The 57,671-nt window shown below is 59.9% G+C and carries 49 protein-coding genes and 1 other RNA gene (3 of these 50 running past the window's edge); 18 read left to right on the forward strand and 32 right to left on the reverse strand.

The window, feature by feature from the left end; all coding sequences use genetic code 11:
- Positions 1–7 carry the 5' portion of a shikimate dehydrogenase gene (locus tag K0V07_RS00255; RefSeq protein WP_220622529.1) on the reverse strand. 944 nt of this gene lie to the left of the window's left edge, so the window shows 7 of its 951 coding nt (coding positions 1–7); the start codon lies at positions 5–7; the stop codon falls past the left edge of the window.
- Positions 1–830: the 5' portion of a transglutaminase-like domain-containing protein gene (locus K0V07_RS00260; protein WP_220622530.1), read on the reverse strand. The gene continues 28 nt to the left of window position 1, outside the view; only the first 830 of its 858 coding nucleotides appear in the window; its start codon is at positions 828–830; its stop codon lies off the left edge, out of view. The genes K0V07_RS00255 and K0V07_RS00260 overlap by 35 nt, the downstream gene beginning before the upstream one ends.
- An 86-nt stretch (positions 831–916) precedes the next feature.
- A complete protein-coding gene (locus K0V07_RS00265; protein ID WP_220622531.1) occupies positions 917–1,615 on the reverse strand; it encodes a YggS family pyridoxal phosphate-dependent enzyme in 699 nt (232 codons plus the stop codon).
- A gap of 72 nt (positions 1,616–1,687) precedes the next feature.
- Here K0V07_RS00265 and K0V07_RS00270 point away from each other — a divergent pair, with 72 nt between their 5' ends.
- On the forward strand, positions 1,688–2,590 hold the full coding sequence (locus K0V07_RS00270) for a LysR family transcriptional regulator (protein WP_220622532.1): 903 nt from the start codon (positions 1,688–1,690) through the stop codon (positions 2,588–2,590).
- A gap of 121 nt (positions 2,591–2,711) precedes the next feature.
- Positions 2,712–3,752, forward strand: coding sequence for a DUF481 domain-containing protein (locus K0V07_RS00275; protein ID WP_220622533.1), 1,041 nt, complete (start codon positions 2,712–2,714; stop codon positions 3,750–3,752).
- Positions 3,753–4,154: 402 nt separating this feature from the next.
- On the opposite strand, the gene tpiA is transcribed toward K0V07_RS00275, so the two are convergent.
- The 5 genes from tpiA to K0V07_RS00300 all read right to left on the reverse strand — a co-directional run bounded on the left by tpiA (position 4,155) and on the right by K0V07_RS00300 (position 10,903).
- Entirely contained in the window at positions 4,155–4,943 is a 789-nt protein-coding gene (gene tpiA, locus K0V07_RS00280) for a triose-phosphate isomerase (RefSeq protein ID WP_220622534.1), read from the reverse strand.
- 38 nt (positions 4,944–4,981) lie between these two features.
- A complete protein-coding gene (locus K0V07_RS00285; RefSeq protein ID WP_220622535.1) occupies positions 4,982–6,184 on the reverse strand; it encodes a phosphoglycerate kinase in 1,203 nt (400 codons plus the stop codon).
- A 191-nt stretch (positions 6,185–6,375) separates the two neighbouring features.
- Positions 6,376–7,401: a type I glyceraldehyde-3-phosphate dehydrogenase gene (gap, locus tag K0V07_RS00290; RefSeq protein WP_220622536.1), complete on the reverse strand. Its 1,026-nt coding sequence runs from the start codon at positions 7,399–7,401 to the stop codon at positions 6,376–6,378.
- A gap of 316 nt (positions 7,402–7,717) precedes the next feature.
- Positions 7,718–8,428, reverse strand: a complete 711-nt coding sequence (locus K0V07_RS00295; RefSeq protein WP_220622537.1) for a hypothetical protein — start codon at positions 8,426–8,428, stop codon at positions 7,718–7,720.
- A 45-nt stretch (positions 8,429–8,473) separates the two neighbouring features.
- Positions 8,474–10,903, reverse strand: coding sequence for an alpha-amylase family glycosyl hydrolase (locus K0V07_RS00300; RefSeq protein WP_220622538.1), 2,430 nt, complete (start codon positions 10,901–10,903; stop codon positions 8,474–8,476).
- A 143-nt stretch (positions 10,904–11,046) separates the two neighbouring features.
- Here K0V07_RS00300 and mnmA point away from each other — a divergent pair, with 143 nt between their 5' ends.
- Together mnmA and K0V07_RS00310 are read left to right on the forward strand one after the other, a co-directional pair.
- Positions 11,047–12,126, forward strand: coding sequence for a tRNA 2-thiouridine(34) synthase MnmA (mnmA, locus tag K0V07_RS00305; RefSeq protein WP_220622539.1), 1,080 nt, complete (start codon positions 11,047–11,049; stop codon positions 12,124–12,126).
- 141 nt (positions 12,127–12,267) lie between these two features.
- Entirely contained in the window at positions 12,268–13,056 is a 789-nt protein-coding gene (locus tag K0V07_RS00310) for a hypothetical protein (protein ID WP_220622540.1), read from the forward strand.
- 151 nt (positions 13,057–13,207) lie between these two features.
- Here the strand turns inward: K0V07_RS00310 and K0V07_RS00315 are convergent, their stop codons facing one another.
- From K0V07_RS00315 to trpD, 10 genes are all read right to left on the reverse strand, one after another.
- Complete coding sequence (locus tag K0V07_RS00315) at positions 13,208–15,040, reverse strand: GspE/PulE family protein (RefSeq protein ID WP_220622541.1); 1,833 nt, start codon at positions 15,038–15,040, stop codon at positions 13,208–13,210.
- 11 nt (positions 15,041–15,051) lie between these two features.
- Entirely contained in the window at positions 15,052–16,404 is a 1,353-nt protein-coding gene (locus K0V07_RS00320; protein WP_220622542.1) for a response regulator, read from the reverse strand.
- Between the two features lie 72 nt (positions 16,405–16,476).
- Positions 16,477–17,151 carry a hypothetical protein gene (locus tag K0V07_RS00325; RefSeq protein WP_220622543.1) on the reverse strand — a complete coding sequence of 225 codons (675 nt, stop codon included), beginning with the start codon at positions 17,149–17,151 and terminating at the stop codon, positions 16,477–16,479.
- On the reverse strand, positions 17,148–18,494 hold the full coding sequence (locus tag K0V07_RS00330) for a response regulator (RefSeq protein ID WP_220622544.1): 1,347 nt from the start codon (positions 18,492–18,494) through the stop codon (positions 17,148–17,150). Before K0V07_RS00330 ends, K0V07_RS00325 begins: the two co-directional genes overlap by 4 nt.
- Positions 18,495–18,601: 107 nt before the next feature.
- A complete protein-coding gene (locus K0V07_RS00335; protein WP_220622545.1) occupies positions 18,602–19,108 on the reverse strand; it encodes a hypothetical protein in 507 nt (168 codons plus the stop codon).
- Between the two features lie 45 nt (positions 19,109–19,153).
- A non-coding RNA gene (gene ssrS, locus K0V07_RS00340) (6S RNA) lies at positions 19,154–19,334 on the reverse strand.
- Positions 19,335–19,450: 116 nt separating this feature from the next.
- Complete coding sequence (locus K0V07_RS00345) at positions 19,451–19,924, reverse strand: hypothetical protein (RefSeq protein WP_220622546.1); 474 nt, start codon at positions 19,922–19,924, stop codon at positions 19,451–19,453.
- An 11-nt stretch (positions 19,925–19,935) separates the two neighbouring features.
- Positions 19,936–21,369, reverse strand: coding sequence for a tetratricopeptide repeat protein (locus K0V07_RS00350; RefSeq protein WP_220622547.1), 1,434 nt, complete (start codon positions 21,367–21,369; stop codon positions 19,936–19,938).
- Positions 21,370–21,651: 282 nt separating this feature from the next.
- Positions 21,652–23,007 carry a phosphoglucosamine mutase gene (gene glmM / locus K0V07_RS00355; RefSeq protein WP_220622548.1) on the reverse strand — a complete coding sequence of 452 codons (1,356 nt, stop codon included), beginning with the start codon at positions 23,005–23,007 and terminating at the stop codon, positions 21,652–21,654.
- Positions 23,004–24,053, reverse strand: coding sequence for an anthranilate phosphoribosyltransferase (gene trpD, locus K0V07_RS00360; RefSeq protein ID WP_220622549.1), 1,050 nt, complete (start codon positions 24,051–24,053; stop codon positions 23,004–23,006). The genes glmM and trpD overlap by 4 nt, the downstream gene beginning before the upstream one ends.
- Positions 24,054–24,179: 126 nt before the next feature.
- Here trpD and K0V07_RS00365 point away from each other — a divergent pair, with 126 nt between their 5' ends.
- The gene (locus K0V07_RS00365; RefSeq protein WP_220622550.1) at positions 24,180–25,196 is read left to right on the forward strand and encodes an undecaprenyl-diphosphate phosphatase; all 1,017 of its coding nucleotides are present in this window, start codon (positions 24,180–24,182) and stop codon (positions 25,194–25,196) included.
- Positions 25,197–25,247: 51 nt separating this feature from the next.
- Here the strand turns inward: K0V07_RS00365 and K0V07_RS00370 are convergent, their stop codons facing one another.
- A complete protein-coding gene (locus K0V07_RS00370; RefSeq protein ID WP_220622551.1) occupies positions 25,248–26,702 on the reverse strand; it encodes a hypothetical protein in 1,455 nt (484 codons plus the stop codon).
- Between the two features lie 298 nt (positions 26,703–27,000).
- Between K0V07_RS00370 and K0V07_RS00375 the strand changes: the two genes are divergently transcribed.
- Complete coding sequence (locus tag K0V07_RS00375; RefSeq protein WP_220622552.1) at positions 27,001–27,303, forward strand: hypothetical protein; 303 nt, start codon at positions 27,001–27,003, stop codon at positions 27,301–27,303.
- Between the two features lie 12 nt (positions 27,304–27,315).
- Entirely contained in the window at positions 27,316–28,992 is a 1,677-nt protein-coding gene (locus K0V07_RS00380; protein WP_220622553.1) for an AarF/UbiB family protein, read from the forward strand.
- 192 nt (positions 28,993–29,184) lie between these two features.
- Here K0V07_RS00380 and K0V07_RS00385 read toward each other — a convergent pair whose 3' ends face one another.
- Positions 29,185–29,556, reverse strand: a complete 372-nt coding sequence (locus K0V07_RS00385; RefSeq protein ID WP_220622554.1) for a dUTPase — start codon at positions 29,554–29,556, stop codon at positions 29,185–29,187.
- Positions 29,557–29,795: 239 nt separating this feature from the next.
- On the opposite strand from K0V07_RS00385, the gene K0V07_RS00390 reads away from it, so the two are divergent.
- From K0V07_RS00390 to K0V07_RS00425, 8 genes are all read left to right on the forward strand, one after another.
- Positions 29,796–31,088 (forward strand): hypothetical protein, encoded by a 1,293-nt coding sequence (locus tag K0V07_RS00390; protein WP_220622555.1) that lies wholly within the window; start codon positions 29,796–29,798, stop codon positions 31,086–31,088.
- Positions 31,089–31,102: 14 nt separating this feature from the next.
- The gene (gene murA / locus K0V07_RS00395; RefSeq protein ID WP_220622556.1) at positions 31,103–32,404 is read left to right on the forward strand and encodes a UDP-N-acetylglucosamine 1-carboxyvinyltransferase; all 1,302 of its coding nucleotides are present in this window, start codon (positions 31,103–31,105) and stop codon (positions 32,402–32,404) included.
- Positions 32,405–32,582: 178 nt separating this feature from the next.
- The gene (gene ruvB / locus K0V07_RS00400) at positions 32,583–33,620 is read left to right on the forward strand and encodes a Holliday junction branch migration DNA helicase RuvB (RefSeq protein ID WP_220622557.1); all 1,038 of its coding nucleotides are present in this window, start codon (positions 32,583–32,585) and stop codon (positions 33,618–33,620) included.
- Between the two features lie 147 nt (positions 33,621–33,767).
- A complete protein-coding gene (locus tag K0V07_RS00405; RefSeq protein WP_220622558.1) occupies positions 33,768–35,225 on the forward strand; it encodes an SGNH/GDSL hydrolase family protein in 1,458 nt (485 codons plus the stop codon).
- A gap of 41 nt (positions 35,226–35,266) precedes the next feature.
- Positions 35,267–36,670: an alpha-L-fucosidase gene (locus K0V07_RS00410; RefSeq protein ID WP_220622559.1), complete on the forward strand. Its 1,404-nt coding sequence runs from the start codon at positions 35,267–35,269 to the stop codon at positions 36,668–36,670.
- A gap of 135 nt (positions 36,671–36,805) precedes the next feature.
- Entirely contained in the window at positions 36,806–37,516 is a 711-nt protein-coding gene (locus tag K0V07_RS00415) for an SGNH/GDSL hydrolase family protein (RefSeq protein WP_220622560.1), read from the forward strand.
- Between the two features lie 45 nt (positions 37,517–37,561).
- The gene (locus K0V07_RS00420; protein WP_220622561.1) at positions 37,562–38,224 is read left to right on the forward strand and encodes a GntR family transcriptional regulator; all 663 of its coding nucleotides are present in this window, start codon (positions 37,562–37,564) and stop codon (positions 38,222–38,224) included.
- Positions 38,221–39,195 carry a bile acid:sodium symporter gene (locus K0V07_RS00425; RefSeq protein WP_220622562.1) on the forward strand — a complete coding sequence of 325 codons (975 nt, stop codon included), beginning with the start codon at positions 38,221–38,223 and terminating at the stop codon, positions 39,193–39,195. The genes K0V07_RS00420 and K0V07_RS00425 overlap by 4 nt, the downstream gene beginning before the upstream one ends.
- Before the next feature lie 33 nt (positions 39,196–39,228).
- Here K0V07_RS00425 and K0V07_RS00430 read toward each other — a convergent pair whose 3' ends face one another.
- The 8 genes from K0V07_RS00430 to K0V07_RS00465 form a co-directional block, all read right to left on the reverse strand.
- Positions 39,229–39,945 (reverse strand): pirin family protein, encoded by a 717-nt coding sequence (locus tag K0V07_RS00430; RefSeq protein WP_220622563.1) that lies wholly within the window; start codon positions 39,943–39,945, stop codon positions 39,229–39,231.
- Positions 39,946–40,039: 94 nt separating this feature from the next.
- Entirely contained in the window at positions 40,040–41,410 is a 1,371-nt protein-coding gene (locus K0V07_RS00435) for a GH1 family beta-glucosidase (protein WP_220622564.1), read from the reverse strand.
- Between the two features lie 42 nt (positions 41,411–41,452).
- Positions 41,453–42,871: an FAD-dependent oxidoreductase gene (locus K0V07_RS00440; protein WP_220622565.1), complete on the reverse strand. Its 1,419-nt coding sequence runs from the start codon at positions 42,869–42,871 to the stop codon at positions 41,453–41,455.
- 107 nt (positions 42,872–42,978) lie between these two features.
- Positions 42,979–44,739, reverse strand: coding sequence for a hypothetical protein (locus K0V07_RS00445; protein ID WP_220622566.1), 1,761 nt, complete (start codon positions 44,737–44,739; stop codon positions 42,979–42,981).
- Between the two features lie 32 nt (positions 44,740–44,771).
- Positions 44,772–46,265: a polysaccharide pyruvyl transferase family protein gene (locus K0V07_RS00450; protein ID WP_220622567.1), complete on the reverse strand. Its 1,494-nt coding sequence runs from the start codon at positions 46,263–46,265 to the stop codon at positions 44,772–44,774.
- A 29-nt stretch (positions 46,266–46,294) separates the two neighbouring features.
- Complete coding sequence (locus K0V07_RS00455; RefSeq protein WP_220622568.1) at positions 46,295–48,901, reverse strand: carbohydrate binding domain-containing protein; 2,607 nt, start codon at positions 48,899–48,901, stop codon at positions 46,295–46,297.
- Between the two features lie 136 nt (positions 48,902–49,037).
- A complete protein-coding gene (locus K0V07_RS00460) occupies positions 49,038–49,805 on the reverse strand; it encodes a hypothetical protein (RefSeq protein ID WP_220622569.1) in 768 nt (255 codons plus the stop codon).
- Positions 49,806–49,850: 45 nt separating this feature from the next.
- The gene (locus K0V07_RS00465) at positions 49,851–50,585 is read right to left on the reverse strand and encodes a prepilin-type N-terminal cleavage/methylation domain-containing protein (protein ID WP_220622570.1); all 735 of its coding nucleotides are present in this window, start codon (positions 50,583–50,585) and stop codon (positions 49,851–49,853) included.
- 132 nt (positions 50,586–50,717) lie between these two features.
- Here K0V07_RS00465 and K0V07_RS00470 point away from each other — a divergent pair, with 132 nt between their 5' ends.
- The gene (locus K0V07_RS00470; RefSeq protein ID WP_220622571.1) at positions 50,718–51,761 is read left to right on the forward strand and encodes a LacI family DNA-binding transcriptional regulator; all 1,044 of its coding nucleotides are present in this window, start codon (positions 50,718–50,720) and stop codon (positions 51,759–51,761) included.
- Positions 51,762–51,859: 98 nt separating this feature from the next.
- Here the strand turns inward: K0V07_RS00470 and lpxA are convergent, their stop codons facing one another.
- Together lpxA and K0V07_RS00480 are read right to left on the reverse strand one after the other, a co-directional pair.
- Positions 51,860–52,651 (reverse strand): acyl-ACP--UDP-N-acetylglucosamine O-acyltransferase, encoded by a 792-nt coding sequence (gene lpxA, locus K0V07_RS00475; RefSeq protein WP_220622572.1) that lies wholly within the window; start codon positions 52,649–52,651, stop codon positions 51,860–51,862.
- Between the two features lie 29 nt (positions 52,652–52,680).
- Positions 52,681–54,009, reverse strand: coding sequence for a bifunctional UDP-3-O-[3-hydroxymyristoyl] N-acetylglucosamine deacetylase/3-hydroxyacyl-ACP dehydratase (locus K0V07_RS00480; RefSeq protein WP_220622573.1), 1,329 nt, complete (start codon positions 54,007–54,009; stop codon positions 52,681–52,683).
- A gap of 144 nt (positions 54,010–54,153) precedes the next feature.
- Here K0V07_RS00480 and efp point away from each other — a divergent pair, with 144 nt between their 5' ends.
- The gene (efp, locus tag K0V07_RS00485) at positions 54,154–54,711 is read left to right on the forward strand and encodes an elongation factor P (RefSeq protein WP_220622574.1); all 558 of its coding nucleotides are present in this window, start codon (positions 54,154–54,156) and stop codon (positions 54,709–54,711) included.
- A 183-nt stretch (positions 54,712–54,894) separates the two neighbouring features.
- On the opposite strand, the gene K0V07_RS00490 is transcribed toward efp, so the two are convergent.
- Together K0V07_RS00490 and K0V07_RS00495 are read right to left on the reverse strand one after the other, a co-directional pair.
- Positions 54,895–55,560, reverse strand: a complete 666-nt coding sequence (locus K0V07_RS00490; RefSeq protein ID WP_220622575.1) for an SGNH/GDSL hydrolase family protein — start codon at positions 55,558–55,560, stop codon at positions 54,895–54,897.
- A 263-nt stretch (positions 55,561–55,823) separates the two neighbouring features.
- Positions 55,824–57,167, reverse strand: a complete 1,344-nt coding sequence (locus K0V07_RS00495) for a thymidine phosphorylase (RefSeq protein WP_220622576.1) — start codon at positions 57,165–57,167, stop codon at positions 55,824–55,826.
- Between the two features lie 187 nt (positions 57,168–57,354).
- On the opposite strand from K0V07_RS00495, the gene argS reads away from it, so the two are divergent.
- Positions 57,355–57,671: the start of an arginine--tRNA ligase gene (argS, locus tag K0V07_RS00500; RefSeq protein ID WP_220622577.1), read on the forward strand. Its footprint extends 1,459 nt past the window's final position; the window shows 317 of its 1,776 coding nt (coding positions 1–317); it begins with the start codon at positions 57,355–57,357; the stop codon falls past the right edge of the window.

The raw sequence follows: 57,671 nt of genomic DNA on the forward strand, positions 1-57,671 counted from the left end.
AATTCATGGACGAAATCGGCATAGAGGCGAGCCGATTCCGAATCCCGCGCACGGGTAAACTGGTTGACGAGGTTACGGCAGCAGCGCACCAGCACCTCACCGACGCTGATCGGAGCGAGCAGAGAGGGATCGACCTCGACGTGGTGCGTTTCGAGCATCGACTCCAGCTCCTCGGCCGTGCGGAAAACGCCCCCCTCGAAGACATCGATGAAGAACGGCTCGCCCTCCGTGTAGCAGCCGATCATGAAGCGCCCTGGGAAGCCCACCGGCTCAACGGCCACGCCACAGCGATACGCCACCAGCAGGTAAACGATCGAAAGGGTGATCGGCAGCCCGCGCCGACGCTCAATCACGCGGTGCAGGAAGCTGTTGTCAGGGTGGTAGAAATCGTCCTGCGCGCCACGGAAGCCATACTCGTGAAAAATCACGCGGTTGAGCACGCGGCACTTCTCAAAGTCGGTCGAGGGCTCGCAGAAGAGCTGCTCACAGCGGCTCGCCACCTCATCCAGAAACAGACAGCAGAAGGTCGGGTCCAGGTCCGGGTACCAGGTGCGGTTGAGCATGAGCGATCCGGTCTCCAGCTCGTAGCGGTAGGAGTGGATGAACTCGATAAAGGCTGCCTTCGGGTCGTCCTCACGGAGCTCGTGCAGCATACGGCGCGCATGCTCGGCCATCGTGCCTTCCTGGCGGGAGGTTTCCCGCAACCAGCCGACACCGATGTCTCCCAGCTCCTTGTAGGCCTCGAGCACAGCAGTGCGTACGGCCTTCGAAGGGTCGTCCAGCAGGGCATGAAGAGCGGCTTTGCGCTCGGGTGTGCTCACAGGTTCCATATCAACCTCTACCCTATCAGTTCCTCTATCTTCGGCAATGCTAAAGCGACGGTGCCCCTTTAGCCTTTGATGCCCGGACCACTCCATTAATACCCCGGTCGGCTGCCAAAAAGCGCGGTGCCGATACGCACGAGAGTGCTGCCAGCTTTGACGGCCTCCTCCAGGTCATCCGTCATCCCCATGGAGAGAACGGGTAACGGCGTGCAAAAGCTCGCACTGAGCCGGTCACGAGTCTCCCTGAGACGCTCGAAGCAGCGCGCTGCCACGGACTTGTCCTCATCGAGAGGGGCAATCGTCATCAATCCGTCCACCTGGAGGTTTGCGCATTCTAACGCCTGCTCCAGCAACGCATCGGCCTCGGAGCACTCGACGCCAAACTTGGCCGGGTCGTCACCGGCGTTGATCTGCAAGAGGACGGCAAGAGTCTTGCCCGCCTCTGCCGCGGCGACATCGAGCTTGCGAAGCAGCTTTTCGCTGTCCACGGACTGGATGCGGTCAAAATGCTCGGCAGCCACCTTGGCCTTGTTCGACTGGAGGTGGCCGATCAGCTCCCAGCGGATGGCCTTCCCCACCAGAGGCTGCTTATCCATCGCCTCCTGCACCCGGTTCTCCCCCACCGCACTAAAGCCGTAGCGGGCTGCATAAAGAGGAGCATCGGCCGGATGATTCTTTGTAACCGGCAGTATGGAGACCTCCTCAGGGCTGCGTCCTGACGCCTCACAGGTGAGCGTGATTCGCTCCTGGATCTGCTGACAGCGGGCGGCGAATTCGGCGTATTCAATCATAGTGAGGAAATAAAGATAAGATTCGCTAAATTTATTATTGATTCGCAATAAGAATCCATTATGCAATTTTCCATGCACATCGAAAATTTCAAAATTTTCAGCGATCTGGTCGAAAGCCAGAGCTTTTCTCGTGCCGCCAAGCTTAATGGCATTACCCAATCCGCCGTCAGCCAGCAGCTTCGGGCAATGGAGAAACACTTCAATGTCCTGATCGTTGACCGTAGTCAAAAACAATTTCGTCTAACCCGTGAGGGCTCCAAGCTCTACGAATCAGCGAAAGAACTCCTGCACATGTATGAAAAGCTCACCAGTGAGCTGCAGGAAATGAAGAAGGTCATTAGCGGGACGATTCACATCTCCACCATTTACAGCATCGGTCTGCACGAGCTACCTCCCTATGTGAAGGAGTTTCTGCAGGAGTTCCCGTCGGTCAATGTCCGCGTGGAATACCGGCGCTCGAACCTCGTCTACGAAGATGTGCTGCACAATGCCGTCGATCTCGGCCTGGTCGCCTATCCCAACAAGATTCGCCAGCTTGAGGTCATCCCCTTCCAGGAGGACCACCTCGTCGTCATCTGCAGCCCGAATCACCCCCTGGCCCGACAAAAGTCTGTGGAGGTAAAGGATTTGGCCGAGCATCGCTTCATCGGCTTCGAGCAGGACATCCCGACCCGTAAGGCCACGGACCAGTTCTTCAAGGAAGTGAAGCTCGATATCGAGCCGGTGATGGAGTTTGACAACATCGAGACCGTGAAGCGCGCCGTCGAAATTGACGCCGGCATCTCGATCGTCCCCTCGACCACCGTGCAGCAGGAAGTCAAGCAAGGCCTGATCTGCGCCCTCAACATCAAGGGCAAAAAGCTGTCTCGCCCGCTGGCCATCGTCCACCGCAAGGGCCGTGTCCTGACTCCGGCAATGAAAAAGCTGATCAGCCTGTTAACCGGAAAGAATCTGGTCAAGTCGGCCGCAGCCTAAGCTCAACGAGCCTCTTTTTTACTGGCCGTTACGGCGCTTTCCCAAAAAGGGATTGCACCGTAACGGCCATTTCTTTTTCGTCGTAAACTTCATGAGCAAGCTACGAGCACTGATATTTCTTATGTTTCTGCCACTGAGCGCCGTTGGACTGCACGGCGCCGATGTCCTCGTTCTGCAGAACGGCGACACCATCTCTGGGCAGTATGTGAGCCAGGCCAATGGGGTCATCACCTTCAAAAGCCCGATCCTGGGCACCATCCGCATCTCTGATAAACTCGCCGAAGTGCAGAGCCCTGCTGAAACGACCGAGGAAGTCGACGGTCCCTCAATCCCCGCAGCGGGTGAGCAGCTGGCCGATGCAGCCGCAGGCACACCTCCTGCCGCCAATGCTGAAGCCGAGCCGACCAAGACGGCTGAGCAGATAGCGGCCGAGAAACAAGCCGAGTACTACGACAAGCTCTTTGCTGAGTGGAAAGAAACCTTCCAGTCGATCATCCCCGAAGGCTGGAGCGGTAAGATCAATGTCGGCTACACCTACACCGACTCAGACTCGACGACCACCTCGCTCATCACTGGCTTCAAGGCGAAGAAAGACTCGGGTAAGAACCACTACGAGATGGCAGCGTTCTACGAGTTCGGCGACACGGTCAACTCCAAGGGCGTCAAGACCGTCAATACCGACAAATACGGTGGCGGCTTTAACTACAAGTACGACCTCTCCGAGGTTTGGTTCATCACCTCGACCAGCAGCTACCTGCATGACCAGGTGAAGGAGATCAACAACCAGGCAACCGAGCAGGTGGGCGTTGGTTATCGCATCTTTAACGACGACGACATGAAGCTGAGCGTCAACGGTGGTATGGCTCTCCAGTACAACAACGTCTCCGGCGTCTCGCAAAAGTGGTACTACTACATGACGCTCGGGAACGACTTCGAGTACCACTTCAATAAGTACTTCCGCGCCGAGCAGAACTTCAACGTGCGCCTCGACCCCTCCGAAACCAGCCAGTACCAGATCTACTTCCGCGTGGCCGGTATCGCCAAGCTCACCGACTGGGTCGAAGCCAGCCTGAGCTACAACTACTCCTACGACAGCACCGTAGGGGTCGGCTCCACCAAGGACGAACAGCGCATCATCTTCGCGCTGGGCATTCCCTTCTAAGCCAGCCTGAGGCGACGCAGCTCTTCTTTCCAAGCCCGTGATGCTCCTTGCGTCACGGGTTTTCTTTTAGCCTCCGTTCTCTATACCTTCTCCCCCCTAGAGAGACTTAACAGTGGTACGAAACGATGGCTTTGCACCACAGGTGCAGCCTCTCAGCCCATGCAGTCCCTCTAGAGCTAGAGAACTGCCGCACCCTCTGAAACCCAGACATCAAAAAGGCCGCCTCGATAAACGAGACGGCCTTAATGGTATGGGGTGTGGGCTTGAGAAAAGTTAACTGATTCGCGTAGCTATCGCAACTAGTGCGAGAAGTTGAATCCAGTGTAGAGTCCGGCCCACGCTTGCCAAGAGTTTTTTCCCGGTTTTCCGAAATTTTTCAGAAAACCGGGAAGTCTCTTAAACTTAGCTTTCAGACTTGGTCTGAGCCGAAGCGGCTTCGACCAGCTTGGCGAAGGATTTGGCCTCCAGAGCAGCGCCCCCGATCAAACCACCGTCGATGTCCTTCTCGGCCAGCAGCTCGGTTGCGTTGGCGGGCTTCATGGAGCCGCCGTAGAGGATGCGGATCTTGTCAGCGGCTTCAGCACCGAGGGTGTCAGCCAGCATCTTGCGGATGGCGGCGTGAACTTCCTGAGCCATTTCCGGCGTAGCGGTCTTACCCGTGCCGATCGCCCAGACGGGCTCGTAGGCTACGACGATGTTGTCGGCGTGCTTCTTATCCACACCGGCGAGGCCGCCCTTGACCTGCTCTTCGATGACCTCGAGGGTCTTGCCGCCTTCGCGCTGCTCGATGGTTTCACCGACGCAGAGGATGGGCTTGAGGCTGTTTTCGAGGGAGGCGATGACCTTCTGGTTGATGAAGGCGTCGGTCTCACCGAAGTACTGACGACGCTCGCTGTGACCGAGGATCACGTAGCTGACGTAGAAGGTGCGCAGCATAGCGGCGGAAATCTCGCCGGTGTAGGCACCTTCGGGCTCGGGGTGCATGTTCTGCGCACCGAGCTGAATGTTGTTGGCTTCGGACAGGGCCTTGGCCGCGCTCTCAAGCGCGGTGAACGGCGGGCAGATAGCCACGCCGACATCAGTCTGGCTGCCGATCTCGGCGAGAATGCCATTGATCAGCTCCACGCCGTCAGGCGCGGTCTTGTTCATCTTCCAGTTCCCCGCGATCAGATATTTACGCTTGGTAGCCATAGTCTTAAAATTGATAGAAATTCCGGTTGGTTGGAGGGTTAAGCCTGCTCCAGAGCAGCCACACCCGGCAAGGTTTTTCCTTCGAGGAACTCGAGGCTCGCGCCCCCACCCGTGCTGATGAAGGAGACCTTGTCGCCATAGCCACTCTTCTTGATGGCCTTGACGGAGTCACCACCACCGATGATCGAGATGGCGTCGGCTTCAGCGACGGTCTCGGCCACAGCAAAGGTACCCTTGGAGCATTCCTTGATCTCGAAGATGCCCATCGGACCGTTCCAGAGGATGGTCTTGGACTTGGCGGCTTCGGCCTTGTAGAGCTCGATGGTCTTGGGGCCGATGTCGACGCCCTGCCAGCCTTCGGGGATGTCCTCACCGCAGACCTTGACTTCACCGACCGTGCCGGCGCCGAAGTCCACCTTGTCGGTGATGACGTTGTCCACGGGCAGCAGGAAGTTCACGCCCTTTTCCTTGGCCTTCGCGAGGCAAGCCTTGGCGGTCTCGATCTTGTCGGGCTCGTTGAGGCTGGAACCGACCTGGTGGTCGAGGGCCAGTGCAAAGGTGTAGGCCATGGCGCCACCGATCAGCATGGTGTCGCACTTTTCGAGCAGGGCCTCGATGACGGTGATCTTGTCGGAGACCTTGGCACCGCCAAGGATGACGGTGAAGGGGCGCTCGGGCTTGGCGGTCTTGTCGCCGAGGAAGTCCAGTTCCTTCTCGATGAGGAAGCCGGAGACCTTCGGGCCGGAAATATACTTGGTGATGCCTTCCGTGGTGGCGTGCGCGCGGTGCGCGGTGCCGAAAGCATCGTTGACGTAAGCGTCGGCGAACTTGGCCAGGGCCTGGCAGAACTCGGGCTCGTTCTTTTCCTCACCCTTGTAGAAGCGGGCGTTCTCCAGCAGGATGACGCCGCCGTCGGCGAGATCATTGGCAGCCTTTTCGGCTTCCGGGCCGATGCAGTCGGGCACGAACAGGACGGGCTGGCCGAGGCGCTCGGAGAGGGCCTTGGCGACGGGAGCCAGAGTGAACTTCAGGTTCTTCTCGCCCTTCGGACGGCCCAGGTGGCTGGCCAGGATGACCTTGGCGCCCTGGCCGACGAGGTGCTTGATCGTGGGCAGTGCGCCCATGATGCGGGTGTCGTCGGAAATGTTACCCTGCGCGTCGAAGGGCACATTGAAGTCCACGCGCACGAAGACACGCTTACCGGCGAGATTGACGTCCTTGATGGTTTTTACGGAAGCCATAGCAAATGCAGTTATTCAGTTCTCGGTTGTGCAGTTAAACAGTATTGGGGGCGGCTTTCAGGCAAAGCAAGAAATGCTCTCCCAAAAGGTGATGCGAAGCATCACGGGTGCAGGGCTTGCCCTGCTTGGGGAAAGCGAGGCCGCCCACATACACGTGGGCGGCCCGCCGAAAAATCCGATGGCGGATTGGTTTAGAGGAACTTAGAAACCTTCTGGAGCAGTTCCACGCAACGGTTGGAGTAACCCCATTCGTTGTCGTACCAGGAAACCAGCTTCACGAAGTTGTCGTTCAGGGACAGGCCGCTGCCAGCGTCGAAGATCGAGCTCAGGCCGCAGTGGATGAAGTCGCTGCTGACCACTTCGTCTTCGGTGTAGCCGAGGATGCCCTTGAGGGGGCCTTCGGAGGCTTCCTTCATCTTGGCGCAGATAGCTTCGTAGGTGGCCGGCTTTTCGAGGCGGACCGTCAGGTCAACGACGGACACGGTCGGGGTCGGCACGCGGAAGGCCATCCCGGTCAGCTTACCCTTAACTTCCGGCAGCACGAGGCCGACAGCCTTGGCGGCACCGGTGGTGGAGGGGATGATGTTGATAGCTGCGCTGCGGCCGCCCTTCCAGTCCTTGCGGCTCGGGCCGTCAACGGTCTTCTGGGTGGCGGTGTAGCTGTGGACCGTGGTCATCAGACCTTCGACGATGCCGTAGTTATCGAGGATAACCTTGGTGATCGGGGCCAGACAGTTGGTCGTGCAGGAAGCGTTGGAGATGATGTTGTCGTCGGCGGACAGGCTGTCGCAGTTGACACCGAGAACGACGGTCTTCACGCCGTCACCCTTACCGGGGGCGGAGATGATGACCTTCTTGGCACCGGCTTCGATGTGGCCCATGGCCTTCTTGTCCTCAACGAACAGACCGGTGGACTCGATCACGACGTCGACACCGAGCTCACCCCACGGCAGGGCGGCGGGGCCTTCCTTGATGGAAAGGGACTTGATCGTTTGGCCGTTGACGATGAGCGTATCGTCGTCCGGGGCTTCCACGGTGCCGCTGAAGGCGCCCTGGATGGAGTCATACTTGAGGAGGTAAGCCAGGTTGTCGGCGGGAACGAGGTCGTTAATAGCGACGACTTCGATTTCACTGCCGAGCAGACCCTTGTCTACCAGCGCTCTGAACACCAGCCGCCCGATGCGGCCGAATCCGTTAATACCTACTTTGATTGCCATAATTAAACCGTTTTAGTGTGTGTGTTCGTAGCAGGGGCGCGGTCGCCCCCTTTGCGAAGAGCAGACAGACGATTAAGCGCCCGGTTCCGCACAAGGCAAGCGTGAAGCCGGGGTTTTCGCAACCCTGAAATAAATAAAGCTAATGCTAATCCGGCGGCTGGCTACCGCTTATGGGTCGCTTATAGACTGACTTTACGGGTTTCAAACCAGCCCCATTATACCATCAAACAATGCCCCTCCAGCGTCAAGCGTTTCTGATGGGCGCGAGCGCATTACCTACCCTTGTCACCACCGGCCAACAGCAACTCGATCAACCTCAAAACTCCGACGCGAGCATGTGGCTTTTGACAAGCTCATTAACGATCTCAGCCGCCAGAGAGTCTGCCATATCATCGCGACTGGAATCCGCCCTGCCCTCGGTCGTCGCATCCGCCATCCAAATCCTATCGCCCGTGCCAACATCCATTACCGCGATGCGGTAGTCTGCTACCGGGCTTACGACGGTACCACCACCAGTCTGAGTGGTCGTGAGATTGACATAAGCGGGTCTCCCCCCACCGGGGCGGAAACAATCCTCCGGCGGCGTGGAGGAGATGTCGTCAACGAGAGCAACGTCCTCTTCCGTGCTGACAATCCCCCTTGTGTGGTAAGTGGGCGGGAAGTAGGTACCCACGGTACGAAACTCGCTCAACTCGACCAACAAAACCGCCTCCGCTCCACTCTCGCGCAGAGCCTGCGTGATCGACTCCGGGTCGTACTCACGGGTCGGAGGTAAAATATCAACACCCCGGATCGCATCGATCCCGCGTTCGCTCAACAGCCGTGCCAGCTCTGACTCCAGATAGCCCTGAGCACTGACACGGGGAAGCCCCGCTACAATAACGAAAGACGAGTAACTGGTCTGAGCGTAGGCAGGGTCACGGTAGGAAGAGATCGAGGTGGAAGTACAGCCGGTAAGCAAACCGACCGTACACACGATGAACGCGCAAAATACACGTAAGCCAACAGCGGCTTCCCTTTCCATCACGTCGCCAGATTGCCAAGTACGCCATGACTGGTCAAGCCCGCTGCCCTACTTCTTCACCCAGAGGGCGCAGCTAAGCGGGGGCAGGTGCAGGTAGCCATCCTCCCAGCGGACGAGGCCGGTGGTGAGGCCGTGCGTCTCGAAGCGCTCGTGGTCGGCGAGCTGGCGGAAGTGCTTCGGCTCCACATCCACCGGCAGCGCGTAGCCGTCGAAGTGCGGGTTGATGGCGAAAAGGATCTGCTCGTGGCCATTGGTAAGGTCGGCATTATAAAGCACCGCGATGGCTGAGGTGTCGCCGTCCTCGAAAAACTTTAAATAGCCGTCGCTCTGGCGGCCGTTGAGGCGGAAGAGCCGCCCGGCCTGCGAGCGGCGGAAGGCCGTCCAGCTGCGGAAGTAGTCGGCGGTCGTCGGGTACTGACGGCGGCGCGAGTAGTCGAGAGCGTTGAGGTCGCCGCGCTGGTAGGAGTTGTTGACTCCCTGCTTGGAGTGCAGCAGGTCCTGCCCCTCGGCCAGCATGGGGATGCCGAGCGAGGCCATGAGCAGGGCGCACATCAGGTGCGTGCGGCGGCGGTCGTTGGCGCTGGGCCAGGAGCCGTTGTTGTCGGCGTTCTCGGTGATCTTGTCCAGCCAGCACATGTCGTCGTGCGAGGCAGCGTAGTTGACCGTCTGCGCCGGGAACATGGCAAAGTAGTGCGGCGAGCCGGATACGAAATAGCGGAACTGGTCGCGGTTGGCCTCGCCGCGCACGTAGCGGCCGATGAAGTCCCGGTAGCCGTCGTTCCAGGAGGCGATCCCGGTATGGCGGAGGGCCTGGGCAATATGCCCGCGGAAGCTCCACGGCTCGGCGATGATGATGATCGAAGGCTTCACGGCCTTGAGGGCCTTTTCCACATCACGCAGCACATCCACCCCGATCAGCTCGGCCAGGTCGAATCGGAAGCCATCCACGTCGTAGGTTTTCACGAGGTGGACGAGGCTGTCGATCATGAGGCGGCGTCCCATCGGCGTATGCGCGCTGAAGTCGTTCCCGCAGCCGCTCCAGTTCATGAGGTTGCCCTTATGGTCCGTCTCGAAGTAGTAGAGCTTGTCGATAAAGAGCAGGTGCGCAGGCTCGCCCACGTGGTTATAAACCACGTCGAGGATGACGGCCATATCCTGCTCGTGAAAGGCGTCCACCATGTCCTTGAACTCGTGGATCTGTGAAGCCTTCTCCGGCTCGGTCCCGTAGGAGCTCTCCGGGGAGAAAAAGTTACACGTCATGTAGCCCCAGTGATACTCGTCGCGGCTGCGGGCGTCGTTCTCCTGCACCGGCTGGAGCTCGACCGCGTTGATGCCCGAGTCCTTGAGGTAGCAGTTGTCCGAGCGCAGCCACTTGGCCAGCCCGGCAAAGCCCTCGCGCTCGTCGGCGGAGAGATCAGCCTCGGCATGCGCCAGCAGGTCGCGCACATGCGTCTCCATGATGACAAGGTCGTGCCAGGCCGGAGGCGTATGGCGCCGATGCGGGCGGGGGAGCTTGTCAGGGTCGTAGACAATACCTGGCCCCACATGGCTAACGGTGGCCAGGGCGTAGGGGTCGAGGATTTTAAAGTCTGGGTCGAAGTGGCTGAACTCGCTCTCGTTGTCCCCATCCACGCTGTAGTGGTAGTACCAGCCGTGGAGGTTACCGGGATGGACACGCTCCCAGATGTTATCGTTCACGCGGACCAGGTCGTGGCTCTGCGCACCGGAGCCGTCGAGGTTCCGGTACACGGTCACGGTCACGCGCGTCGCACGTGGAGCGAAGAGCCGGAAGATGGTCTTACCGGCGGCCATGAGGACGCCGAGCTGAGCATCCGTCCCCAGCGCGAGCAACAGGTGCCCGTAGGCGATGGGGCACTCCTGGCGGTTGGCCTTATCCTTCCACAGGAGCTTCTCATGCCCGAGGATGTGGTGCTCGTGCGGAGGCTCGAAATAGAACACGTGGCGCCCGGTACGACCGGGGTCGAGCAGAAAGGGGTGTGTGCCGTCGCCCTCGACTTCACGGTTCGGGGCATCCAGCGGCGTCATCTGCCACTCACCCTCGCCGGAGACGAACTTGAAGCGCACCGCATCCCCCGACGCACAGACCTTGCTGGCCGGTACGCTGAGGCTGAAACACAGGCGCCCCTGATAGCGGTCGGGCGTCATCTGCCAGCGGGCCTTACCGATCGCCTTATCCCAGCCGTTAAATTCACCGGCCACGTAGAACGAGTTCTCCTTCCAGTCGAGATTCGGGAAGTGCTCAGGCCAGAGGAAGAAAATGATCCGTTTACCCTCGGCGTAGTAGCCTGAGAGCTTGGCGTACTCCTGCGGCGAGGCCGGCTCGATCTTTTTGAGCGCCTGCTTACCGGGATTGAGAAAAAGGGGCGGCAGGCCGGGGTCCAACCAGTCCTCGTTCAGGAACACAATCCCGCGCTGGTGGTTGATCCATTTGGCTTCAAAAAAAACGTCGGCGCACATAAGTTAAGCTTAACATAGCTTGGGTGATGCCGGTTTACACGCAAAATCTCGGAAAAGCACCGGGTGATCGAAGATTGTAACGTGCCCGAGCGGAACGCGTGAAATGAGTTGAAGCGAGCGGATCGAGGGTGTTGACTGGCCGGATGGCGAAAATCCTGGTAGCCCTCTCGGGTGGCGTTGACAGCGCGGTAGCGGCGCTCCTGCTCAAGCAGCAGGGGCACGAGGTGGCTGCCGCCTACATGCGCACCTGGATGAACGAAGAAGGCAGCGCCATCCTCGCCGATTGCCCGTGGGAGGAGGACATCCGCCAGGCCAAAGCCGTGGCCGCGCATCTGGACATCCCCTTTGAGGTGGTCAACCTGATCGAGGAGTACCGCCAGCATGTCGTGGATTATCTGATACGGGGTTATCGCAGCGGCGTCACCCCCAACCCGGACATGATGTGCAACCGCGAGATGAAGTTCGGGGTCTTCGCCAAATACGCCCGTGAGCAGGGCTTCGACGAGGTAGCCACCGGCCACTACTGCCGCATGGGCGAGCAGCCGGACGGCTCACGCCATGTGCTGCGCGGCGTCGACCGTAACAAGGACCAATCGTACTTCCTCGCTCTGGTGCGGCAGGAGCAGCTCAAGATGGCACGCTTCCCCATCGGCGAGCTGGCCAAGCCCCGCGTGCGCGAGCTGGCCCGTGAGCACAATCTGCCCAACGCAGCCCGCAAGGACAGCCAGGGCATCTGCTTCCTCGGCAAGGTGGACATCAACGCCTTTCTGGCCGCCTACATCCCGGACCGCCCGGGCCAGATCGTGCGCGCCGCCGACGGCACCGTGCTCGGCGACCACGCCGGACTGCACCACTTTACGCTCGGCCAGCGCAAGGGCCTCGGCATCCCGAGCAATACCGACTTCAAGAACTACGTCGTCACCGGCAAGGACTTTGAAAACAACCGGCTGCTGGTCGCCTTTGACGAGCCGGACGCCCCCGGCCTGTATGGCAGCGATTTCACCCTGCGCGACATCAGCTGGGCCAGCAGCCCCGTGACCGAGGCCCGCGTGATCGACATCATGCCCCGCTACCGCGACCCGCAGGTGAAAACCGACTTCACACCCCAGCCCGACGGCAGCGCAAAGATCCGTTTCCACGAATCACAGCGTGCCCTCGCCCCCGGCCAGATCGCAGCGCTTTATGACGGCGAGACCCTCCTCGGGGGCGGATTTTACGCGTGATTTACATCCCCCCGCCTCTGAGTACTATCCGGGGGCAATAATCAGGTCAAAAAGGCGAAAAAACGCTAGATTTTACGCAGGTGTGACTCTAGCCTACGGCTCACTGCGGCACCGAAGCCGCCGCTTCACTACCCTCTTGGCATGACCCTTAACGAGCTACAGCGCTGGATTCTTAACCACAATCAGGAAGACACCTGGTGGGTCGCCATAGACGGCGAAGTCCTCGACAACCTCATGGCGCTGCCCGATGTCGGCAAAGTCAAGGATCAGAATCCCGACAACGAGATATCCGTCCTGCACGCCACCAAGGCTGAAGACGAAGACGCCGAGTGGATCATTTTTGAAAAAGAGACCGCGCAGAAATTCCGTGTTATCTCGGAGAAAAAGATAGCCAGCGGTTTCAAGATGCCGACTCACGCCCCCTTCAAGCATGAAGAGGTAGAGGAGAAAGCTGAAGAACCGGTAGAAGAAGCCAAGGCAGAGGAAAAGCCCGCAGCCAAGAAAGAGCCCAAGCCTGAAAAAGCCCCGGAGCCCGAGCCTGCTCCTAAAGCAGAACCGGCACCGACACCCGAGCCCAAAGCGACCGAGTCCCTCGCAGGAGTCCCCTCCCCCGAGGCCAACAACGAGCAGGTCGCTATGCTCAAGGCCGAGCTGGATTCCCTCAAGCTGGCCTTCGCCAAGCTGAGCGAGGAAGTGACCGAGCTGCGCAGCCTCGCTGACGAGGTCAAGCAGCCGCTCTCAGAGGCCAAGGCGATCCTCGAAGAGCGCGAACAGTTTCTGGAAATGAGCGAGAACTCGCTCTTTGAAAAAGCCCAGACCCAGGAGGTCATGCAGAACGAGCTCGAGCAGATGCGCGAGGAACTGCAGACCAAGGAGCGCAATATCAAGGCCCGCGAACAGGCTCTCGCCGAAAAAGAAGCCGGCGCCTGATCCTGAAGGCTATCTTTTCGGGTCACGAAGATGACACGAAAAGCACAAGGGCATGTTTATCACAAAAACATCCTTTGAGGCTTCGTTTGAACCATAAACGAGTCTCGGAATAGAAGGCTCCCAAGGAGAGCAATCGAGGCATCCTCTCCGCCTAATCGGTCTCGCCGGGCTTGGCCAGCTGGAGCTTGCGGTCGGCTTTGGCCTTCTCCTTCAACTGGCTCTGGAGCTCGAACTCCTCGGCCATGGCCTCCAGGTCTTCGAGGTCCGGCGGTACAGTGGCGATGGCTTCCTCCATCGTGGTGATGCCGTGACGCACCTTTTTCATACTGTCCTGGTGAAGCGTATACATCCCGGTGTACATGGCGATGCGCTTGAGCTCGGAGGTCTCGACCTCTTTGTTGATCCCCTCGATGAGGAGCTCGGAGATCTGCATCAGCTCATGGATACCGATTCGGCCTCGGTAGCCTTTACCGCCGCAGCTCGGACAGCCCGTGCGGTTTGCGCGGTAGATATTGCCGTCGCCTTCTTTCCAGCCGATAGCTCTAGAGAGAATATCCAATTCGCGCTCAACGGGCTCGTAGGACTGGCGGCAGGTCTTACAGACGCGACGCATGAGACGCTGAGCGCAGACGCAGACCAGCGAGGCTGAGAGCATAAAGGGCTCGATACCCATATCCGTCAGACGCGCAATCGTGCTCGGGGCGTCATTGGTGTGCAGGGTACTGAAAAGCATGTGGCCGGTGAGCGCGGCCTCAACCGCGATACTGGCCGTTTCCTTGTCTCGGATTTCCCCCACCAGAATGACATCCGGGTCCTGACGCAGAAAGGCGCGCAGGGCATTGGCGAAGGTCAGCCCGATCTTACGCTGCATCTGCATCTGGCAGAGTCCGTGCAGGGTGTACTCGATCGGGTCCTCAGCGGTGCGGATACAAATCTCAGGCGAGTTAATTTCGTTCAGCGCGGAGTACAGCGTCATCGACTTACCGGAGCCGGTCGGCCCACAGTGCAGGATCATCCCATAGGGGCGGGTGATCAGGTCACGGTAGATATCGAGGTTTTCCGGCTCAAAACCCAAGGCCGTCAACGGCAGCGTTGACTTGCTCTTGTCGAGGATACGCATGACCGCGCCCTCGCCGTGGTTGAGCGGGGCGGTCGCGACACGAAGGTCGATATTGATCGGCTTTTTCGTAAACTGCTGGAAGACGATACGGCCGTCCTGCGGGAGACGCTTCTCGGCGATGTCGAGATTTGACATGACCTTGATACGCGCGAGAAGAGCACCGGCGACCTTGGGAGAGAGGTTCAGCTTTTCCGTCAGCACACCGTCCACACGTACACGCACGCGGCAGGATTTTTCAGCGGGCTCGATGTGGATGTCACTGCCACCCGAGTAGTAGGCATCCTCGATGATACGGTTGGCCAGCTGGATGATGGGGGCGGACTCTTCGGCGTCGGAATCCTCGTCGATCTCGCCCTCTTCCATGGAGAACTCCATGTCGAGTGCCTCGACCACATCGCCAAAGCCTTCGGCGACGCGCACCTCGGCCTTTTCCTCAGACTGCAGGTGGTGGAGGATGTCGCGCTCAACCGCAAGCAAAGCATGGACCTTGCGCCGCGTCACCTCCTGCACTCTGTTGCGGACGGTCAGGTCAAAGGGATTGGACAGGGCGATAACCATGTAGTTACCGACGAGCCCGATAGGGAGAACCTTGTTCTCCTTGCAGAAATCCTGGTCCAGGCGCTCAAAGGTCCGCTCATCCTTGCGAAAGTTGTGAGCATTGTAGGGGCTGAGGCCACAGGCACGGCTCTTGGCCACCAGAAGCTGAAACTCGCTGATCTCGAAGTCCTTCATCAGGAGCTTCTCAACCTCATCGCCGGAGAGCTCCTTATCGGTCTGGATGATCTGGTTGGCCTGCTCCTGTGTCAGGCGATTCAACTCCCGGAGGTTGTTGACGATAGCGGCCTGGATGCGTGCGAGTGCCATGTTTTAAAAGGTCAGGACGGGGGGTTAAGGAGGTCGGGGTAGATCAGCTCCAGGTCTTCTGGCTGGCTGTCGGCGGAAGCCTGCAAAGCATCCACACCGAGCTGCTCAAGCAGCTTGTCCAGTGGCTCACCCGAGCCGTGGAGCATGTCCCGCAGCAACAGGCTCTGCTGAGCCTTGAGGAAATCCTTGAGCGAAGGGACAGCGCCCAAATGGGCGTCGAGCCCATTGCGGGCAAAAATAGAGGCCAGCTGGCGGCCGCTCACCGGTCCATCCACAGTAAGCCCAACCACACGCCTCAAGGCGTCGGCGAGCTCGCGGTAGTTACCCGGCCAGTCATGGCGGAACATGACAGACAAGGCATTCCCCGAGAGCTCGGCACTCTCGGGAGAGGCGGACTTCTCCGCGTAGCGCGTCAGCAGACGCTGGGCGTAGAGCGCCATATCGGCCCATCGCTCGCGTAGAGGCGGCCAGATACTGTGCTTCTCCAGCAAGAGCTCTTTTAACTCGGGGTTAATCGGTGGCGGTCCGTCCGAAAAGAGTGACTCATCCACCAGGTGGACGAAAAGGAATGACTCGGCAGCATCCCGGAAAACATCGACCCAGGCCTCCTGCCGCTCGTAGCTGGCATGCGCATAGCCGCAGACACCAACTACGCTGCTCAGCCCGTCCTCGGGCGTCATGAGTTGAGCCCGGACACCCGGAGAGACCTCGTTGGCGACATTGATCAGGATGAGGCGCTCAGCGGGCTGGGTCTGCCAATGGGAGACCTCGCGCAGCAGCAGCTCAAACTCGGATCCGGCAGGTGCCCTTAAAAACAAGTGTGCCTGCTCGCGGGAGGATAGCCAGACCTCGTCCAGAAACATCTGCATGGACACGGACTCATCGGCCACGTAGCGGCTGCCCGTCGGATAGCTGCGGACATAGCTGCGTCCCTCCTCATCCGGGATCGCGTCTCGCTCGGCAGATTGTAAACGCTTCTGCCGGTGAAATTCGTCCTCGCTCAGCGGTTGGACAAAGCGCTTCACATGAGAAAGGAAGTGCTCGATATCGATGGGCTTTTCCAGCACGAGCGTGACGCTCATGTTCGCCACCTTGACCAGCTCAGGAGTATTCATCAGGCCCGAGACAAGGATCACCGGTAGGTCCGGGTTGATCTGGCGGGCTTTCTGTAAAAAGTCTGCCCCGTCCATGACGGGCATCTTATAGTCCGAGATAACCAGATCGTAGCCGTACTCCTGCAGCGCCCGCAGAGCGACCTCGGGCTTGGTAGCGGAATCGACGAGAAAGCTGTGCTGCTCCAAGAGGGAGTGCAGCATCTTGGCGTAATTTTCTTCGTCGTCGAGTACGAGAATCTTTTGCGGCATATCGGACCGGGTGTCGCGGAGATGAAAGTCTAGATTAGTCGATTGATGGACGGAAGCAAGAGCCCAATAACCCTAGAACAAGAGGAAAGCCTCCCCAATGCGCAAGAGTGCCCCCCGTGCGGCGAGAGTCAGATCGGCATCGGTCAGGGCCATCAGGTAGTCGTCATTCGAGTTCGACCACGCCCACAACGAGGCATACTCAAAGTCTACCCGCATGCGGCCGCGCGGGCAGCCATGCCCCTTGAGCAGGACATCGAGCTGAAGCATCTGTCGGGTGGCCTGCATGGTGCGGTCTTTATCGACATCGGGTCGGCAGCTACACAGCTCCCACTGGCTGGTTTCAAAATCACGGATACCGGACCAGCCCACGCCAGACAGCTCGGATAGCCGATCCGCAACCTCAAGGCGCGTAACATCCAGCAGCGAGTCTGTAGCCAGGATCTGATCCCAGGGCAGCCCATCAAAGTCTTCCCATCCGGTGACACACTTCCAAGTGCGATACTCATACCGCTCGGACGCATGTGCGAACTGCATGGCCTGCCCTTGTCCAAAGGCAAAAAGCCCTTTCCAGGCGCCAGCTTCAAGCACCTCACCGGCATTCACGCACGACCGGTTGAGCGTCCCCAGCAGCAGGCCAAGCTCTTCGGTGTCGACGGAACCATCGGCTCCCTCAACGCTGAGGAAGTCCTCCTGATAGGACAAATCGCAGGTGATCTGCAGGGCAAAGGGGTCTCCGCTCATACTCATGACTTACCCTCCTTCGCTGACGGATCCGAGGCCGGAGACACGGTGGCATCAACCATCGAAGCGTCCACACCGAGCACCTCGGCGGTCAAATCCACCTGATTGCCACTGAGCCGGTAAACGGCCTTCAGGTAGTCATCACGGCGCATCTGCAGCATGTGCTTCAAATTCCCAGCCTCTTCCGTGCGAGAGGCATTGGCGTTCGCGCAAATCTTTTCCAGGAGTTCACGGCTGATAGGATCGCCCTTGCTCTCGGCAACGGCTGCTCGCACCACGCGCTTAAACCCGAGCATACCGCTGCTCCATTCACGCTCGCGTAAAAACGAGGCGGCCGGCGCAAGCAATGAAGGCACCGAGTCAAGCTGGAGACGGGCGGCCTCGGAGGCTACCTCACGACGTGCAATCAAGGGCAGGTCGTCGCGAATCTCCCGCAAGGGAGGTACCCGCGCCTCGGAGGTGCCGAAGAACATGTAGAGGTTATCGTCGACACGACCACTATCATAGAGCGTATCGATGTCCTCGTTGACAAAAAAGATGTACCGCACCGGCAGTGAATACGCGAGGAACGGACCTTTCTTACGGGCTGCCGCGTAAACGTTTTCGGTCTGATCATAGTCCATCTGGTCAGGGCGGCTGATCATGAGGGTCAGGCGGTTGGCACCGGCCTGCTGAGCCTCTTTGACCGTCTCTAACAGCGTTGCTTCATTGAGCTGTGAAAGCTCAAGCGAAGCAAATGCCTCTCCGCTCTGCTCATCAAAACCTCGAATATCCTCCAGCAGACTGGCCAGATCCGTACCATCTTCACCGATCAGCACCAGGTTGTTCTTGAACCCGCGCAGCCCGTAGAGCTTTTTCGCAAACTCCAGACTCGCGCTGGCACGACACGGATAGGACTCGAAGGAAAAGGACAGGCCGTGCTCAAACTCGCCAGCATCGGTCTCGGTCGTCCCCTGCCCTGTGGCCTGACGCTCGGCATCGTTCTGACTGGATTCAATCAGGGCCGAGGTGCGCTTGAGCAGCGAGAAGACATTCAGGGGTTTCAGAAAAACCCCGCCTACGCCTTCGCGGATAAGATTCCGGATGGTATCGTTGTCGAGATAGCCGGAGACCATGATCACCGGGATCTCGGGACGCAGGCGTTTAATCTCGCGAATAAACTCCTCGCCAGTCAGTCCAGGCATTTTCTGGTCGGTGACGACCAAGTCAAATTCGTCTCCCCGAAACAGTTCGACCGCTTTCTCAGGGTCCTGCTCGGAAACGACTTCATAATCGGCCTGCGAAAAGATATCCGTCAGCAGATTATTAAAGTCTGAGTCATCATCCAGTATGAGTATCCTTTTACCCATTATTCAGGGGGTACATTATCAGCTAATGTGGCTGATTTACAAGTAATTCCGTTTCCAGCGGTGTTATCGGTAAATGACAGTTTAACTTAAGAACACATAGCTGAGGATTATCCCTCAGCAGTCTTGGCCTCGGCCTTTTCCCGGTCCGCGCGGTCGAGTGCCTCAGCGATAGAGTTGATACTGGCCACGTACCAAAGGATCTTACCGTCGAACTGCTCGATCCAGTACTGCTTGGCTGGTTCGCTCAGGTAGTAGCCGGTCGCTACCATGTAGAAATCCTCCACATGGTCAAACGGGATGGTGAAGGTCGCCCAGCACACATCCATATTGATCCGCATCTCACGGAACTTGCTGAGCTCGTAGTTCGTCAAGTCTACCAGACTGACGTCGTCGGTATCCATCAAGCTGTCGATGAGGGCCGCCTCATCGAGGGCCTTCAACTCGAAGATGAGGATGTTCAGCAGGCTGGCTCCCTTCAGGTCACCGGCCTGAACGATTTCCAGCAGTTTTTCGTTGGCGCTCTCGAGGTCCTCGTTGGTGACAAGGCCGCGATCGAGCAGGGCTGCGCCAAGAAAACGGTTGCTGCGCAGGACAAGCGGACGCTGTTCAAGCATGGCCTCAAGTTAGAGGCCTGCCGTCTGCGCGGCGATAAAAAAACAGAATCCTCTGCACGTGCCGAAGTAGAGTGTGCTCTGTTAACCTAATCAGTTTAAGGTGGGTGCTCTCCAACGGGCTTCTGTCTTCCGGTTTACGGCCTGACATCCACCTATCGGGCTCAAGCTCCCAGTATATGAGAAAAGGATAAGAGCAGACGTTAGGTTTCGAACACAGAAGAGGATTCTGAGAAATAACATACCCGATGCCTCGGGCATTTCAAATGGAAAAACCAGACAGTGCACGCTTTCCGGGCATCAGTCCAAAGCCTGAGACCCCGACAAGCCAGGCCAGCCAGAAGTTTAGCGCAGCGGGCCGCCCAGGATGCCGCCCTTCAGAGCCCCGTACTTCTGGGCCAGGAAGGCCTCGACCTTTTGCGTCACACCCGCTCCGTAGATAGCGGTGACATCTTCCATCATCTGGGTGCGCAGCTTATCCAGCTCGACCTCCACCTCGGCCGGGAACTTACGCCCCTGGAAGGTGCCTTCGCTCAGGTCAGTCACACGCTGCGAGATCGGGCGCACCTTGACCAGCAACTGGTTCAGGCGCTGCGGCTCGTTGTAGTTCACCGCCAGAAAGCCAATGGTATCGACCACCGGCACGCGGTACTGGACATTGAGCTCGACCTTAGGCTCCGTCCACTCGCGATCCTCATACTCCCAGCGGTCACGGTGTGCATCGATCGGACGAGGTCCGGCGAGCAGACCGCTTACGGTCAGTGCGTTGAAGGCGAGAACAGCCCCACAGAGGGCCAAGAGCTTACGGGTGTGCACCATAGATTGGAAAATTACTGGTTCTTCTTTTTCTTATCGTAGAAGGCGTTGATACGGTCGGAAACATCGCGGTAGCCGATGTCGTCCTGATAAATCTCCTTCAGTTCCTCGATCGAGCTTTCTTCGTCACCGTTTTCGGCGTAGGCGATGGCCAAGTCGTAAATGATCTCCTTCTTGAGGTCATTCATGCCGATGACATCACTCTTGGCAGACTTGAGCTGCTCGATGGCCATATCGCTCTTACCGGTGGCATTGAGCGCGCGGCCGAGGAAGAGAATCGCACGCGTGCGGACCTTCGGGTTGCGGCGGGCCTGCTGGAACTGCTGGATGGCCTCGTCGTTTTGACCGTCCTCGAAGAGGAGCTGCCCCAGCTCGAAGCGGGCAGCGTAATCGTTCGGGTACTTCTCCACGGTCTCGCGAGCGTTCTTGAGACGGAAATCGTGCTCTTCGGTGCGGAGCGTTTCAAGCTGCTGCTTGATAGCGGCGTCCTCGGGGTTGGCTTCCAGCTCGGCCTCGGCAGCAGTGATGCGCTTCTTCATCGACTGAACCGTCAGGTCGGAGGCGAGACGCTCCAGCGTGGTATCCCCACGACCGGTCGGGCGCTCACGGGCCATCGTCAGGTATTCGAGGGCCTTGTCGAAATCACCCAGGTTGCGGTAACCATTGATGATCTCGCGGTAAAGATTCATGTTGTCGGGCTCTTTCTCCAGCATCTTGAGGTTCTGGGTAACCAGCTTCTGCACGGTTTCTTCGTCGTTGACGACGCGTGCGCGCTGCTCGAGCTCGACGGCTTCTTCTTCGTTGGCGAGTTTGTCGCGGAAGCCGCCTTCCTCTTCCCACTTACCGCGCTGCATGGAATCAGCGACAGAAGCACGCTTGACCAGGTCCTGCGCCTGTTCGTTACCGGGCTGGGCGGAGAGCACCTCACCGGCTACACGGACAGCGTCCTGTGCGCGACCGGCCTCAATCAGGGCATTACCGAGGGAAAGCTTGATCTCAAGGCTCTTCGGATCGGCCTTCTTGGCCTCCTCGTAGGCGAAAGCGGCGGTCTCCCACAATTCGAGAGCCTCGGCAGCCTGGCCGAGCATACGCTGGGCGCTGGCATTGGCCGGATCAGATGCGAGCATCTTCTCGGCGGTTTCCATAGCGGCCTTGGGGTCCTTTTTCAGCTGGGTGCTGGCCTTGATGGCAAAGGGGGCGTTGGTCACGCTACCGAGCAGGCGGCTGAAGCCGCTGGTCTTGCCGGCGGAGGCGCGCTTTTGCGCGGTACGGAGGATCTTACGCACGTCCAGGCAGCCCGGCTGGCGCTGCAGGATGTTGGTGCAGATATCGATCGCGTAGCTGGCGTTGCGATTGATCGACTTTTGCGCGTTTTCGACCTGTTTGCGAAGGCGGGGGTCCAGATCCTTCAGCTCAATTTCCTGATAAGTACTTTCCGTGGTTTCCATAGGAGTAGGAGTAGGCTAAGTTACTGCTTGTGGGGCGGGCGTCAATGCCCAAGGCACGTGTACTGCCATCCCGCACGGTTTCCGGGGGGTAAACCGTGAAACACGCAGGGCCTGTAGGCAGTGTTTGTAAAATACAGAACGAGCCCGCGAAAGTTGGTTTTGAGGCTGTTTCTTGGCTTTCGAGGCGAGACAATTGAAGAATTGTCGAACCGAGGAAATAAAAAACGGGCCAAAATCCAACCGAGTGGGCGACATGAGTTATTTTGCAAATACTGCCTAAGCCTACTCTATCACTTCGAGGTCAGTTTTCGCAGCCTCGATGAGTAATTCCAGCCCCTTCTGGCTGGACGCCTCGTCAGCGGCCTCCACCAGCAGGCGCAGCTTGGGCTCGGTGCCCGAATAGCGCACGAGCTGGCGCCCTTCCTGCCCGAACTCCTCATCCAGACGCTTCATCGCCTCACTGAGAGCTGGACATTCCTCCAAGGGGATTTTCTCGGCCACGCGCAGGTTCTTAGTCGCCTGCGGGAAAAGCTCAACCTCCTGCCGCAGCGCGGACAGGGGCTTACCGGTACGCAGCATAACGGCAATCAGACGGACGGCAGCCAGCAGGCCGTCTCCAGCCACGGAGATATCGCGCTGGATGATGTGGCCGGAGTTTTCGCCGCCGAGATTGCACCCAAGAGCGCGCATGCGCAGCAGGACATTGCGGTCCCCTACCGCGACGCGTTCGACGCGGCCACCGGCCTTTGAGAGGGTTTTATCCAGCCCAAAATTACTCTGCACGGTGGCGACGAGCGTATTGTGAACCAAAGTCCCCTCCCGCAAAGCAGCCAAAGCGAGAATCCCCAGTAACTGGTCCCCATCAACGACAGAGCCAGTCTCATCGCAGACCACCAGGCGGTCGCCATCGCCATCATGAGCGATCCCCAGACGGGCTTTTTCGCGGCGCACGGCCTCGGCCAGCTTATCCGGGTGCTCACTGCCGACACCGGCATTGATATTCGTACCGTCGGGGCTGTCCCCGATGGAAACGAGCTCCGCGCCAAAGTGCCGAAGCACAGCCGGACTGGTCTCGGCGGTGGCGCCATTAGCCGTATCCAGCACGATCTTCCAGTCCCGAATACAGTGCTGGTGGAGCTGGGACTTCAGGGTGTTGATGTAGACACCCTGGCCGTCGTAGGGATAGCCACAGGTAAAAATGTTCGCGTCTTCGGGCTTGGAGGTCTGCTCCGCGATAAAGCCCTCGATCTCGGCCTCAGCCTCGACGGAGAACTTCAGCCCGCGGTTATCAAAAAGCTTTATCCCATTGTCGGTCGCGGGGTTATGGGAGGCGGTAATGGCCACACCCAGGTCAGCCTGCAAGTCGCGCACAACCTGCGAAACAGCCGGCGTCGGGACCACACCCAGCAGCATGACATGGATGCCGTTGGTGCATAAACCGCCGCAAAGGCCTGCTTCAATCTCCTCGCCCGAGGCGCGGGTATCGCGCCCGATGACGATGGTGATCGGCTTCGACGGGTTATGCTTCTGCAGAAAATGCGCCAGCGCGAAGCCACACTGATGGACGAAAACGTCGTTGAGGACGGGGCCACCCCAGGCGCCCCGTATGCCGTCGGTTCCAAAGTAGCGTAATTTCATCCCAAGTCCTCCTTGAAGCGTATTAACCATTGTCGGAACCCCCCTCCTGTTATTTGTGTGAATGCTCGTTGAACCCCGGCCTGCGGCGTCTCCGCCCGACCAGCGACCCAAAGCGCGACCCCTGCGTTCAGGGCGACGGTCTCCGTCAGCCCGGTAACGGTCTTGCCTTCGGCAATTTCCTCCAGGATCTCACGGTTGCGGGCGAGATCGCCCCCCTTCAGATCCTCCATTTCGCAGGGTTTAAAATCAAAAGTCTCCGGCAGCCACTCATCACTGAGTCCGGCCAGTTCGCCTGCCCCGGCGACAATATTACGTGAGGCCGTGGACATCTCATCCAGCGCACCGCCGCTAAAGGGCTCACCGTAGACAACCAGCGCGCGCTGGACTCCCAGCTCCTTAAAGGCTCCCGCCAGCGGCTCCACCCACTCGCGGGCATAGACGCCCATCACCTGATAAGGCGGGCGAGCCGGGTTGATCATAGGCCCGAGGATGTTAAAGACGGTGCGTTTCCCCTCGGCGGCGAGTGCCTTGCGGACCGGCACCACATGCGCAAAGGCCGGATGAAAACCCGGGGCGAAGAGGAAAGTCAGGTTATGCTTTTCCAGAAGAGCACGGAGCGTGGCATTGTCACCCTCCAGCGGAAAGCCCAGGTCGGCAAAAAGGTCCGCGCTGCCGCACTTGGACGTCACCGAGCGGTTACCATGTTTAACCACCGGTACGCCCATACTGGCCACGAGCATCGCGCTCATGCTGGAGATGTTAGCCGTCCCGGCCTTGTCACCACCTGTACCGACAATATCGACCGCCTCAGCGGCCAGGGGGCCTAACTCCGGGTCGCGGGCAAGCTCCCGAAAGGTCTTGGCAAAGGCCGCCACTTCCTGGGCAGTTTCACCTTTTTCATGCAGGGCGAGCAGGAAATCCTGCCGCTCATCGAGCGAGCCATCGCCGGCCGCCAACAGCCGAGCGGCTGATGCGGCTTGTTCCGCGTCCAGGCTTTCGCCATGGCGCAGCCCCTGCGTTAATTCTGCGAGATAGCAGCCCCCCATAGTATCAATTCCTTATGATATACCCGTCAGTGTCCACCCCAAATTTTGGTTTGAGGCAAACCCACCCACCTGCCATAGGCTTGGAGTATGCTGAGAATCCTGCCGGTCCTCCTCCTACTCTCACTGATGCCGAGCTCTTTCCTGCGGGGCCAGGATTCAGCCCCCAACGCCGATGAAATAAAGGAAGCGCAATCCTCGACCCCGGTTCAACCCAGTCCTCAGGCCGCTAACCTCAGCTATACCGACGGGCTGATTTTGGGCGTCGTCGAGGGTGTCACGGAATATTTACCTATTTCTTCCACCGGTCACCTGATTCTGACCAACCGCCTGCTCGGTCTCGATGCTCCGACGCCGTTGCTCGACAAAGAGGGCAACCTCATCCCCGGCAAGGAAATCGACCCGCTGACCGACCAGCCCCGACCCTTTACGCTCGAAGAAGCCGCCAACGCCTACGCCATCATCATTCAGGGCGGGGCCATCATTGCTGTCGCCCTCATCTACTGGAAACGCCTTTGGGGCATCGTGATGGGGATTTTCGGGAAAAACAAAAACGGCCTCCTGCTGCTGCGTAATCTGATGGCAGGCTTCCTGCCAGCCGCCATCCTCGGCCTGCTTCTGGACGATTTCATCGAAAGCGTGCTCTTTGGAGTCTGGCCCGTCGTCATCGCACTGGTCGCAGGTGCCTTTCTCATGCTCGTAGTCGAACGCTGGCGTAAGGCCCGGCATGGCCCCGATGCGCCCGACTCAGGCCCCGACCTGCACGATCTCTCCATCAAGCAATGCCTGCTGGTGGGCCTGCTCCAGTGCGTGGCGATGTGGCCGGGCACGAGCCGCTCGATGATGACCATCGTCGGCGGCTACGTGGTAGGCCTGTCCCCGGCACGGGCCGCGGAGTTCAGCTTCCTGCTCGGGCTGGTCACGCTCTCGGCCGCTGCCGGATACAAGTCGCTCAGCCTCGGCCCGCAGATGCTCGCCGCCCTGGATCTGGGTCCGGTCATTTTTGGGATCGTTGTCGCCACGATCAGCGCCGCACTGGCCGTCAAGTGGCTGGTCTCCTACCTGACGCGCCACGGGCTCGGGCTCTTCGCCTGGTACCGCCTTGTGCTGGCTGCCGCCGTCGCCGCCCTTGTTCTTTGGGGGTAGAGCTGCGAGGCTCAGGCGTCAGAAACAGAGACGAGACACGACTCGGTCTGCTTAGTCTGGATTCGCAGGGCTGTTAACCTCGTAGATCCAGTTGGGATCGTTGAGGTAGAGCCGCCCAAAGCTGGGCGAGGAGCCATTCTGAAGCCGGAAGAGTGAGTCGAGCAACAGGGGCGGGACCATTGGCTCATCAAGTTCGAAGCGCATGTAGTTCCAGCCTTTCCATACGATCGGCTCACCGGGGCAGGCGATCTTGCGGCCCGTGCTATCCATCAGAACGATGGACGGTGTCAGACCCGAGCCGTCGCCGTAGACCCACATGCCGAGGGCAACGGGCTGGGCCTCGATAATCCGGAAAGCATCCGTAAGTGGGTTAATCGCAACGGCGCCCCCACCCTGCTTAAACTGATACAGCAGCTCCATCCCGCCATCGCTGACATTCGGCAGCCCATCGGTAGGAGCCCCACCGGTGGCGGAGAGTTCCGCTCCTGCCGCAGCGGTGACCTGAAATTGCTCGACTGGCTCACCCGGAGCCGAAGACCGAAAATCCGCCGCCGACAGAAACTGCGTGATCGGGGACTCCGCCAAAACGATGCGGCGCGAGTCCAAGCCCTCCCCCATCGTATCGAGAAGGACGACCTGCATGGCATACGGGATCGGTTCGTCACTGGCCAGCGGGATCTGGAAGTCCATCGTGCGCTGGCCACGGCCCATGGCTACGTCAAACTTGAGAGGATCCATCCCGGCATCGATCAAACGCAGCTCAGCCTTGGCGCGGAAAGCCTCACCCGAGGGATTGAGAAAACTGAGCACGAGCGAGCCACCCACATCCGGTGAAAGAGAGATACCAATCGGATTTGTCGCCTGCACCATGATACGCTGCTCGATACCGTTGGCACCAATCAGGACCGGGAACGGCTCAGACTGGCGCCCCATGTCGAGCTCGCGCTGGACGATGTAGCTCTGCCCTGGCCGCAATGCCTGCATCTTTGTACCGTCTTCGAGAGAGAGCAGAAAGGGCTCATCGAGCACATTGGTAAAGGTGACGGAAAGCGGCACCGCGGTAGGTCCCTTAACCTGAATGGCAGGAGGCACACGCGTGGCCGTCACGGCCATACGCAGCAAACCATTGGGAGCATCGGGAACGATGAAGACAGGCGCGTTACGCAAGGTAACGATCACGACGTTATTAAAAGACTCGGCTGTCGCGAAGCTGTTTCCTGCGGTATCATAGAGCGTAAAGTAGCCGCGGCTGGCCGGAATCTGTACGGTGGCATCGGCACCGTCGGTCCAACCAACGACGAGGACATCCTCCCCTTTTTCAAACAAAAGCACATGGTCAGCCTCCTGTCCCACCGCCAGACGCTTGTTAAATTTGAAGCCGGGCAAAAACTTATTAATGGCCTGGGCAACCTGAATCTCCGGGCTTTCCGCAGAACCAGCCATCTGCGCATGGGCCGGAAGCAGCGCCAACAAGAACAAGGGGAAAAGATAAAAGAGCTTAGGCATTTGTAGAGAATATCAGAAAGGCACGTTTCTTTGCGGGTTAAACAAGTGAAACAGTCCGTTTTAGTCTAAAGCAATCCGGTCAGTGTGGAGGAGTTGGCAGCGTTTGTCCAGCCACGGTCCAGCCTTGTGTGTGAGCACACCCTTATCGTGGTCACTCCGATTGTCTTACCTACGGCAATCCTCTGTGTCTCTACTGCGAGAAGAACTAAAAAACCTGCTGCTGAGATTTGCGCCAATCCTCGCGGTGGTGTAAATAGCGTTGTCTTACCACCGCAAATCCGCACACAATAGCTTTGCCATGATCGATCTTATCAAAAAAGGAATGCTCGCAACCGTCGGCGCTGCCGTCGTCACCAAGGAACAGGCCGAAGGCCTCTTGAATGAGTTCGTCGACAAGGGCAAAATCACCGCGGGCGAAGCCCAGGAGATGGCCAGCAAAATCGCGGACTCGGGCAAGAAGGAATTCGAAAAGGCCAAAAAAGAAGTCAACAGCCGCATCGATGAAATGCTTCAGGGCGGCGTCCTGGTGACCCGTGCCGAGATTGAAGCGCTGGAGAAACGCGTCGCTGCGCTGGAAAAAGCGGCCAAGAAGGCTGACTAATTCTGCACGCACGTGTCTCTCAATCCCCTTGATCTCTTCAGCAACGCCGTTCGGGCGAAAGAAATCGTCACTGTGCTGGTTCGGCACGGGTTTGGCGATCTGCTCGAACAGCTCGGCATGCCACGCGGCTGGATTAAGCGCCTCATCCCCGAGGACGCCCAGCACCTCAACCTGTGGCAGCGCATCCGCGTGGTGCTCGAAGACCTTGGCCCGACTTTTGTTAAATTCGGACAGATTCTCAGCACCCGGCCGGACGTACTCCCCGAGCCCCTCATCGCCGAGCTCAAGCTCCTGCGTTCGAAGGTCAAGGCTGTGCCGTTCGAGCAGATCCGCCCCATCCTGCTGACTGAGCTCAAGGAGCCGATTGAGACGCATTTCTCGTCCTTTGACGAGGAGCCCGTCGCCTGTGGTTCGATTGGCCAGGTCTACCGCGCGACCTTAAAGAACGGCGGCGACCCCGTCGCGGTCAAGGTCCAGCGCCCCAACCTGAAAAAGCCGATCAAGGCCGACATCGAGATCATTGGCTGGCTGGCCCGACTGCTGCACGAAAAAGTCGAGGAGCTGCGCCCCTACGACCTGCCGGACATCGTGTCGGAAACCGGTAAGGGCATGATGCAGGAGCTGGACTTCACCATCGAGTGCCGCAACGCCCAGTTTTTCACCGCCCTGAACCCGGACGAGGAGCATGTCTTCGCCCCGCGCGTCTACGATGAGTACACCACTGAGAAGCTGAGTGTATGCGAGTGGGTGGTCGGTGTTTCACCCGGCGACCCGTCTATCACCCCCGAGGAGGGTAAGGAGCTCGCCCGTATCGGGGGGCAGAGCATTTTTCAGCAGATCGTCATCAGCGGCTTTTTCCACGCCGATCCGCACGGTGGCAACATCCTCATCACCGAAGACCGGCGCATCTGCTTTATCGACTGGGGGCTGGCTGGCCAGCTCACCCGCCCGATGCGCTATTTCCTGGCCGACCTCTTCGCAGCCATCGCCTCCTCCGACCCGGAGAAGGTCGTGCGCGTGATCAACGTCATGGCCGTGGGCAAGGACCGGCTCGATGAGACCAAGCTGGAGAAGGAAATCAGCTTCGTCCTGCGCAAGTACCAGAACAAATTCGGCAAGAGTGAGCCGGTCGGCGAGATCGTACTGGAGCTGCTCTACGTCTTCGGGGTCAACGGCGTGACGCTCGCCCGTGACTACTCCCTGCTGGCCAAGGCCATCGTCTCCATCGAGGAATCCGGCCTGGATCTGGACCCGAACTTCGACATCCGCATCATCGCGCGCCCCTACCTCAAGAAGCTCGCCTACGAGCGGTGGAATCCCCTCAACCTGCTCAAGCAAAACTGGTGGGGCCTGCAGGGGCACTTTGCCCGCCTGCGCGAACTCCCCGGCGAGATCCAGCGGTTCTTCCGCAAGCTCGAGGACGGCGACATCTACATCAAGCTCAAGCACGAGGGCTTCGAGCCACTGCTGAACTCTTTCGACTCCGGCGTCAACCGGCTGTCCTTCTCGATGATCATCGCGGCCCTGCTCATCGGGTCCTCGTACATCATTTCGGGTACGATTCAGGCCGGCACCGTCTCAGGCCGCTACCTGATCCACATCGCCACGGTCGGCTTCATCGGCGCAGGCGTGCTTGGCGCATGGCTGCTCTTCGACATCATCCGCCACGGTCGCCACAAAAAGAAGTGACCAAGACGCAGTCCTGGACCTGTGATCCTAAGGATCGCTCTGGCATTCTCAGGAGAAAATGCCATGGGCAATTCGCAGCCAGCGTCTGGTTTATCCCCAAAGGGTAGCCCTCAGTTTCAATGCTGCGCATCGACAGAGCAGCCTGCGGGTCTGGGCTGCATAAGCCCAGAAGACAACCCGTACCGCGTCTATCTAAATATGGCGCGAGTCTTCCTCGTCCTTTTTGACGTAGCCGCTGTCCTGCCGGTTGTGGTTGACCTTGTTTTTCTTGGCGTAGGCGTCGTAGACATCCTGCGCGCTCATCCCGAGCACTTGCGCGAGTGAGACCAGAAAGTGAAACAGGTCCACCACCTCGACGCGGGCGTTTTGCTCGTCGAACTTCTGGTACTTGGCCCACCACTTCCACGGGACCGAGTCGATCAGCTCAGCGGTTTCCTGCTGGAGGGCACGGGTGTAGTTGAGCACCCACTCGGCCTTGCCCTTCTCGTCGAGGGCGCCGGTATCCACGCCGATGCGCTTGTTAAGTTCATCCTGAAGCTGGAAAATTTCCTCGAGTTTGTCCATGCCCCACCCATAGCGGTTGCGCCGGTCCCGGCAAGCGCATTTCCAGTTCCTGACCTGAGGGGCCCAAAAATTGGCTTGAGCTTGAGCCGGATTTATACAGCGTCGCAATACGAGGTAACAAAGCGTCCGGCCCGTTCCGGCGTTTCCGCAGCGGCAAAACAGTTTGCCCTCCCTCACGCCCGCCCCGGCGACGAGCAATTACCTGCCCGCCGGACTATTACACGAATCCAAGCATAACCATGCCTTCATACGAAACCCCTTCGAAACGGGAAATCCCCGCTGACGAAGCCAACTACCAACCCGGAAACAGCTCCAAAAACGAGCTCACAGACGAAGAAGCCGAGCAATCCGAAGAGCGTAAGGCCATCACCTGGAGCGACTTGGCCGAAGAGAAAGAAAAAGACGTCTTGGCCCCTCTGCTCGAATCCGGGCCCCGCGCTCCCTGCCAGATCACTGCGGACGGCTCAGCCCCGCAAAGTTCTGTGCGCCGCCTGACCGGCGCCCCCACCGAAGAAACTGCTCCCATCAACCTGCGTGGTCGCGTCAAAGCGCCCAAATCCCAGGAAAAGGAAGCCGATGGTGCCCAGCCGGGTGAAGTCGATCCCAGCAGCTTCGAAGAATCCCTCAGTGGCCATGCCGCTCAGGGTTACCCGGAGCAGGCTTCCAAGCCGGCCCGTGAACGCCGTCCCAAGCCCGAAGACAAAGAGCAGGATAGCGACGACACGCCGACTCCGGCCAAAGAACGTTTTTACGCCAAGGACGAGGAAAACGAGGACGACGACGTCCCCATGAACCTCGACAACAGCGCTGACGAAGACAACTCGGATGACTCCGACGAGTCAGCCGAGCAGAGTGGCGAAGCCAAGTCTGCCACCGAAGCTGACGGAGAAGACCAGCCGCGCAAGCGCCGCCGTCGCCGCCGTCGCTCAGGCCGCAAAAACGATGGTGAGTCCTCCGAAGACGGAGACGACTCCTCTGAAGCCCGCGAACGCTCCGGTAACCGTGAGCGCAGCGAGCGCTCCGATCGCGGTGGTCGCGGCGAGGGCAACAATCGCGGTAACCGTGGCAACCGTAACCGTGGCGAGCGCGGTGAACGCGGTGGCCGTGGTGAACGTGGCGAGCGCAACAACCGCGGTGAACGTGGTCCGCGCCGGGACGGCCAGGGCAACCGCAATGAGCGCCCTGCCCCCAAGCCCGAGCCCGCCAAGTCCGGTGGCCTCTTCGGCAAACTCAAGTCGGCTATCGGCTCTATTTTCGGTGCCTCTGAAGCTCCCGCCAAAAGCGAACCGAGCGAGAAAAAGTCCTCCGATGACCGCCCCCAGCAGCGCCGCGGCCGCGGTGGAAATCGCCGGGGTGGCCAGGGTGGCAACCGTGGTCAGGGCGGCAATCGCCGTCAGGGCGAAGGCAACCGCAACCGCCAGCCCCGTGGGGAAGGCGAAGGTAGCGGTAACGGCCAGCGCCGTCGTCGCCGCCGCTCCGGTGGTGGTAATCGCCGCCCCGAAGGCAGCGATAACAACCGCTCCAACGATTAACCGGACGCGCCCGCATGGACGTCGTCCGCATCAGAGGTGGTCAGCGCCTCGCCGGTACTGTTGAGATCGGCGGGGCGAAGAACGCCTGCCTGCCCATTTTCGCAGCCTGCCTGCTCACGGCAGAGCCCGTCACCATCCGCAATGTCCCCGACCTGAGCGATCTGCGCTTCATGGCGGAGATACTGGAGCGGCTCGGGGCTACCGTTGAGCGGCTCGACCCGCACACCTGGCGCATCACAGCAGCCCAGGTCGCGACCCGTGCGCCCTATGATCTGGTCCGCAAGATGCGCGCCTCCGTCTGCCTGATGGGCCCGATGGTCGCCCGTATGAAGCGCGCGGAGGTCTCCCTCCCCGGCGGCTGCGTGATCGGCCCGCGTCCGATCGACCTGCACATCAAGGGCCTCTCCAAGCTCAACTGCGGCGTCCAGATCGAGAACGGCTACGTCAAACTCGACGGCTCCAACCTGCGCGGCGGAGAAGTCTTTCTCGGTGGTCGCCACGGCAGCACCGTCACCGGCACCGCCAACATCCTGATGGCCGCCGTCCTCACACCCGGCCACACGCGCATCGACAGTGCCGCCTGCGAGCCGGAGGTCGTCGACCTCTGCCGTCTGCTCAATCAGATGGGCGCGAAGATCACCGGTATCGGCAGCCACGCCCTGCACGTCGAGGGGGTGGATGCGCTTCATGGTACCGATTACAGTGTGCTCTCCGACCGCATCGAGGCGGGCACCTACCTGCTGGCCGGAGCCGTCACCCACAGCGACATCACGGTCAAAGGCGCTCAGGCCGAGCACCTGGCAGCCTTTTTGGACAAACTTTCCGAGGCCGGTCTGGTCTTCGAGATCATCGACGCGAACACCATCCGCGTGCGCGGCGATAAATCCGAACTGCGTCCGGTGGACGTCATCACCCTGCCCCATCCGGGCTTCCCGACGGACCTGCAGGCGCAGACCTGCACCCTGCTCGCGCTCATCCCGGGCCTGAGCATCGTGACCGAGCGCGTTTACCCAAACCGCTTCATGCACGTGCCCGAGCTGGGTCGCATGGGTGCTGATATTTCCATCGAGGGCCCCAGCGCCGTGATCAAGGGCGGCCTGCCGCTCTCCGGCGCTCCCGTGATGGCCAGCGACCTGCGCGCCAGCGCTGCGCTCATCCTTGCCGGTCTGGCTGCCAGTGGAGAAACCTGGGTCCAGCGCATCTACCACCTCGACCGCGGCTACGAAAAGTTCGACGAGAAGCTCGCCGCCCTCGGCGCCGATGTCGCGCGCCTCTCCGACACAGAGATGCCCAAAGACCTCTCGGTCGAAATGTAGCGGGTTGCACCCGCTGGCATTGATGGGGCTCCGCCCCATCGCTCACTGCGTTCGCTGCCCCCTTAAACATGCTGATCCAGCCGGACCGAGGGTGCAGCCCACGGCTGCCGCGGTATCTAGAGGAGTGAAGCCCCAGAATAAACTTGGCGGGGGTGAAGAAATGGGTGAATGTTTGTGCATGTCCGAACCGGAAAAAGGCACTGATTATCTCCAGCATGTTCTGGAGGCTCCGGAAACGGCGCAGGAGAAGGCCTTGCGGCCGCTTTCCTTCGCCGACTTCAACGGCCAGGGCAAGACCATCGAGCGCCTGGAGGTGATGGTCGGCGCGGCACGCAGCCGCGGTGAGGCACTCAACCACATCCTGCTGCACGGCCCGCCCGGACTCGGTAAGACCACCCTCGCGCTCATTCTGGGCAGCGAAATGGGCGCAAACGTGCGCCAGACTTCCGGCCCCGTTGTTGAAAAGCCGGGTGACCTCGCCGGCCTTTTGACTGGTATGGACGAGGGGGACATTCTTTTTATCGACGAGATTCACCGCATCCCCAAGACGGTCGAGGAGTACCTGTACTCGGCGATGGAGGACTTCCGGATCGACATCATGATTGATCAGGGGCCGAACGCCCGCAGCGTCCGCCTGAACATCCCGCGCTTCACGCTGGTGGGCGCGACCACCCGCACCGGTCTACTGACCGCGCCGCTGCGCAGCCGCTTCACACTGCAGACACGCCTCTCCTACTACCCGGCCGAGACGATGGAGAAAATCGTCAAGCGTACCTGCAAGCTGCTCGGCGTGGAGACTGACAAGGGCGGCATCTCCGAGGTTGCCCGCCGCGCCCGTGGCACCCCGCGTATCGCGAACAATTTAGTCAACTTTGTGCGAGACTACGCCCAGCAGCGTTCGGATGGCAAGATCACCAAAGCGGTGGCCGAAAAAGCACTTGAGCTGCTGGAGATCGACATGCACGGGCTCGACGAGATGGACAAGCGTATCCTGCGCCTGATGGCCGAGAACTACAAGGGCGGTCCCGTCGGACTAGGAACCATCGCCGTGGCGGTGGGCGAGGAAGAGCACACCCTGGAGGAAGTTCACGAGCCCTATCTCATTCAGGAGGGCTATCTGGCGCGCACCCCGCAGGGCCGCGTGCTGACTGCCAAGGCCTGGCGGACGATCGGTCTTGAGCACCTGCGCGAAGACAACCAGCAGAAGCTGCTGTAGCTAGCACTTCGCATCCCTCTCTCCCTCGGGTGATCTGTGTGAACGGATACAGAAAGCGGCAGCTTGCTCAGCCTTGGCTGATCTGGTCAAATATCGACGTTGCTTATTTTGACCGGGGCACACAACGCTCCCCAGCTTATTTTCCCCATGCTGTTCACGAACCATTTCTTCCGTAGCGCCCCGATTGCGGGACGTCTCCTGACCACCGCCCTGCTGGGGCTCCTGGCACTGAGTGCCGCCCATGCGGACACGTCGGCCCCAAGAGCCTCAGTCTTTAAGGACGGGGACCGCTACGCCATCGTCGGCGACAGCATCACCCAGAGCGGGACCTACCATACCTGGGTCGCGCTGTACTACACCACGCGCTTCCCCCAGCTGGATCTGGCTCTGACGAATTGCGGCATCTCCGGCGACTCCACCGGCGGCACCCTCCGCCGCTACGGCTGGGACATCGCGCCGTTTCAGCCGACGGTCGCCACCGTCATGCTCGGCATGAACGACATTGGCCGCGACAAGTACGGTCAGCCGAATCCCCCGCAGGACGTCCTCGACTACCAAATGCGCAAGATCGAGGCCTACAAGGAGAACATGACAAAGCTCGTCAAACAGCTGCAGGATGACGGCGCCCGTGTGGTCCTCGTCACCCCCAGCCCCTACGACGACACGGCCGATCTCCCCAGCGAGTCCTACGTCGGCGCAAATGCCGCCCTCGGCGAGTGCGCGGACTTCCTCACCCAGATGGCTGCCGACAGCAACGGCGAGATCGAGCTGATCGACCTGCACGGCCCCCTCACAGCCCTGAACCTTGAGCAGCAAAAGACAGATCCGTCCTTTACCATCACCGGCCCGGACCGCGTCCACCCCCAGAGCCCCGGTCATCTTGCCATGGCCTACTTTTTCCTGAAAGCCCAGGGTGCTCCCGCCGAAGTCTCCGCCGTGGGAATCGACGCCTCCAAGCAGTCCGTTACCGTTGCCCGTAACGCCAAGGTCAGCGACGTGACCTACGATGCAGCTAAGGCGACGCTGAGCTTCACGAGTTTGGAGGGGGCCATCCCCTTTAGCGTGAGTGAGTACTCTTCACCAGCTCTTGAGTACATCGACTTTAACGAAGACCTGAACCGCGAAATGCTCACCGTCGCCAATCTGCCGGCTGGAAGCTACACGATCAGCATCGACGGTCAGCCCGTCGGCGAAGCTTGCAGCTGGAGCGCCGAGGAACTGGCCAGCGGGATCAATCTGTCCACCCTCGACGACACGCCCCAGGCACGTCAGGCCGCCAAGGTTCGCGACATCGTCGTCGGCTGGTGGTCGCTGATGCTCAGAGGCGACCGCACCATCGCCAACGTCGAGCACTGGCACCTGCGCGACATACCCCACCCGATCGCCTTCGAAGACGTCCAGGCAGGTCTGGAGGAAAAACTCGCCCGACTTGAGGCCAGTGACAAGCGTCTGGACAAGCTCAACGCCAAGTACATCAAGCGCTACCTGGAGATGAAGCCCAAGCAGGAGGAGATCGAAAAAGAGCTGCCCCAGATGATCGAGCAGGCGCGCGCGGCTGCCCAGCCCGTCCCCCACACCTACGTCATTTCGCCCGCTCAATCCTAGCGTTAAGCCCTTTCCTTAAAAACAACCGCGTTATTACCCATATGCCCACCACCGCCCTCGCTCCCTACGGTCCGCTCCCCAGTGCTCCTCAGCTAAGCTGGCAGCGCCTCGGCATGAACCTGTTTGTGCACTTCGGCATGAACACCTTTACCGGCCGCGAATGGGGCGAGGGTGAAGACGACCCGAAGAACTTCAACCCCACCGCCGTGGACTGCAAACAGTGGGCCCGCACAGCCCGCGAGGCGGGGTTCCAGATCGGAATCCTGACCGCCAAGCATCACGACGGCTTCTGCCTGTGGCCCACCTCCACCACGGACTACTCCGTCAAATCCTCCCCGTGGCGCGACGGGCAGGGCGATCTCGTGCGCGAGTTTGTGGATGCCTTTCGGGCCGAAGGCCTCAAGGTCGGCCTCTACCTCTCACCGTGGGACCGCCATGAGCCCTGCTACGGCGACTCCCCGCGCTATAACGACCTTTACTGCACGCAACTCACCGAGCTGCTCACCCAGTACGGAGAGCTGCACGAGGTGTGGTTCGACGGGGCCTGCGTCATCGGCCCCAACGGGCAAAAACAGGAGTACGACTGGCAACGCTATTTCTCGATCGTCAAAGAGCTCCAGCCGCAGGCTGTGACCTTCGGCGACGGCGGCACGGACGTGCGCTGGGTGGGTAACGAACGCGGCTACGCCGGTGAGACCTGCTGGGCGTGCGTCGACCCCAAGCGCGTAAAATTCCCCGGTGACTCGGGCATCGACACTGGCGTTGATGCCGCCGCCAAAGGCGAGTTCAAGCGCCTGCTGCAGGAGGGCGACGACCCTGCCCAGACCCCGGACGGAGTCTGGCGCGCCGCCGAGTGCGATGTCTCCATCCGCCCCGGCTGGTTTTACCACGCCGCCGAGGACGACCAGGTCCGCTCGGTCGAGAACCTCGTCGAGCTGTACTTCAAAAGCGCAGGCCGCAACAGCCTGCTGCTGCTTAACATCCCCCCCACCCCCACCGGACTTTTCCACGAGAACGACATCGCCGCCGTACTCGGACTGCGTAAGGAGCTGGACCGCATCTTCGCGCAAAACGTCGCCACCGGGAGCACGGTAAAAGCCTCGGCTGAACTGCCCGAGTATCCGGCGAAAAACCTCCTCGACGGCGATCTGGACACCTTCTGGGCTGCGCCGGACAGTGCGCCCGCCACGCTGGAGATCGAGCTCGCCCAGCCGCAGAGCATCACCGTCGCCGACCTGCGCGAGCCCGTACAGCACGGGCAGCGTATCGCTGCCTGGCGCCTCGAAGCTCTCAACGAGTCGGGCCAATGGATCACGCTCAGTACCGGCACAACGATCGGCCATCGCCGGCTGCTAAAGTTCGAGCCGGTCACCACAACAAACATCCGTCTGCACCTCGACAAGTCCTACGCGCCTGCCGCCCTCACCTCCATCGGACTGTATTAAGGATCTGCTACGGACACGAGCGATCATATAAGTTTCAGCAGAGCACAGGTCATAGCGGCCTGTGCTTTTTATTTTCAGCACGGCCCTATTTTATTGTATACAATATACATAAAACCTCTAATCTATCTCTATATCATGAGCACACCTCTATCTTTACGACTGGAACAGCTGGCGGGAGCCGGGCGCGTACGCATACTGGCCTTCGGCTCCTCCAATACCGAACGATTCCTCCCGGGCATTCACTGGCTGGACTGCGTACAGTTCGGCTTCGGCGCGAAATTCGGCCCCGTCGGACACTTTATCAATACCGGCATAGGCGGAAACACCTCGGCGGACCTGCTGGAGCGCTTCGAGACCGACGCGGCGGTTTTCCGGCCGCATGTGACCTTTCTCACGGTCGCCGGTAACGACTGCAACGCCGACAAGAATGTCAGCGCCGAAGATTTCGAAGCGAACCTGCGCGAGCTTCACCGGCGCTTTGAGAAGCTGGGCACACACGTGATTTTCCAGACCTACTACGCGCCGGACTCGGACGGCACAGAGTATTTCCAGAACTTCTACCGGTACAGCGACATCGTGCGGGCGGTTGCCGCAGATACCGGCTCCTCGCTCATCGACAACCTCGCCCGCTGGATGCCCCTGCGTGAAAAATACCCCGACCTGTACGCTCCGCTGATGCGGGACGGCATGCACCTGAATGAGCGCGGCAACAAGGTTTACGGGTTCGACATCGCCCACAGCCTCGGCTGCCCCGTCGTGACCGAGAACAACGAAGCCTACTGGGCCGAGCCGGTGCGCCTGCATGCGCTGATGGACGAGCTGGCGAGCGTTCAAACAGATCGTTAACAACACAGTTGCCTGAACCCGCTACGACGCCCAAACTTGCCCGCCATGAAGCCTGCATACCGTTCCCTGCCCGAGCATGTTTACCAGCATCTGCTGGAGGAGATCGTGCGTGGCGTGAGACCGGCAGGCTCCAAGCTGACGGAGGAGAGCATCTGCGCGGAGATGGGCGTCAGCCGTACACCGGCCCGCGAAGCTCTGCTCCGGCTGCACCGCGACGGCGTCGTCGAGCGCTTGCCGAGACGGGGCTGCTTCATAAAGGGTTTCGAACCGGCGGAGCTGGCCGAGCTGTTCGAGTGCCGCGGCTGGATTGAGTGCCTGGCCCTTGAGCAGGCGTTTGACCATTTACCGGACAAGGAGCTGGCAAAGCTGGAAAAGACACTCTCCGGCTCGCTGACCGAGGAGGGCTCCCTCAAGGCTGACGATGAGCTGCACCTGCTCATCGCCAAGTCCTGCCCCAACGCCGAGCTGACCCGCATCACCCGGCAGCTTCTCACCCGCAGCTACCCGGTACGGTTTTGGCGCACCTACACGCAGGCTCCGCTCAAGCGCGTCTCCGGGGAGCGGCTAAAGATCGTCCAGGCCATGCGTCAGGGCGACAAGCCAACCGCGCTTCGCCTGCTGCGCGAGCACATCGAGCAGGGGCGCGAGCTACTCCTCCAGATGGCCGAGAAGCAGGCAAGCGAGGCCAGGGACCATGCACCTGCATGAGCGTTAAGAAGGCGTTTCTCCCGGCGGGGCTGTTGCTGGCTATCATCGTCGCCCTGTTGCTTCCGGGACCCGGTATAGCCATGCAGCGGGCACACATGATCGCTGCGTTTGTGATCGTCATCTTTCTGGTCAACGGCTGGGAGTTCAAAATCTCGGACACGCGCCTGAACCGCAGCTTCCTGCTCAGCTTCGGAGCCGTCAGTATAATCTCGCTCCTGCTGGGCCCCTGGATCGGCCTCGGTATCTCGCGACTTTTTGGAACAGAGCCGGGCTTGGCCATGGGGCTCATCATCATGTCTGCCGTCCCCGTGACGCTGTCCTCGGCGATCGTGATGAGCGAGATCAGCGGCGGTAACCGCGCCTGGGCCTTGCTGATGACCATCGGGCTGAACCTGCTGGGCATCTTCACCGTGCCCTACATGCTGGAGTTTACGCTGCAGGCCAGCGGCGATATAAATTTCTCCCCCACTGCCCTGCTGACCAAGCTGGTCGGCCTCGTGCTGCTGCCGTTCCTCGCTGGATTCGGGCTACGGCGGCTGATAGGTAGCCGCGTAGGGCGCATCCCCATGCTGGGTTATCTTCCATCAACCTGCGTGATTCTGACGGTCTATGCGGCCTTCGCCGTCTCGCGCGACATGTTGGGCGGCATCCCAGCCGCCAGTTATCCGTTGATAGGAGGTGCCGCACTCAGCATTCATCTGGCGCTGATGGCGGTGGCGCTGGGGGCTGCCTGGCTGCTAAAGCTGGCCCGGGCTGAACGCCACACCGTACTCTTTGTCACCTCCCAGAAGACCCTGCCCGTGGCGGTGAGTGTGATCGCCCTGATCGCCGCCGACAGTGCCGTGGCCATGGTCCCCTGCCTGCTGTTTCACTTTATCCAGCTGTTCTTCGACTCCTTCGTCGCCTCGCATCTGGCGCCGGCATCTGCTTCCCCGAAAGACGCAAAAGCGAGCTGCAACTGCGGCCAGTAGCTGAGACGCACCGAGGCTAAAAACTCCCCCCGCTCAGGCGAAGTCGAAAAGCAGTGCTTCGGCGGGCGCGTCAGCCGTCATCGTAAACAGGCCCGCATCCTCGGAGCTGACGCCATCGCCGACGGCCAGGGGCGTGCCATTGACGCGGATCGATCCGGCAGCCACTTGCAGCCACAGTCCGTGACCGGCCGGGAGCTGATGAGACGCGCTTTGACCCTCACCCAGACGCAGACGATAGATATCCACATCCTGGTGAATCGTTGCGGAGCCCTCATGTCCGTCCGGAGAGATGATCAAAACCTTCGGCGACTCAGTGTGCTCGGGGCTCGGGTGCCACTCCGTGTAGGAGGGAGACAGGCCGCGCTCGCGAGGATGAATCCAGACCTGCAAAAAGTGAGTCGGCTCGTCCGAGCTGGGGTTAAACTCGCTGTGCCGCACACCACTTCCGGCGCTCATGAGCTGGACTTGACCGGGGCTGAGGGTCCTGCCGTTACCGAGGCTGTCCTCATGCTGCAGCTGTCCCTCCAGCATGTAGCTGAAGATCTCCATATCGCGGTGCGGGTGCAGCCCGAAGCCCCTGCCCGCAGCGACACGGTCATCGTTGATCACGCGCAGGGTACGGAAGCCCATCTGCGCGGGATCATGGTAGTCGGCAAAAGAAAAGGTATGCCGCGAATCAAGCCAACCGTGATCAGCGTGACCACGTTCTCCTGCCAGGCGAATGCTCAATGCCGGTGTGCTGGTCTTCATCCAGCACCCTAGCACATCCCGCCTGTTTATCAAGCGGGTGGCACAGGGCATAAGCAGCCACTCCCGCTGTCTTCACGGCGTGTACAATGCCCGTTTAGTACAGACTGTTGCGGGCAAGCACCTCGGCGTACCAGCGGGCGCTGAGCTTGGGGGTGCGCTTCAGGGTCTCGTAGTCGGTATGGACGACACCAAAGCGGATCGAGTAACCCTCGCCCCACTCGAAGTTATCCATAAACGACCACAGGAAGTAGCCCTTGACGTTCACGCCGTCAGCCATGGCCCGGTGCAGTTCCTTCAGGTAGCTGCGCACCAGATCGCGACGGTGCAGGTCCAGACACTCGCCGTTGACAAGCGGCTCCTGGTGGTAGCCGCAGCCGTTCTCGGCGATGTAGATCTCGTCCTGGCCATAGATATCACGCACATGGCGCGGCCCCCAGTAGAGCGACTCGGGGGTGATCTTCAGCCATTCCACGGAAGCCTGCGGGAAGTCCGGCGGCATGGGCAGGCGCTCGGCCTTGCCATCCTGACCGGCGCGCACGTAGTAGCCCCAGTAGATATTCAGACCCAGAAAATCCGCGGGCGTCGTGATCAGGTCGAAGTCGCCGTCCTCCACCTCCGGCACAGCGTCTTCACCAAAGGCCTTGCGGTACACCTCGCCATAAGCCCCGGTATAGAGCGGATCGAGCACGCGTACGCTATCCTCGATAAAGCAGGATCGCGCCGCCTCGATGTCCGCCTCTGAGTCACTGAGCGGGATGGGCACCCACGGGTTATCCACCAGGCCAACCACGCTGCCAGGCTGCCCAAACTCGCGGACAGCGCGCACAGCGTGGCCGTGGCAGAGCAGCGCATGGTGGTAGGTCTGGTTGACGGTCGGCGTGTCGAGCTTCAGGCCGGGTGCATTCCGGCCGATGCCGTAGCTATTACGGGTAAAGGCTATGATCTCGTTGAGGGAAAACCAGTGCTTCACGCGCGGGCCAAACTCCTTCACCACCGTCTGTGCGTAGCGGGCAAAAGCCTCCACGGTCTTGCGCGAACGCCAGCCCCCGAAACGCTCCTCCAGCGACTGCGGCAGGTCCCAGTGAAAGATCGTCACCCACGGGGTGATGCCGTTGGCCTCCAGGGCGTCGAAAAGCCGATGGTAGAAGTCGATCCCCTTCTGGTTGAGCTCACCATCACCCTCCGGGTAAATGCGTGGCCAGGCCAGCGAGAGACGGTAGTGCTTCACCCCAAGCTCGCGCATGAGCTTAAAGTCTTCCTCGAAGCGGTGGTAGTGGTCGCAGGCTACGAGCAGGTTATCGCCGTTGCGGATCTTCCCGGGCTGCGTGGCATAGTGATCCCAGACGGACGGGCCTTTGCCGTCTTCCTCACCGGCACCTTCGATCTGCGGAGCGGCGGTAGCCACGCCCCAGATGAAATCATCAGGAAAAGTATAACGATCGTGAAAAGACATAGGGTCGGACATAACAAGAGAGGCTCAGCGCCAACGATAACCGAGGCGCGTTTCTCAGGACAAGGATGTAGACGCCTCGACCAAACTCGTCGGCAGCAGTGCCCCACCCTCCAGGAGAAGCTCACGCACACGCCCGTAGGGCACCTCACTGGCCGGAACACCCTTCTCAAGAGCGACTGCCGCCATCACACCGGCAGCCTGCCCGATGGCCATCGCAATCGGGCTGACCCGGAAGGCCGCCATCGCCTCGTGCGTGGCGCTGATGCAGCGTCCCGCGACGATGAGGTTGTCCGGGCTGTTGAGCAGCAGACAGCGCATGGGGATCTGGTAGCGCACCCGTCCGTCCAGCGCGCGGGTGTTCGTCTCGGCCTTATCCGGCGAGTGGATGTCGATCGGGTAGCCACCGAGCGCGATGGGATCCTCAAAGGCGTGCTCATCAAGCACGTCCTCTGCGGTCAAAGTGTAAAGCCCCTCGATGCGGCGAGTTTCGCGCACACCGATCTGGGAGGCACCCCCCAGGTGGATCGCCTTCTCGAAGCCCGCGCAGTGCTTTTTCAGGAATGCGAAAATCTGGAGGTTCTGACGACGGCCAATCACCTCTGCGCGGCTGAGCTGGTAGGGGTCGGTCCCGTCCAGCCCCTGAATGCGGGAAGTGTTTACGATGACCACGCCGGGCGTAGCGGTTTCAAAGAAGAGCACAAACTCGCGCGGCACATCGACCTCGCCGCGTTCCTTGGCAGCGCGCCATGTTTTCACGTAGGCCTTCAGGCTGACGCGCGGGGTGTCCCGCAAGCGGCGCAGGCCCTCCTCGGGGCCGAGGTCGAACTCGAAATTATCCGGGTTGGCAAAGACATCCCGCCGCACGGCGTCCATGTCCACATTGCCAATCTTGAGGTTCATCGTCATGGGCTGCATGGCGTTGTCCTCAGGGCGGCCCTTGGCGAACTTTACACCGAGCGCCGCGCAGATGTCGCCATCACCCGTCGCATCGACAAATACACCTGCCTCATAGCGGGTCAGTCCAGCCTTGTTGCACAGGGTGATCGACTTCACGCGCCCGTCCTCAGAGGTTTCCGCACCGGCGAAATGGGTGTGGTAGAGCAGCTCGCCCCCAGCCTCTATAAACATCCCCTCCAGCTCGACCTTGAGGGCCTCACTGTCAAAGGGAGTCACGGTCTTGCAGTAAGTGACGCTATCCTCGATGTGGCCGGGGCTGGCCCCTGCACGTACCAAGCGCTGTACCAGCTCCTCGGCCTGCCCACCGACGACCTGGTCCCCGGCGGCATTGTGAAAGCTCATCATCGGGCCTACGCCCATCGCTGTCAGCGAACCACCCAGAAAGCCATGCTTCTCGACCAGCAGCACGCGCTGTCCGGCACGGGCAGCGGCAATGGCTGCATGCGCCCCGGAGGGGCCGCCACCGATGACAATCACGTCATAGCTATAGGTCGTACGAGGTTCGCCTAATTCCATACGTGAACATTGCTACGACATGGGCTTATCCGCAATGGAAGCAAATCTGAATCGTTCAGATCCTACAACGTACATTTCCCACCTTACCTGAAGGCTCAGCAACGCTCCTACTCTTCGACGGGCAGGCTCTTTTCGCTGCGGGCCTTAATGCGCAGACCACCGGCCCAGAGCAGGGCACCCGTCGTAAGCACCGAGCCAGACACGGCGAGGATGCAGAGGCGGTTGAAGAGATCGTTCGGGAAAAGCAGGATAAGCAGCACCAGCAGCCCGACCACGATAACCGCCCGGGCGATGATAAAGTACTGCTCGTGGTCGACCGAGTCCCCGCCCACTTCGTCGTCGTAGCTGATCGGCTTGTGCATGACCTTATAGAACTCCTTCACATCCTCCCGCTCCTTCTGGCTGGTGAAACGCGAGAACAGCGTGCAGACCACACAGGCGACGATCCCGAAAATCATGATCCACATGGCCCGGCCCTGGATCGTCCAGACACCGCCATAGTATTTCTCGTCGATAAAGGACCAGACCGAGGGCACCAGACTGGCCAGGAAGATTGGAAAGAATGACCACTTGGGCAGCTTCTTGAGCCACAGTCCAAAAAACATCGGAAAGGACATGGGCACACCGATAACGGATGCGATGAGCAACCCGATGTCAAAGAGAGCCACATCCTTCTGCCTGACCAGCAGCAGCGCGTAGAACATGATCAATGCGCCAAGGACGACCGTCGCGACGTGGCAGATGCGCATCTCGGTCTTTGTCGAGAGCGGCTCCTTGTAGCCGAGCGCACCCCGGGCACGGGGGATGATATTGCGGGCGATAACGCCCACCTGCCCATTCAGCCCCGTATCCATACTGCTCATCGTAGCCGCAAACATAGCCGCGATCATCATGCCGAGCATGCCGTTGGGCAGGAGCTTCATGGCGATAAAGGCATAGGCGCTGTCAGCGGGGTTCTCGATCCCGGAGTCCATGATCTCGGCCCCGTAGAGGAAGCGCGCCACCATCGGAGGGATGAACCACACCGCACTGCCGACCGCCATCAGGATAAAGCCCATCCAGGCCGAGCGGGAGGCCTCGCGCCCGTCGCGGGCCGCGATATAGCGCCCGGCCGCCGAAAGGCTGACCTGCGCGTTGATCTGCATGAGAAAGACCACAATCGCCCACTTGATCGTGTAGCGGTCCCCCGGGAAGGCGCCCGCCTCCTTGAAGAACTGAAAGTCATCCTTGAAGCGTGGGTCGCTGAAGTAGCCGATAAACCCTGAGATGCCCCCTACGGCCCGCAGCGACAGGAAGCACACCAGCACGGTGATGGAGAGCATCACCATGCCCTGCACAAAGTCCGTGGCCATGACCGCCCATTTCCCCCCTGTGGTGGAGTAAAAGGTAACGATCACCGCGATGACGATAAGGATCGGTATCAGCGGCAAGCCCAGTACCGTGCTTGCAAAAAGCGAGAGCGCGTAGAGCTGGATAGCCGCGGAAATCGGCCCGAGCAGCACACCAAAGCAGGCCCCGAACTGCTCAACGGGCACCCCGAAGCGCACGCGCACGACGTCCGCCGTCGTATAGGCTCGGGTCTGTCGCAGCCAGCGGCCCACAAAAAGACCGCCCATGGCGAAGCCTGCACAGTTGGCCATGTAAATGACCAGCAGGGATGGCCCGCCCTCGAAGGCCGCAGAAGCGTTACCGGTGAAGGTAAAGGCGCTGATCCCCGACATGAGAATACTCATGCCGATGAGCCACCAGCTGCCCTGGCCGCCCCCGCGCACAAAGTCGCTCAGATTCCTGTTAAACTTTTTAAAGTAAGCTCCCAGAGCCAGAAGAACCGCCAGGTAAATGGCCAGGGTAACATATTCAAGAATCATGGCATACTTTGCACGCGGAGCATCATCAGAGACTATTCAGTCGCCCGCTTCGCGTATTGTTCATTCAGGATACGCTTAACTTCCGCCATGGATGCCTCCTGGCGCTCGTGAACGATATCCATCTCGTTTTTCATTTTCGTCTGAGTTTCCTCAGTGTTGTTGTAAATCTCCAGTACGGTCTCAGACAGCTCATCCCCGTCCGTCTCCTCGATGTCAAACATCCAGTCACCCACACCGACGTCGTTCCACATCTGCTTTTTGTGGGTCTCGGTGGGAGCCGTCACGTAGATCGAGGGCACACCGGCAGCGGCGGCGATGATCGGCGAGTGGCACTCCATGCTCACCAGTGCAATCGCGTGCTGATAGAGCGCAGCGGCCTGGTCGGGCATCCAGTAGAAGTCCACCCAGACGACGTTCTTGCGGATGTCGTCAGGCAGCTTGTCGTAAATCTCTTCCTTAGACAGCTCGACCTCGAAGGTCATCTCCGGGCACAGCACCACTTTCTTACCGGTCTCGTTGACCCAGTTGGTGATGAGCGTACGCAGCTTGGCCATGTCGGAGTCGACGTACTTGTTGTTGTAGGCTTCCTTTTTCAGATCGAGCGGCTTGGGGTCGTTTGCCCGGATCTTATAGTAGGGAGCGAAACGGGTACGCGCGATCACGCAGATGAACTCATCATCCTTGAGGTTGTTCTCTTTCATCCAGGCGTCGGCCCACTCGTTATCATACTGGTCGACACCGAACACCGCATCGGGAGCAAAGGCCTGGATCGGCGAGGAAATCTGCTCCTCCTCAGCCTCCTGGAGTGAGCGAGTCTCGCGGAAGTAAACGAAGTCAGCATCGTGGAGCACGCTGCGCGTCAACGCCGGCATCTTGTCGCGACCGACAAACTTCGCGAAAGACGAAGAGTAGTCCATGGTGACACCGTAGTAGCCGTAGGGCTTACCGGTCAGACGGCGCCAGGCATCAAACTTATCTTGAGCATGCACACCGGGGCCGGAACCGTGCATAAAAATATCAGCATCCTCAAAGGCCTGAGCAACTTCCTCACTCTCGGGGCGACCGTCCAGGCCAATCTGACCATAAACAACCTCAACATCGGGGAAGTAGGCCTCCAGCCACTCCTGAACACCATTACTCAAGTCTCCACCCCAGAGAATGATCTTCGCTTCGGGGATGTGCTTCTTGATCAGCGTAATCGTACCGGGTGTATGGGCGATGTCACCGATGTTCACGGTCTGCCAGCCAGAAAGCAGGAGAATGGTCGGAGCGTCCTGATCGTCAGCCTTGGCCTGTGCCATTGTGGACTTTTTCGAGACGGGAGCAGCCTTAACGCTGCTCTGTGCGACATAGTAACTCGCTTCCGAGGCTAAGGTGCGGGCAGCAGGCGTAGCGGCTTGAATGGCCGGAGCTTCCGCAGAGCCAGTCGTCGGAGAACCCTGGGCACTGAGCGTCGCGGCAATAAATAGGCCGGTTACAACGCAGGGGCGGGTAGCGGCGGCGAGGAGTTTTCTATAAGTGGGCATTGGATATCTTGGCAAACGTAGAACGTTGGTTATGAACCAAAAAGCCATTGCCAGAAGGAGCGTTCTTTCGGCTCTTCTTCCGGCGAAGCCGTCGGTTCCGGATGGTCTATATGCGGCTGCATACGGACTGTCCAGTTTGCCTCATGCCCACTTGGACCGTCGAGAAAAAAGGCCGTATGCGTCGCCGGAGGCTGCCCCGGAGCCTGCCCGACATAGAGCGTGAATGGCCCTGAACCCTTGAACTCTACGTCCAGAACCAAGCCACCATCGTACGCAACGGGTACACTAACAAAATCCTCAAATGTAGCGGCCTTGACATCCTTCCAATACTTAAAGGGCACCGGGCGGCCCTCGGTGAAGACTTCTTGCGGTACCGCCTTAAAGTCGTCGCTCAGCTCGGGCTCCCCGAGCAGATGCAGGGCCAGCCCCAAGGGGACGGCCTCTCCCTCTGTCACCTTGACCGAGACTTCGTCGATCAGTGTGTCACCCTCGATGCGGAGCTTGCGCCGGGCCGTAGCATTCGGGCGGTACTGGGTCTGCTCCGCCTCGACCATCCCCTCCTCGGCGTCGAAGGCCAAGAGCTTACCCGGGTGCCACGGAGCCTGTCCGTTACCATCGACGAGAGGGACATTCTGGGCCAAGCCCTGGCGATAGTACTCGCTGGAGGCCGGCGAACCGTAGGCCACCGTGCCAAAGTCACGGGTGATCATCACATCACCGTAGGAGGCCGCCCAGTTCAGGGCCTCGGCCTGCGAGTGGGAGCGGTTCAGCTGCCCATAGTGAAAGAAAACCTGCCAAGGCCCCTCTTTGAGGACGGCAAAACGGGTCGACTCCATGTTACGGGAGACGACTTCGGGCAAGTCCTCCGCACGATGGCCGGTGAGATCAGCGATCTGCTCCGGCGGGTCGACCAGGGTATCCCAGTTTCTCACCGTCGTCGCCCGGACCAGACCGATCCAGGTCGGCAGGATACGGTAGACCTGAGCCAGCCCGGTCACCGATGCGCGCGGCACGCCGGTGTTATCAGCCGGGTTCGGGATCGTACCATCGGGGAAGCGTATGCTCAGCGGGGCGAGCATGAGGTTCTCGGCAATCTCTGCCTCGCGGCGGACGGCGTCCCCCTCACCAATCAGAGCTGCGGTGGTAAAGAGCGACTCGGTCGCCATGATGATAAAGCCGTTGTAGCCCATCGACTGCTCGTACCAGACGTATTCGCCCGTCACCCCTCGCTCGAACTGCTGCCGCAGGCCGCGGCCACCGTCCATCGACTCCTTTAGCAGCTCCTTATCGCCGTACAGCAGGGCAATCTTAACCTGTGTGGCGCGCTGCCAGGTAGCGATGTTGTGGATGTTCTGAAAGGTTTTCCCGAGTAATATAGCCTCGGGCTTGAAGAGGTTTTCGTACCAGTTCTGACGGCGATCTTTACCGGCGTAGTCGAAGACCAGCCGCGCGGCATCAGCCTGACGGGAGATGATGACCGCATCATCGAGGCTCTGATAGCCGAGCCAGGAGTTGGCGCGCTTGGCCACTCCCTTTTCCCATGCCATGTAGTTATCCGCGTAAAAGTCGAGCTGTGCGGCTACCCACTCAGCGTACTTCTCGTCCTGAGTCAGGCGGTAGAGCATACCGGCCTCGATCATCATGGAGGCGTGGTTCTTACGGAAAGCGCCTACCCAGGAGCGAAAAAGCTTTGGGGTGATCTCGACGCGATCCCCGGTCTTGCTCATGAAGTGATCAACCTCTTCACCGGGCACACGATCCGTCCAGACGAGAAAGGCGTTGTCGTGAGGGCTGATAAACTCGTGGTTCCAGCCCGCCTCCCACTCGGCGCGGTCTTTGTTGTGAGCCATCCAGGCATCGACTTCCTTTTTCTTGGCCGCGTACCACTGCGCCCATTCGGGGTCGTCCTTCACCTTCTGGCGAGCCTGCTCCCAGTCCTCCTTAGGCTGGCGAAAGGCCGAGCCGTCAGGCTGGTAGACCTTCATCTCCGGAAAGGCGGCAGCAGGGTCCTTTTTCTCAAAGGACGGCAAATCCTCCGAGCGCCCCGTCCAGGCTGGCTGGGCAGCCGCGCTTTTACTGGCCGCACTCTGCGAAGAGGGATGCTCTTTCACCGCAGAGGCAGGCACCTCCTGCACGGAGAAATCATCCAGAGCAGCGGTCACGGTGTTCCCGGAAAACGAGTGCACCCAGACTGCCACCGTGGCGGTGCCCTCAGGAGCGGTTCCTGCCACGGAGTACTCCTTCCAGCCATCGAGCTGGGGCGGGATGACCCGCAGCACCTGGGTACGATCCTTCGAGCTGGTGAGCGCCTTGCCCTTGGCATCGTAAAACTCCAGGTAAACGGCGATGCCGCCCCCGCCAATGATCTTGGCGGAGAAGTCCACCTGGTAGCTCTTGCCCGGCTCCACCGGCAGACGCGCGGAACGCACGCTGCTGCCCTTGGCGCCGCTCTGATCCTCCACGAGTAGCCCGTACTCACCGCTCCGGGCGGCCTTATCCGAGACCGAGCTCATCCCGGCATCCCCGAAGCTCCATCCATCGGTGCTATTTTCAAACCCCGGGTTGACCAACGGCAACGCGGCGGCAAAACCCAAGGCGGGCAGGCTGAAAAGGAGTGGTAGGGTAAGCTTATTCATGAGCGATAAAGGCGGGTATTGAGACACAAAAATTCCATCCGCAGGCGGCGTCCAAGCCGCCTGCGTGCAAACATACAATTAATCCAACGGGTGTGGCAAGGTGCGGGCACATCGCCGGCCCCTGCCTGAGCGGTCGCTACTTACGGCGACGGCGCATGAAAAACAGGCCGATCAGCGCAGCAACACCGAGGATCATCGAGGAGCCACTGGCTTCCGGGATCGCGGATCCGTTGAAGGTAACGGTATCCAGGCGGATGCTCTGGTACTGGCTCGGGTCTGAAGTTTCGACCCACACGTAGACGCGGAAGTTCACCTCGGAGCTGATGTTCGCGAAGCTGCTGTCCAGGGTCACATTGAAGGGTTCGGCATCGTAGGTAACGCCATTCTGATTCGTGGTCGCAGGAGCGTCAAAGGTCGTGCTGCCAAGCTCATTCCCCCACCCGGTCACATCGGATTGCAGGGAGTAGTGAATCGTATAGGCGGCCTGGCTCAGTCCTCCGTTGTTACTGATGGTCTGTGCAAAAACCTCGGCGGAAAAGCTCGTGATGGAGAAGGCTTGCCCCGAATCCGGCGTCATCGTGAACTCAAAGTAAGTATTGTTCGTCGTGGCGTAGGTGTCTGTAGAGCCAAGAACGGTTGCGGCGGGTGAGGCCAGGGTCTCGACGCGGGAGAAGAGGCTGCCTTCGTTGGCACTGGAGCGGCCGTAGTTGCCAGTTTGCGTGATCCCGCCAAAGCTGCCCCAGCTCGCGCTGTCAGCGCTCATACCGATAGCGGTCTGAGAAGGAGCCAGCACATACGTGTCGGAGAAATCCCATTCGGCGAGGACTTCGGCCTGGAGAGCCGGTGTGGCGATAGCAAGGGCACCCAGCAGGGCGGTTGCAAGAATCGGGGTCTTAATAGTCATGATTCGTTGTTGGTTGGTCGGATTTTTGTGTTTTGGATGGAAAAGTTATTTCTTCTGATACTCAGGATCGGGCCACAGGTACGCTCCGTCGGCGGAGAACGGAACGAGCTTATCGAACTCGACCCAGCGCACCGAGCCGTCCGGGAAGGCGGCACTCATGCCCTCAAGCTCCCTCAGATTCGAGCGTCCCTCCATCTGGCCAAAGCTGCGGCCACCGGTGACATAGGTCAGCGTGCCCCACATGGCATGATTGGCGGGTGAGTCTATGATACGCTTAAAAAGCAGGCTATTCTCGGCGGTGGGGCGGCCGGTATTGTCTCCGGAGGCATCAGCGTTGAAATACTGAAACGTGACGAAGTCGTTTGGATCAGCAGCCGCACGCTGCACATCCGGGTCGTAGTTGCCCTCCGGGTCTTCGCTCAGAGGACCGGGTGCGTAAAGAGCCTCGAAGCGGTCGCCGACGTATTCACGCAGCGTGATGTCGTAGGCTTCGACCATGTAATAGTGCGGCGCGTGATTGTAGCTGAGCGTCCCGTCCCGGTACACTCTGGGCGCAGGGGCCAGGCCGCTATTGTCGGCGGCGTAAAGGTTTGTCCCAAGCACGAGGTGGTGCAGCTTGGCGGCCGTCTTGGATTTATTCGCGCTCTGGCGTAAGTAGCCAACAGCCGGGATGCTGATCGCCGTCAGAATGGCGATAACCACGATGCATACCAGCAGCTCGACCAGCGAAAAGCCAGCACGCGAGAAACGCTTGTGATGCAGTTGTCGGTATGAATTCACGGGGGTCGGGGTATGGGGGACTAAAGCAGAGGTATGCATCGACTATTTCCTATTTATCGGCATTGAGGCAATTTTCTCAAATCTGAATCGTTCAGGTTGACTCTTTAATTCGATGCCCCAAAATCCCCTCAAATGGCCCAAATGCCCCAACGCATCAGCTTGAGCGACATCGCCCGCGAGTCGGGTTACTCCCGTGCAGCGGTCTCCTACGCCCTGCGCAACGACTCGAACATCTCCAAGAAGGCTCGCGAGCACATCCAGGCCGTAGCCAAGCGGATGGGCTACCGCCCGGACCCGGCGATCGCCAAGCTCATGCTGCGTCTCAACGGCGAGCGCAAGCAGTCGCCCGGCAGCCGGATCGCATTCCTGAATGTCGGCAACCGCGCGGACTTCATCGCTGAGACCCCCACCCTGCGCGATTTTTTCCAGAGTGCCCGCACACGCGCGCGCGAGCATGGCTACGACTGCGAAGAGTTCTGGCTCCACGAGCCGGGACGCTCCCCTGCCCGACTGGCTAACATCCTTGAGGCCCGAGGCATCCAGGGGATTCTCCTCGGCTCGAGCGGCCAACCGGACACCCATTTGAACTTCCCGCTGGAGGCGTTCTCGGTCGTCACAGTCGGCTACTCGATCACGAGCCCGCGCCTGCACCGTGTCGTCACTCACCACTACGAAAACGCGCTGCTGGCGATCCGCAAGGTGCGGGAAGCCGGTTACCGCCGTATTGGGCTCATCGCCGACCCTCAGATGGAGCCGACCATGCACAACCTTCACCTGGCTGCCATGCTCGCCATCCAGCACGAGTGGCCCCGCAAGGAGTGCGTGCCGCCCTGCTTCGGTCTCGACAAGCTCGCTACCTGGCAGGACAAACAGGCCCCGGATGTCGTCCTCAACGGCACAGTCCGCCCCACCTCAGAGCTCCATACGGCCGGCCTGCCGGAAAGCATCCCGGTGGTTTCACTGGTCCCCGGTGAAGGCGAGCCCGCTCAAGCTGGCATCCATGTCGGCTACGATAAGCTCGGCCCCATCGCGATGAATCTGCTGGCCGATAATATCCTGCACGACCAGTTCGGTGTCCCCGAGGACAGCCAGATCATCATGGTCAACGGCACCTGGTACGATCATGGCGCTCTGCAATCTCCAGCCTCTCAGGCCATAGAAAAGACTGCTCCTTAGCAGGTAATTCAAGTCACCGGCCAACGCCGCTTCCCATGGTTTTGCCTTAGCAAAACCATCCCGGTGCGTAGCACCGAGGGTCCAGAGCATGCTCTTGGTTAGCTGAAACCGCGGTCACTGCGGGCGGTAAACTCCAGCATGGCCGCCACGAGCGGATCCGTCACCTTTTCATGGGCCCGGAGCTGTTCCAGTGCTTGAGAGCGATTCAGCCCCTGACGGTAAAAGAGGCGGTACATGCCACGGATCAACTCGATCTGATCAGCGGTGAAGCCACGACGCTCGAGCCCAACCTTATTGATCGTGCGCACTTCCCCGGGGTTACCATCGACAATCATGTACGGGGGGACGTCCTGGACCACCTTTGAGCAGGCGCCCACCATGACGTGTGCCCCGAGACGGCAGAACTGGTGCACGCCCACGCCCCAGCCGACGACGACATGGTCGCCCACCACAACATGCCCGCCGAGGGCAGAGTGGCTGCTCATCACCAGACGGTCGCCGATGATGCAATCGTGCGCGATGTGGCTGTAGGCGAGGATGACGTTGTCGTTACCGACTACGGTGAACTCCTCGTCGTTCGTAGCGAGGTGGACATTCGTGTACTCGCGAAAGACATTACGGTCCCCGATTTTCAGGCCGGGATTGCCGCCCTTGAACTTCAGGTCGTGCGTTTTGGCCCCGATGTAGGCGTAGGGAAAGACCTGATTATCGCGGCCCATCTGGGTATAGCCTTCGATGGTCGCGTGATGAGCGATAACGGTCCCTGCCCCCAGCTTAACCTCCGCGCCGATATAGGCGTAGGCGCCAACGCTGACGCCCTCGGCCAGTTGGGCGCCCTCTTCGATAATAGCGGTAGGATGGATATGGGGTTCAGCCGTTGTCTTGCTCATAGCGGGACGGGCAAAAGAGAGGAAAAGAGTTACATATCACCACCGGCTTCGGCAATGGTGAACATCAGCTCGGCGGAGGAAACAACCTTGCCGTTGACCTTGCAGATGCCCTCGGCCACGCCGATGCGGTTACCGCGGTTCTTGGTCAGGCGCATCTCGATCACCATCTGGTCACCCGGCACGACGGCACGGCGGAACTTGACCTTGTCGCAGCTCATGAAGAACGCGATCTTGTTCTCCGAGCTGATCCGGCGAAGCATAAGGATGCCTGCGGCCTGAGCCATGGCCTCGACCTGGAGAACGCCCGGCATGACGGGCTGGCCCGGGAAGTGACCGAGGAAGTAAGGCTCATTGTAGGTCACGTTTTTCATCGCCACGAGGCGGTCACCGTTATCGGTGATCTCCAGTACGCGGTCGATCATGACAAAGGGATAGCGGTGCGGAAGCGTGTCCAGGATGCGGCGGATATCCAGCTCGCTCTCACTGGGAAGCACCTGCTGCGGGCCACGCTCGGGGCCTTTGGACTTGGGCTTTTGCTGGCTCTTAACGATGGCCTGGCAGAGTTTGGCATTGAGGGCATGACCGGTGCGCACGGCGATGATGTGTGCCTTGAGAGGCTTACCCAGCAGAGTGATGTCCCCGACCACATCGAGGATCTTGTGCCGGGCGAACTCGTCCTTGAAGCGCAGGGGCTCCTTGGAGAGGATTTTATCGCCCTTGATCACGATGGCCGAGTCGAGGCTGCCGCCCTGGATCTTGCCCAGCTTGAGCAGCTCCTCGATGTCCTCGTAAATGGTAAAGGTCCGGGCCGGGGCGATCTGCGCCACATAGCTGTCCGGGTCGATCTCCATCGAGACATGCTGGGTGTGGATACCGCGGTCGTCGGCACTGGTGCAGGTGATCTTCAGGCCGTCGTAGGGCAGCGCAATCAGCGAGCTGCTGCCGTTGGTGACGGAGACCGGCTCAGTCAGCTCCAGGTATTCACGCTCGGCATCCAGCTCGACCGGCTCGGCCTCCTGGATCAGGTTGACAAAGTGCTTGGCGGAGCCGTCAAGGATCGGGGGCTCGCTGGCATCCATCTCGATCAGGACATTATCCACGGCCATCCCGTTAAGCGCACTCAGGACGTGCTCAATCGTGTGGATCTTTGTGTGGCCGGTGGAAATCGTCGTATTACGGACCAACTCGCTTACGAGCGAGACGTCGGGCTTGATCTCCGGCTTGCCGTAGAGGTCAACGCGGCGGAAAACGATCCCGTGGTTGGCGGGGGCGGGCTTGAGGGTGAGGTTAACTTCCTCGCCGGTGTGCAGGGCTTTGCCTTTGATACTGGCGTCTCGGAGGATGCTGCGTTGCTTCATACGGGCTGGAAAATGCGTAAAAGATCAAGACCTTAGGGCCTTCACAGCATTTGTAAAGAACGTGTTGCGCCCGCATGGCCATGAAACCGGCGTTGACACGGGGGCTGTTTTTGCCATTGATCCGATTTTTTCCTGATAAACCCTATGGCATCACCGACTGAAATCCGCAAAGGACGCGTCCTGACCTACCAGGATGTACCGCACCTCGTACTGGACATGCAGCACCGCACGCAAGGCCGCCAGGCTGGCTTCGTGCAGGTCACCCTGCGCAACCTGAACACCGGCTCGTCCACCAACGTGAAATTCCGCTCGACCGACAGCGTCGAGTTCTGCCACACCTCGACGGCCAAGCTCGAGTACTCGTACATCGACGACATGGGCTACCACTTCCTGGACCCTGAAAGCTTTGAAGACTCCGTCCTGCCCTCAGAAATCTGTGAGTCGATCGCCAAGTTCCTGATTGAGAACAAGGTGTATGACATCCTGCTCGTCGATGACAAGCCGGTCGAGGTCAACCTCCCCGCCGCCGTCGAGATCAAGGTCATCGACGCCCCCGAAGGCATCAAGGGCGACACCGCCAGCAACGTGCAAAAGCCCGTCACCACCGAAACCGGTCTGGTCGTGCAGGTCCCGCTCTTTATCAAGCAGGGCGAAATCATCCGCGTCAGCACCGAGTCCGGCGACTATCTCGGTCGCGCCTAGGCAGAGTGCCTCCGCTGGCATTGATGGGGCTCTGCCCCATCGCTCACTGTGTTCGCTGCCCCCCTAGCCGCACATGAGAATAAGGGCCCTGCCCTACGCCAGCATCACGCAGGAACGGAAGCTCCTTTAAAAGAAAACCCCGCTCGGTCTGAGCGGGGTTTTTCTGTGCAAAGTGGTGGACCCTCAGCGGGCGATCAGATGCTGGCGAATGCAGTCCGCCACGACCTGCCCCTGATAGCGTTTTCCCTCGTCGTTGTAGTGCACCCCGTCCGGATTGACATACTCGGGGTGGTTGATCATCGCCGCGTACAGGTCGTTGACGGGCAGCCCCAGCTCCTGCGCCAGAGACGTCACCGTTTCATTGCGCTGGATGACACGCGCATTGCGCGGAAGCAGCTCGGGAGCGGGAAACTCGCTCACATCTGCACTGTCGGCAGCAGGGGTCTTGGCCCGGACCGGCGTACTGGTCACGAGCACCCACGGCAGGCCGGGCGTCATCTCCCGGAGCGCCTTGACGGTGCTGCGGTACAGTTTGTCGTAGACCGCCTCATCGTAGTCGAAGCCATGCAGCCCGTTATTAAAGTGGATAGCGTCAAAGGTATCGTACCGGAACATCAGCTCTAGCTGGTCCATAAAGGCCGGGTCCGCCGGAAAACGCGATGTCCCCAGCCAGGCCACGGAGGCCTCACCCTTGAGCAGCTCAGCCGCCTCCGGCCCGTAGCCCATGGTAATGGAATCGCCGATCAGCAGCACACGCGGTATGCTCAGCTCGGCCTGGTCACAATCAGGCACCCAAGTGCGGCACCATTCGATTTTTTCACGGATAACAGGGTAAGAATCGTCACTCATAACTGCTGGTGTGAGCGCTGCGGGAAACCCCGCACGCTATTGCCCCATATCCTACATCCTGCACCCGCCTACGCACGCCAGAAATACGAAGATGCAATAGATTGCATGAATCAGACCCAACAACCCCGCCCACGAAAAAACCCCGCCACACGGGCGGGGTTTCGTAAAAGAAGTCTGGTCGCTTGCACTCTGGCATTTTTCCAGAAAATGCCAGCGGTGATGCGAAGCATCACGGGTGCAGGGCAATGCCCTGCCCTGCCTGTTTAGGCGACGCGCTCGACGATGAGTTCCGGCGGATTCGGGCGCTTGGGAGCGAGGCGGTAGGCGCTGCGCAGGTACTCCAGAGCACTCTCCAGCTTGGACTCATCGTTGTAGTGGATCATCATGAGCGGCTCACCCTGCTTGACCTGGGTGCCGACCTTCTTGATCTCGGAAACACCGACAGCCGGGTCCATCTTCGCGCCCTTCTTGCTCGAAGAGGCGAGGATCTGCACACCGCGGGCGATCATGCCAGCGTTGATGGTGTGCACGTAGCCGCGCTTGGGAGCGGGCAGCTTGCGGATGTACTTGGCGGTCGGGAATTTATCCGGATCGTCGATGACGGAGGTGTCGCCACCCTGAGCGGCGAGCATTTCCTTAAACTTTTCTAGAGCCGAGCCATCCTTGAGGTGCTTCTGCACGGTCTGCTTGGCCGAGAGTGTCGAACCGGCAACACCGGCGAGGCGGACGATTTCCATCCCGAGCTTGAGCACGAGTTCCTTCAGGTCCTCGGGGCCTTCACCCTTGAGCAGTTCGATGGCCTCACGCAGTTCCAGAGCGGTACCGACCGTGTCGCCCAGCGGCTGGTTCATATCGGTAACGAGTGCCACGCAGCGGCGCTTCATACTGCGGCCCACACGGGTGATGCTGCGGGCGAGCTGCTTGGCCTGCTCCAGATCCTTGACGAAGGAACCGTTGCCCCACTTCACGTCAACGACGAGACCTTCCGCTCCTTCCGCCAGCTTTTTGCTGAGGATGCTGCCGGTGATGAGCGGCAGGCTCTGGATGGTCGCCGTGTTCTGGCGCAGTTCATAGAGGATGCCGTCCACCGGAGCGATTTCCGGGTGCTGCTGCACGATGGCGCAGTTAACGGTCTTGAGCTGCTTGACAAAATCCTTGAGCTCGATGCCGGCCTTAAATTTCGGGACAGCCGAGAGCTTGTCGAGGGTGCTGATGACGAAGTTTTCGTCCACGCCGTTCATGGCGGGCATGACAACGCCGCAGGCAGCCGCCAAAGGCGTCAGCACGAGCGAGGTCTTGTCGCCGACGCCACCGGTGGAGTACTTGGCGATCTTCGGCTTGGTGATCTTGGACAGGTCGATGACCTCACCGGAAAGCATCATCTCCTCGGCAAAAGTGGCCGTCTCCTGAGCGGACATGTTTTGGAAGTAGATAGCCATGGCCAATGCGGCCATTTGGAACTCGGGCATCTCCTTATCCAGAATAGAATCGACAATGAAGCGGATCTCATCCTCGTTGAACTCTCCTCCATCCCGTTTTTTCTCGATCAGATACGAAAAAGAGGGCTTGATGAACTTCCGCGACGCAAGTAAGGTTTTCTCTGCCATGAACTTAGGTATTGGTCAGCGTATACGTTGACTGTATGATAAACCGCTAATCCTAGACAGAAAAGGGGTCTTTTGTCGAGTTTTTTTTGTATACCGACGGTTTTAGCCCCCATCAGAGACGCGAATAGACGGCACATCCATTCCTCGCTTGACCCCGCGCCCGCGCGTGCCTTGATCCCTTAAAGACATGGATATTGCCTTTGATACGGCCCGCGAGCTGGCCCGCCTCGTTGCTGAGGCTGCGGCTGCCTGCGCAGACTTTGACGAAAACTTCGAGCCGAGCGTACGCACGGCTGAGCCCCGCTTCGGCGACTACCAGGCCAACGGCGTGCTGCCCTTTGCCAAGCGCAAGAAGACCAACCCCCGCGCCCTCGCCCAACAGCTCGTGGACGAGCTCAGCAAGGCCCCGCTCTTCGCAGAGGGCATGGCCAGCCTCGAAATCGCTGGCCCCGGCTTCATTAACATCACGCTCACGCCCGCCTACAAGTTTGCCTGGATCAAGAA

It is taken from the genome of Ruficoccus sp. ZRK36 (assembly GCF_019603315.1).
GTDB lineage: Bacteria > Verrucomicrobiota > Verrucomicrobiia > Opitutales > Cerasicoccaceae > Ruficoccus.

Bases quoted from the DNA above. Each gene is read 5' to 3' on its own strand.
- K0V07_RS00265 (WP_220622531.1), bottom strand. From the start codon at position 1,615: ATGATTGAATACGCCGAATTCGCCGCCCGCTGTCAGCAGATCCAGGAG.
- K0V07_RS00270 (WP_220622532.1), top strand. From the start codon at position 1,688: ATGCACATCGAAAATTTCAAAATTTTCAGCGATCTGGTCGAAAGCCAG.
- K0V07_RS00275 (WP_220622533.1), top strand. From the start codon at position 2,712: ATGTTTCTGCCACTGAGCGCCGTTGGACTGCACGGCGCCGATGTCCTC.
- tpiA (WP_220622534.1), bottom strand. From the start codon at position 4,943: ATGGCTACCAAGCGTAAATATCTGATCGCGGGGAACTGGAAGATGAAC.
- K0V07_RS00285 (WP_220622535.1), bottom strand. From the start codon at position 6,184: ATGGCTTCCGTAAAAACCATCAAGGACGTCAATCTCGCCGGTAAGCGT.
- gap (WP_220622536.1), bottom strand. From the start codon at position 7,401: ATGGCAATCAAAGTAGGTATTAACGGATTCGGCCGCATCGGGCGGCTG.
- K0V07_RS00300 (WP_220622538.1), bottom strand. From the start codon at position 10,903: ATGTGCGCCGACGTTTTTTTTGAAGCCAAATGGATCAACCACCAGCGC.
- mnmA (WP_220622539.1), top strand. From the start codon at position 11,047: ATGGCGAAAATCCTGGTAGCCCTCTCGGGTGGCGTTGACAGCGCGGTA.
- K0V07_RS00310 (WP_220622540.1), top strand. From the start codon at position 12,268: ATGACCCTTAACGAGCTACAGCGCTGGATTCTTAACCACAATCAGGAA.
- K0V07_RS00315 (WP_220622541.1), bottom strand. From the start codon at position 15,040: ATGGCACTCGCACGCATCCAGGCCGCTATCGTCAACAACCTCCGGGAG.
- K0V07_RS00320 (WP_220622542.1), bottom strand. From the start codon at position 16,404: ATGCCGCAAAAGATTCTCGTACTCGACGACGAAGAAAATTACGCCAAG.
- K0V07_RS00325 (WP_220622543.1), bottom strand. From the start codon at position 17,151: ATGAGTATGAGCGGAGACCCCTTTGCCCTGCAGATCACCTGCGATTTG.
- K0V07_RS00330 (WP_220622544.1), bottom strand. From the start codon at position 18,494: ATGGGTAAAAGGATACTCATACTGGATGATGACTCAGACTTTAATAAT.
- K0V07_RS00335 (WP_220622545.1), bottom strand. From the start codon at position 19,108: ATGCTTGAACAGCGTCCGCTTGTCCTGCGCAGCAACCGTTTTCTTGGC.
- K0V07_RS00345 (WP_220622546.1), bottom strand. From the start codon at position 19,924: ATGGTGCACACCCGTAAGCTCTTGGCCCTCTGTGGGGCTGTTCTCGCC.
- K0V07_RS00350 (WP_220622547.1), bottom strand. From the start codon at position 21,369: ATGGAAACCACGGAAAGTACTTATCAGGAAATTGAGCTGAAGGATCTG.
- glmM (WP_220622548.1), bottom strand. From the start codon at position 23,007: ATGAAATTACGCTACTTTGGAACCGACGGCATACGGGGCGCCTGGGGT.
- trpD (WP_220622549.1), bottom strand. From the start codon at position 24,053: ATGGGGGGCTGCTATCTCGCAGAATTAACGCAGGGGCTGCGCCATGGC.
- K0V07_RS00365 (WP_220622550.1), top strand. From the start codon at position 24,180: ATGCCGAGCTCTTTCCTGCGGGGCCAGGATTCAGCCCCCAACGCCGAT.
- K0V07_RS00370 (WP_220622551.1), bottom strand. From the start codon at position 26,702: ATGCCTAAGCTCTTTTATCTTTTCCCCTTGTTCTTGTTGGCGCTGCTT.
- K0V07_RS00375 (WP_220622552.1), top strand. From the start codon at position 27,001: ATGATCGATCTTATCAAAAAAGGAATGCTCGCAACCGTCGGCGCTGCC.
- K0V07_RS00385 (WP_220622554.1), bottom strand. From the start codon at position 29,556: ATGGACAAACTCGAGGAAATTTTCCAGCTTCAGGATGAACTTAACAAG.
- K0V07_RS00390 (WP_220622555.1), top strand. From the start codon at position 29,796: ATGCCTTCATACGAAACCCCTTCGAAACGGGAAATCCCCGCTGACGAA.
- murA (WP_220622556.1), top strand. From the start codon at position 31,103: ATGGACGTCGTCCGCATCAGAGGTGGTCAGCGCCTCGCCGGTACTGTT.
- ruvB (WP_220622557.1), top strand. From the start codon at position 32,583: ATGTCCGAACCGGAAAAAGGCACTGATTATCTCCAGCATGTTCTGGAG.
- K0V07_RS00405 (WP_220622558.1), top strand. From the start codon at position 33,768: ATGCTGTTCACGAACCATTTCTTCCGTAGCGCCCCGATTGCGGGACGT.
- K0V07_RS00410 (WP_220622559.1), top strand. From the start codon at position 35,267: ATGCCCACCACCGCCCTCGCTCCCTACGGTCCGCTCCCCAGTGCTCCT.
- K0V07_RS00415 (WP_220622560.1), top strand. From the start codon at position 36,806: ATGAGCACACCTCTATCTTTACGACTGGAACAGCTGGCGGGAGCCGGG.
- K0V07_RS00420 (WP_220622561.1), top strand. From the start codon at position 37,562: ATGAAGCCTGCATACCGTTCCCTGCCCGAGCATGTTTACCAGCATCTG.
- K0V07_RS00425 (WP_220622562.1), top strand. From the start codon at position 38,221: ATGAGCGTTAAGAAGGCGTTTCTCCCGGCGGGGCTGTTGCTGGCTATC.
- K0V07_RS00430 (WP_220622563.1), bottom strand. From the start codon at position 39,945: ATGAAGACCAGCACACCGGCATTGAGCATTCGCCTGGCAGGAGAACGT.
- K0V07_RS00435 (WP_220622564.1), bottom strand. From the start codon at position 41,410: ATGTCCGACCCTATGTCTTTTCACGATCGTTATACTTTTCCTGATGAT.
- K0V07_RS00440 (WP_220622565.1), bottom strand. From the start codon at position 42,871: ATGGAATTAGGCGAACCTCGTACGACCTATAGCTATGACGTGATTGTC.
- K0V07_RS00445 (WP_220622566.1), bottom strand. From the start codon at position 44,739: ATGATTCTTGAATATGTTACCCTGGCCATTTACCTGGCGGTTCTTCTG.
- K0V07_RS00450 (WP_220622567.1), bottom strand. From the start codon at position 46,265: ATGCCCACTTATAGAAAACTCCTCGCCGCCGCTACCCGCCCCTGCGTT.
- K0V07_RS00455 (WP_220622568.1), bottom strand. From the start codon at position 48,901: ATGAATAAGCTTACCCTACCACTCCTTTTCAGCCTGCCCGCCTTGGGT.
- K0V07_RS00460 (WP_220622569.1), bottom strand. From the start codon at position 49,805: ATGACTATTAAGACCCCGATTCTTGCAACCGCCCTGCTGGGTGCCCTT.
- K0V07_RS00470 (WP_220622571.1), top strand. From the start codon at position 50,718: ATGGCCCAAATGCCCCAACGCATCAGCTTGAGCGACATCGCCCGCGAG.
- lpxA (WP_220622572.1), bottom strand. From the start codon at position 52,651: ATGAGCAAGACAACGGCTGAACCCCATATCCATCCTACCGCTATTATC.
- K0V07_RS00480 (WP_220622573.1), bottom strand. From the start codon at position 54,009: ATGAAGCAACGCAGCATCCTCCGAGACGCCAGTATCAAAGGCAAAGCC.
- efp (WP_220622574.1), top strand. From the start codon at position 54,154: ATGGCATCACCGACTGAAATCCGCAAAGGACGCGTCCTGACCTACCAG.
- K0V07_RS00490 (WP_220622575.1), bottom strand. From the start codon at position 55,560: ATGAGTGACGATTCTTACCCTGTTATCCGTGAAAAAATCGAATGGTGC.
- K0V07_RS00495 (WP_220622576.1), bottom strand. From the start codon at position 57,167: ATGGCAGAGAAAACCTTACTTGCGTCGCGGAAGTTCATCAAGCCCTCT.